This window comes from Paraglaciecola sp. 2405UD69-4 (assembly GCF_047525415.1).
GTDB lineage: Bacteria > Pseudomonadota > Gammaproteobacteria > Enterobacterales > Alteromonadaceae > Paraglaciecola.
Map to the genome: position 1 here is coordinate 1,210,865 of NZ_JBLIXM010000002.1, position 55,408 is coordinate 1,266,272.

A 55,408-nucleotide genomic window follows, 5' to 3' on the forward strand; every position below is an offset into this window, starting at 1 on the left:
AGAGTTTGGCATTATCTTTAAACCAAAACCTAGCTAAAGCGACCCTACGTTGCTGCCCTGCAGATAAATGAGTAATAGGAATATCTTCTAAACCAACCAAGTTTAGACTCGCAAGCACCTCATACACACGATTAGTGCTAGTCGCTACATTATGTAACTGACACCAAAATAGAATATTTTCTACTGCACTTAAGGTTTGATTAACGCCCAACTTGTGCCCGAAATAGACCAAATTACCGGCATAATCATTTCGGCAATTCTGAATGTTTTCACCTTGAAACAGCACCTCGCCAGACTCAGGTTCCACTAGCCCTGCTAGCACCCTAAGCAAACTTGTCTTTCCGGCCCCATTAACGCCCTTTAAATAGGTTAAACTACCTGGATTAACCACAAAGTTTACTTTAGAAAATAATAACCTATCCCTTTTAACCACAGACAAATTATTCACTGAAAGTACTGACAAAATCTTCTCTTTTGGATCACAAAATAGTCGTCAATAATATCATAGGGAAGGTCCACAACGACAGAAAATAGTCGCTAAAATTAGCTTAACCAACTTAATAAGTGCAAAACTAGCGTAAGTAAAACTGCAAATAAGGGGTACACTGAATTTTATTAAATCTTTTCGCTTTATGCCGATAACGTAAATATGCCTGATATACCACTTTCCTCACAAGCGACGGCTTCGCAAGCTATAACTCAGCTTAGCCAGCTATCATCTACCTCAGATATAGCAAAGCAAGGCATAGAAGTCTTAGTGAAACATTTAGGAGGCAATGAAGTTTCATTGAGTAAAGACGCAAGCCTACTTAGTAAAACGGTCACCTTAACAAGTGAAAATATAAAAGAGGCACTGTCCAACGGGCAAAAGTATCAAGTTCGGGTAGCTTCCGAGAGCCCTTTATCACTGCAGTTTTTTACAACGCCAAGCAGCTCAACACCAACTTCATCAGAGTTAACAAAAAACAGCTTTTTATTGTCTGAACAACAAATAACGAATTTACTTAAGCTACCAGCAAAACAACTTATAGCCGGTCTTAAGCTAAATCAAGCAGACAAAGTTTTAAATGCATTGCAATTACAAGGAACGGTTGCACCTACGAAAATAAAAGAGTCAATCGAGACTACAGCTAAATTAAATCAAACGCCAACTAGTAATTTACAGCCCAAATTGCAAAATCAACTACCTTTAAAGCTTAATAATCAGGCTGAAATTTCGATTCCGCTAAAGCAGGCAAGTCAATTTATCCCCAATGACAAGGTGGCACTTACTATCATTCCCAAGGGGAATAATTGGCAAATTAGCATATCTAAGCTTGATAACACCCCAGTGCCGCCCCAAGTGCAACTGACATCAAAGCCAATAGATAAACCAATAGATAAACCAATATTAAATCAAACATCAAATGCCAGCCAACAACACACCAGTAGGCCAGAAGCTAAAACTCAGCAAACCTTAGTGCCCGCTAAACAAGCGCCAAATATAATTAAGCAAGCTATACAGCAACACAGCAGCAGCGATATTAATAAAGCGATTGAAATAAACTTACCTATAAAACAAACACTGCAGCAACTAGTAAGCTCCAATATTCCAGAAAGCGTAAATCTTGCCCAAAAACTACAAACCTTACCTATTCAAAAATTGAGTCTACAGGTGTCTGCTTCAGGCGATGCCATGCTCACAGTACAAAACCAAAAACCGCTAATGACTATTCCGGTAACAAGAGAATTAGCTCAGAATATAGCCCCATTAAAAGTGCCAGGATTAGCTGCAATAACGAAGCTAGTGACTCAACCACTTTCATCTGGTGCTGCTTTACCAGCCAATCCCCCTGAGGTCGAGACTAAAGCAGTCGCCCCCACTACAGACAACAAAGCTACTGCCCCTAAAGAGCTAGCAGTAAACACCAGTAAACCTGAAACAACCATTGAAACAAAGAATACGCTTAAAGAGGCAAGTGCTGCACTACTAAAAGAAGTAATAGAAAAACCAATGGCCAATAGCATTGTCTCTTCACAACTTTTCAACAACAAACCTAAACAAACAACATTGCTGCAAAGCCTGATCAGAATAGTACAGCCTAAAGCAGAAGCGCCAACGAACAGTCTACAAGTACTAGATAATGCTCTGTCAGATAAAGAGTTTTTTAAAGGCCCTCAAGAAGCTTCAACGAAGCAAATGGTAGAGCAGGTTTTGACTCAAGTTAAGCAAGGCTTACCTCAAGCCAAGGAGGCAGATAGTCAAAATATCAGGCAATTATTAACCGCTCCAATTTTGAACTTGTCTAATACGCAATTAGCCAACCCAGCCACTAACCAAGGCTTGTTTAGTGGCTTAATTACTATGCTGCAAATATCTTTAAGCTCAAGGTTAGTCAAAGGGCAAAATCAACGTTCTGAACAAATAGTAGAAATCTTAAATAAAGTACTCAGTACCTCAGGAAAAAGCACAACCAGCAAAGGGCTTCAAGAGTTCTCCCAGCTAGAACAAAAGCATCAACTAATTCGTGGCATAAGTCGCTTAATGTCCGCACATCAAGCCAACAAATTAGCGAGTGCTGAACAACAAGTTCAAGGCCAAGACACCTTTTATTACAACCTTCCGTCTATGATGGCGGGCAGTATGAAAGATGTAGAGCTGTTAATTAAAAGAGAAAGTGACCAGCAAAATAATGAAGACAAAGAACAAGCCGAACATAAGACTTGGCAACTTACCATGAAGTTATCTGTAGGAGAAATGGGAGAATTACTTACAAAGGCAAAATTAAGACCCGATAATATAGATATCAATTTTTACGCATCAAATGACCAAGTAAAAATTCAAGTAATGAATTACCTACCACTACTAAAACGTAAATTAGACACTTTAGGGATAACAGTAAATAAAACTGCATGCCAGTTGGGTAAAATTCCAGACACCTTGGCACAGCGGCCTTACCACGTATTTCAAACCCAAGCCTGAGGGAGTAGTAACAATGAAAGACTCATCTACACATAACAACAAGCAAAAGAGTGCAGTTGGCCTCAAATATAATCAAGAGACGGCTAACTCTGCTCCAAAAGTGGTAGCTAAAGGGTTTGGAGAGCTAGCCGATGAAATCGTTGCTCTTGCCAGAGACAATGGCGTACTTGTACATGAAGATCCATACCTAAGTGACTTCTTAGCCACCCTTGATTTAGGTCAAGAAATACCAGATCAGCTATACCATGTAATCGCCGAATTAATTTCATTCTCGTATGTTCTTCAGGGTAAATTTCCCGATAGCTGGGCTAAGTCACACGGCAAAATATCTAAAAAAGTATAATCTCTATTTTATTACGGTAATTAGCCTAGCCTTAAAAACAAAAACCCTACGCTCAGGTAGGGTTTCAAACAGTATTTAAGTGCTAAAAAATTAGCTTTCTGGCTCTTTTTCAACCACTGGTTTAGATAACAACAACTCACGTAAACGAGTATCAATTTCTTTAGCCATTTCAGGGTGCTCTTTCAAATAGTTAATTGAGTTAGCTTTACCTTGACCAATACGCTCACCATTATAGCTATACCAAGCACCAGCTTTTTCAACCATCTTATGGGCCACACCAAGATCAATTAGCTCACCATGGCTGTTAATTCCCTCGCCATAAGTTATCTGGAACTCAGCTTGTTTGAAAGGAGGAGAAATTTTATTTTTGACTACCTTCACCCGGGTTTCATTACCTACTATTTCGTCACCGACTTTAACCGAACCAGTACGACGAATATCTAAACGTACCGAGGCATAAAATTTCAGTGCATTACCACCAGTAGTGGTTTCTGGGGATCCAAACATCACCCCAATTTTCATACGAATTTGGTTAATGAAAATCAGCATAGTATTTGACTGCTTAAGATTACCAGTCAATTTACGCATTGCTTGGCTCATCATTCGAGCTGCAAGGCCCATATGAGAATCACCAATATCTCCTTCAATTTCAGCTTTAGGCGTAAGTGCAGCTACAGAGTCCACAACAATCACATCAACAGCGCCAGAACGAGTCAGCATGTCACAAATCTCTAGGGCTTGTTCACCAGTATCAGGTTGAGAAACTAAAAGCTCGTTTACATCTACACCAAGCTTGGCAGCATAAATAGGATCAAGTGCATGCTCTGCATCAATAAAAGCACAAACTTTACCATTACGCTGTGCTTCAGCAATCACTTCAAGAGTTAAGGTAGTTTTACCACTAGATTCAGGTCCATATATTTCAACTATACGACCAAGAGGTAAGCCACCGGCGCCTAACGCAATATCTAAACCTAGAGAGCCTGTTGAAATGGTTTCAACGTCCATGGTTTTATTATCGCCAAGCTTCATGATAGACCCCTTACCAAATTGTTTTTCAATTTGACCAAGGGCGGCGCTCAACGCTCTGTTTTTGTTGTCATCCATCAGAATGTCCTTCGTAATTGTTAGCATTGTCATGAGCTAACAATTAGTCACTCACAATGCAATTTGCTATACAGTAGTTATAGTCAAAGTATACTGTATGGTTATACAGTTACAAGTAAAAGCGTCAATTAATTTTTAATAAACTAACTAATTGTCTGTTTTATCAACACCTTCAAAACATTAGATAGTGCAAACTCAACCGCTTTAATACGCACATTGTGCCTGTCACCTGTAAACACTTGCCTCTCAGTAAAGGTATCTCCCGCCACAAAAAAACCAAACCATACTGTACCTACAGGTTTTTCAGGCGAGCCCCCATCGGGACCAGCTATACCACTAACACTTACTGCGACTTTAGCACCCGCTGCAGTTGCAGCCCCAATCGCCATTTCTTTCACTGTTTCTGAAGACACAGCACCATAAGTTACTAAAGTGCTAGGCGTCACATTTAACATTTCTTGCTTAGCTTCATTTGAATAGGTGATAAATCCTTTATTAAACCATGCAGAGCTACCTTGAGTACTTGTGATGGCATAGCCAATCCCCCCGCCAGTGCATGACTCAGCACATGTTATTTGCCAACCTTTATCTGCGAGACTCTGCCCTAGTAGTGCTGCTAAACGAAGTATTTCATCGGTCATATCCACAACCTGTTGTGAGCTAAACGCTTGTAAACATTTAGACTTGTTGAATATCAATAGTGCTAATTATGACATTGAACAATTTTTTAGGGCAAGAAAACATATTATCCCCACCTATAAACAATCTAAAACATAAAATGCTTAAGCATTTCTGTCACTACTCCTTTATAATCGGCAACAATTCCCAAGCCCTCGAAGAAACAAGGCTTAAGTACACATGTTTGAACAATTAGAATTAGACGATGACCTGATCCATGCAGTGGTCGATTTAGGCTATAAAGAGCCCACCAGCATACAAAAATTAGTTATCCCAGAAGCCATGAATGGCAAAGATATATTGGCATCTGCACCAACAGGCACAGGTAAAACTGCAGCATTTTTATTGCCAGCATGTCAGTTTTTACTAGACTACCCTAGGCGTAATCCAGGCTCCACGCGAATTTTGATACTTACGCCCACCCGTGAATTAGCATTACAAATATTTGAGCAAGCCAAAGCCATATGTAAATACCTGCCCCATATTAATTGCGGCGTAATAACCGGTGGTATTAACTATGGAACAGACCGCGACTTACTAGAAAAAAACCTAGATATTCTTGTGGCAACGCCTGGACGTTTATTTGAACATATCGAGAAAGAAAGCTTTGACTGCCGTGATATAGAGTGCTTAATTCTCGATGAAGCTGACCGTATGCTAGACATGGGTTTTTCTGCAGTTGTGAATCAAATTGCAGCTGAAGCTCGCTGGCGCAAACAAAGTATGTTGTTTTCAGCTACCTTAGAAGGGGCTGGTATCGCGCGTTTTGCAGGAGACTTATTAGACGATCCAGTGGAGTTAGAAGCTGACTCTAGCCGCAAAGAAAAAGGTGTAATTCACCAATGGATCCACTTAGCAGACAATGGCCACCATAAACTTGCATTGCTTACACACATACTCAGCAATCAAGTAGAAACTGCCATTGTATTTGTAAAAACTAGAGAGCGCTTAGCCACACTTGTAGGGCAGTTGCAGTCTGCAGATATAGATTGTTGTTGGCTACAAGGGGAAATGCCACAAGACAAACGCAACGCCGCAATGGAAAGGTTCAGAAGTGGCGAAGTAAAAATACTCGTTGCTACAGATGTAGCGGCCAGAGGAATTGATGTAGACAACATCAGCCATGTAATTAATTACGATATGCCACGCACAGCAGACGTTTATGTGCATAGAATCGGACGTACAGGTCGTGCCGGTAACAAAGGTACAGCTATCTCATTAGTAGAAGCTCACGACATTGCAATTGTGCCTAAGATTGAACGCTACACAAAACAAAAACTTAAACGCAGAGTGATCGCAGAACTAAGGCCACAAAATAAAGAAGCTAGACCGCCAACTAAAAAGAAGGTCAGTACCAAAACTAAAAAGGCCTTATTAAAAGCTAAACGAGCCGCAAAGGGTAAAAAGAGAAAGGCTAAAGGTAGAGGGCCAAAAAGTTAATATTATGGGTTATCAAGATATAAAAGAAGTAGTACTTGCCACAGGCAACCAAGGCAAAGTAAAAGAGCTAGCCAAAATGCTGTCTGACTTAGGTATTAAAGTGCTTCCACAAAGTGACTTTGCTGTTGGTGACGTGGCCGAAACAGGTACCACATTTGTTGAAAACGCCATAATAAAAGCGCGCCATGGGGCAAAAATCACAGGTTTACCCACTATCGCCGATGACTCTGGTTTAGCGGTAGACGCACTAGGCGGTGCACCAGGTGTATATTCTGCTCGCTATTCTGGCGACAATGCCACAGATCAAAGCAATATACTGAAGTTGCTTGACGCTATGGCTGATGTTCCGGCAAATAAACGCCAAGCTAAATTTTTATGTGTACTGGTTTTTATGCGCCATGCAGATGACCCAACTCCGATTATTTGCCAAGGAGAGTGGGCTGGCGAAATCACCACTAAACAAGATGGCGACAACGGCTTTGGCTATGACCCTGTATTTTGGGTACCTGAAAAAAACTGCAGTTCAGCCCAACTAACTCCCGAGCAAAAAAACGCATTGAGTCACAGAGGCAAAGCTTTAACATTGTTACTCTCGCAGCTAAAGCAAAAAATGAGCTAGGGTATTGAGTTCATCAACAAGCTTACAATGCCCACCACTGTCTTTATATATTCATATTCCTTGGTGCGTACAAAAATGTCCTTATTGCGACTTCAACTCCCATGGGCAAAAACAGCAGACTCTGCCCGAAGCAGAGTACATAAGCCACCTTCTAGATGATTTAGCAAAGGATGCCCCTTTAATAGGTGATAGGCCAATTTGCAGCATTTTTATTGGTGGTGGCACCCCTAGCCTATTTTCTGCAAATTCAATAGCTAGATTACTTAAAGGCGTGAACTCTCGGGTTAACTTACTAACTAATGCCGAAGTTACTATGGAAGCAAATCCGGGTACAATTGAAGCCCAGCGTTTTGCTGATTACGTAGCAGCAGGTGTAAATCGCATATCTATCGGCATACAAAGCTTCCAGCCAAGTAAGCTTAAGGCGTTAGGACGCATTCATGATGAAAAACAAGCACAAAATGCCGCCCAAATAGCAAAGCAAGTTGGCCTGAATAGTTTTAATTTAGATTTAATGCATGGCTTGCCTAAGCAATCCCTTGATGACGCATTGTTTGACTTAAAAACCGCAATTAGCCAAAAGCCCCCCCATTTATCTTGGTACCAACTCACAATTGAGCCTAACACCCAGTTTCATTCTAAACCGCCTAAACTGCCAGAAGACGAACTCCTGTGGGATATACAAGAAAAAGGGGACGCCCTATTACAAGCAGCTGGGTTTCAACAATACGAAATATCAGCCTATAGCCAAAAAGGCCAACAATGTCAGCACAACCTGAATTATTGGCGTTTTGGTGACTACCTAGGAATTGGTTGCGGCGCACATGGAAAGATAACTCTGCCTGAGCAGAGTCGCATTATTCGCACAGTTAAAGTCAAGCACCCCAAAGGCTATATGGACTTAACTCGCAGCTATACCTACGAGTCAAATACAGTCACACCAGAAGATTTACCCTTTGAGTTTTTTATGAACCGGTTTCGCTTAATTGAGCCCTGCCCTAAGCAAGATTATTTAGATTTTACAGGGCAAAGCTTAGATGAGCATACAAGCAACAACTTACAAGCAGCGATAAGCAAAGGGCTACTTACAGAAACCCTAACCCATTGGCAGGTAACCCCTTTAGGCAGACGCTACCTCAATACCCTACTAGAAACCATGGTGTAAGACTTAATGGGTTCTATTTAATCCTACAAGTCATCAAGTTTGTAATTAAGCTAACTAAGTTTGAAAAAACCAACATCCTTATGAAGTTTCTCTGCTAGAGAATTAAGAGACGAAAGAGCATGTTTACTGCCATCTAAAGACTGCAGCGAAGTTTGAGACATATTGGCTAATTCTGTCACCACTTCAGCTACCACCACTATGCGTTCAGCCTGCTCCATAGCAGAAGTAGCGTTAACCCCAGCATTAGATAATAGTTGAGTGGCATGGTGCTCAATCTCTTGTAATAATTCCATAGCCTTTAGTGTTCGACTTTTCCCCTCTTCAACATGAGGCAAGGTGTCTTGCATAGATACAACAGCCTGCGCAGTTTCTTTTTGAACCTTCTCTACCGTACTAGCTATCTCAGCAGTAGCTTCACTTGTTCTTAAAGCGAGTTGCCTAACCTCATCTGCTACCACAGCAAATCCGCGTCCTGACTCTCCGGCTCTAGCAGCCTCGATAGCGGCATTTAGCGCTAATAAATTTGTTTGGTCAGATACGCCATGGATAACACTCGTAATGCCACCAATTTGATTAGTAAGCTCTTCAAGGTTGCTTATTTGTGTAACAGTTTTACTGACTTCAAGTGTAACTTTTTCCATTGTTTTAGCACTTTGATTAACTGCATCTAAACCATTAATCGCCCTATCAAGCATACCTTCGGCATTTTCCTTATTTTGCGTTGCTCGCTGTGATACTTGCGCTACGTTAGATTTCATTTCAGTCAGGTTTGCTGTTGTTTGTGAGGTTAAAACATGTTGGCGCTGCGCGGCTTGAAATATATGCTCCGATCCCATAGCTAAAGAGTTCGTTTGCTGATGCAACTCAACTGACGCACCGGTAATACTAGTTACAATTCCTCTCAACTTATCTTGCATACGTACCATTGAAGACAACATACTTGCCTTATGATTAGTCTCAATATTTTTGGTTAAATCTCCCTCGGATATTACATTAAGAGCATGGGCAGCATCAGCAGGCTCACCACCTAAAGAACAGTACAAACTATTTTTAATTGCCGCACCAACAATAAAGCCAATACCAATAGCAACAACACTCAAAACAATCATAATATTTTGAAACCCATCGGCGTGATCTCGAGCAAGCTTAGTGGCGCTTTGAATTTGCGTCTCTTGATAATCAATAAACTCATTAATTGCAGCAAGCCAAGCAACAAAAGCTGGCCGAACATCATCTAGGAGCTGGTCATGCAACTGCACACTTTGAAACTCTTTCTTTTGGCTTATAATATCTTCTACAATCTCATTAGTTTTAGTTTGTGCTTGCTTGATATCGGCTAGAATATTCTTTTCTTGCTCACCAAAATAAATCCCCTCGGTCATCATGGCTTGCATTTCTCTGTCTGACTTTAGATAAAAAGACTGCAATTTTTTTATTTCATTGATAAAGGCAGTAAGTTCAGCTCTATCTCTACTTTGCGCAACATCTCGAATAGCAATAGCTCTGTCGTGAACACTCCCCCTAAAATTGATGGCATGTCGCTGTTTAACAGAGTCTATATCTTTAATTTTAGTTAGTGCGGTATCAATGTAATGGACTTTAAATACACCAATCACAGTTAACAGGAGCATCATTAATAAAACTGAGCCAAAACCCAGAGTTAAACGGCCTTTAACAGACAACTGATTGATAAAATTCATATTATTTTCCGGTGTTAAAAAAGAAATTAGAAAGACAAACAGGACTAGAAAGCCTTTCTGTAATTTTTATTTCAAATGAGCAAATAAACTAAGGTTAACTATCGGCAAGATAATAAATACCTGAACCTATAGCGAATATTTTCAAAGGTGTTACTACAGTAAAAGGCGCCTAAAGTAGTGCTATAAAAACACCAGACCAACATAAGACTACTTCTAAAATTTCACGTAAAACTACCCTGCCACCCAAGCGGTATGTTATAACATAACAACAAGAACTACGATTAGAACGAGTGGTTAATAGATCAGCACCGCAATTTGGAGTACACAGATGTTAGCCACTAAAGTAAACGAGACTGCGTCTTGGAGTGAACATGAATCACCACAGGTTTTGACTGATATATTTTTAGATTCTAAAAGTGTTGTCATATGGAACCGCCCACCTAAGGAATCTATCAGCCACTACTTTTCGAAGGTGTTTTCATCCCTAGGCATGGGTATAAACGGTATTTATTCCATCGAGACAATGAAGCATGAATTACAAAAATCATTGCCTGACTGTACGGGCATAGATGACGTTATTGAAGACATTCATTTATTATCTGACATGGTTACCTGCCTTTTTAATTGTCAGCACGTAGGTATGCGCTTAGTGCCGCTTAAATCCGCTATGTGCCCTAGCTTTCACATGGACAATATCCCGGTTCGGCTTGTAAATACTTACTTAGGCTCTGGCACCGAATGGCTCCCTGTTGAAACACTGTGCCCTCCCCCAGCCAATAAACAATTAAAACAAACTAAATTTGGGATGTATTATGATGAAAATCACATTCAACAAATGAATGAATTTGACGTTGGGCTATTAAAAGGTAAGGCATGGCAAGACCATGAAGAGTTAGCTGCTGTGCATCGTTCTTGTCAATTACAAACGGATGAAGCTCGTGTATTACTGACACTTGATCCCATGTAGCTTAAACTCATTTTTATAGATTTGTGAAACTAAATGCCCCATTAAAATACTGGGGCAGTTTCACGAGTTTTAGCTTGCTGTGAAACAGGCTATTTTTATAAAACGTATTAAAACCGCATATTAAATGTTAGGTATTTGTGATTTATTCACTTAGGAAAATAGTTAACCTGCTACACACAACTGTTAACTAGGCCTTACTAATGAATGTCAGCTTTTGCATCGCTTTTATTTTTTTGCTCAATACCCTTATTTACATTGGACCATCCCAAGCATTTGAGCTTGACCTAAAGTCAGTACGAACTACCTTATCAATTCCCAAAACTAGTCACACACTTATATTCGACGATGTTACACCGAGTAATCAGAAAACACTTTTCTCTTTAGCTCCGTTACATAACGAACGAATTGGGGTTTATTTTGATATTAATGGCATTGAAATAGGTTATGCCATCGATGCTTTTGACCAATCAACCGAAACCAAAACACAAGACTTGTTGTTTTCATACCGTAAATTTAAGCACTCAAAAATCACATTTAATTACCAAACTTTAGAAGGGCTACAAAAATCTGCTAGAGAGCTTAACAGCGGCCAAACCGCGCAACTTTTTGGGACAATGACTAAATCCACTAAAATAGAGCTTTTTGGACAACATAATTTGTATACTTTTGGTAATAAATCCTCACTATTTCAACACTTCTTCCTTAATAAACCCCAACTAAGCCATGAATATGACTGGTCATTAAGTCTAGTTGGCGGCTGGTCTTTCAAACACCTAACTCTTGAAAACCAAGAGAGCATAGTATTTCAAGCTGAGTTCTTACAATCTCAAACGCCAGAAGTAACTAAGCTTACCTCAAACTCAATAGGGGTAAACATTGGTCCATTTGTTTCTTTTCATTTACCCTACAATATTCACGGATTTTCCGAATACAAAATTGGTAAAGGACATATTCGAAATGAAGATCCACTACTCGGACTTAAAGATTCTGGGGATGAGAAAGTCGAAGCCATAGGCGCAGGCCTTTCTTGGACATCTAACAATAAAAAGCTACTAGTGGTACTTAGGGCATGGCAGCAAAAAGGTAGGCACATAGATACGTCGTTTGGAGACTTATCATTAATTAAGTTTTTCTGAGAATGAGAGATTTACTGGTTAGCGGCCCAGTACTATGCAAAGTATTAATTTACTAAGTTTATAAAAAATGAGTTTTAAAAGGGAAAGGAATTCTAAGAATAACGACTATAGATTTTCAATACTTGTTATTTGTCGTGATTAACATGGCCAGTCACTAACACATTATAGGGTTGTAACTCAGGGATTGACTCTCTTAAACTGTCTTCTAGCTTATCTAACTTATTAAACTTATGACAAAACCATTTGGCTTTTAGCTTTAAGGTTTCAACCTTAGGACCAACAGTTTGTTCTATATCTTCGCCCATCCCTTCAAGGTTACGGACAATCTCTTCAATTTTTTCTTCAGATGTCTCATCACTAGCAACCAAACCACCAATAGCAGATAGGATCCCGCCAACAGAAGTACTAATGGCACTTTCAATTTGCTCTTCTAATTCTCTATCCACAAGATCATTTACTTGCTCAAGCTTTCCCGGCCCCATATAGAAGGTATCGTTTGATCTGATGAACTTCTCATTTACGCTTGTTTGGACTCGCTCTAATGACTTTTGCAGTTTCTTTTGGCTTTTATCATCTTTTACTAAGCCACCATACACTTGCTCTATTGTATCTATGGCTAATTCAACACCTTCGTTAGCGAGCAGGATCATTTTGGGGACAACTTTATGTATCCCTTTTGAAAGCCTAGCTAAGTCTTGCTCTTGCTCTGGTGTTAATGCTATCCACTCACCCTCTACAAAAAGTTGCGCGGGTTCATTAATTTGATAAACCACCCTACCATGTTCTTTTAATATTCTTATTTGAGTGTCAGTCACAACCACGCCATAGTTAAGCGACACTTCGCAACTATTTCCGGCGTATAACCCAAAATGAGTTAAAAGTAACGATATAAAAACAAGGTAGCGCATTCTATTCCAACAAAACTGACTCAGACGTAAGTTTGCCTTTAATTAAATAGAATGCAATACAATATAAGACAGGACAGATAAAACTTAGGTTAATCTGCAGTTCGCACTAGGCGAGTAAATACCGTAAGGTTTTTATCTTTTAACGCATTACTGCTATTGAAAAAAGCAATTACCCAAGCTCTCTGAGGATCAACTACAGAAGGGGTTGAAGTCCAATAGTCATCAGAATAAGTATTCGGAAAAAACACTTCATTAATTGCTGGGCGTACACAGCTTCTTTCAGCCAAGCTTGCTAGCTCTTTCATGTTTGGCAAGCGCCAACCCAAGGATTCTGCATATTCGTATCCATGGGCAACTTGTAAGGCTTCTTGCCAAGTCAGCTCTAACCCATCCCCAGTGCAAGTTTCATTTTCCCAGGTTTGCCCGATACTGCATCTCATCCAAATAAGCCCTAAATCAGAATCCGTTGCCGTACCATCATCATTATCAACAAATTCAGTGTCTTGTGAGCTGCTATCAAAATCACTTAAGCAGGTTTGAGCTGCCGCAAAATTTGAAATAAAAAAACACAAAATGAATAGTTTTTTCATACTACCTCCCCGCCCTAACTAATCGAATCCGAGCAGCTGTTGATTTTGGTAAAAAGTTATCGTTGCCGGAAACAAAGTCAATCGCCCAAGCGGCGTGTGATTCAGTGCCAGACATACCATCAGCACTAGATTGAGTCGTCCAGTACCAGACCTCATCCCCTAGAGAGTCGGTTGTGTTTGGAAAATACTCGCCATCAACCATCAAGCCATCATCTTTTCCATAATGTACAATAGATAGCAACTCATCATGGGTTGGTAAACGCCAGTCTTTAAAATTGCATAATCCTTGTTCGTTTACATCAGCCACATATTCTGTGGTGTTGCAGCTAGTAGTAGAACAGCTCGCCTCATCGACTGTTTCTTCACCAGAATAAGTCCCGTCTGTTTGTAATTCATACCAACTGTAGCTATGACTACTGCTGTGTAGATCCGTCTCTGTTGCGGCAGTTTTAACTTCCCAAATTAACCCAGTAATATTATCCCTAACACACTGCCATCCTAAACTTATATCATCAACCTCGTCTCCAATTTCATCTAACGCAGTAAAATCAAAGCCTTGTAGCCCTCTTCCCGCTTTAGTAGAAATACCACTGTCATTGATTATATCTTGGCCCCGCTGCCCATCTTGTCCGGGGTAGTCGTTTTGATGCCCATCTTCTATTGTACTATCGGTTGCCTGTAGAATGACGCCAGTGTCATTCAAAGGTTGAATTGGTAACGGCAAAACATTTACGGTAATACTATCTTCGACATGATTTGACACAGCATCCTCAACCTCCATAGTAAAAGTAAGTGTTAACTTCTCACTCACTAAAGGCGCAATAGCAAACGTCTGTTCACTACTTGGGCTATCAATATAAACCGTATCTAGGGTATCGCTAACCCAATTTATGGTAAGGGGGGAGGAAGAATCAACCGTGGTACTAGCCACACCATTTAAAATGATAGTTTCTCCAGAGAAAACCTCATGCTCGAGCCCTGCATTAACTACAGGTTGGGTTTGTTGAATACTTTGAATATTCAAGCTGATAGTTTCAGAGTCTTCAGCTCCCTCATCATCGGTCACGGTCAAAACAAAGGTAATAACATTAGCATCAGGCAAAATAGGCGTATTAAAAGTTAAGGTATCACCAAGAGTACTAACATTATCAAGAACTGATTCTCCGGCAGTTTGTTGCCATGAATATACGGCAATGGGGTTTACCTCGTCCGCAGTATCGGGATCATCACTTGCTGAACCATCAAGAGTTATATTGTATCCAGCGGGATAAACATTATTAGAAAAGTCATCTACTGTAATAACATCAATTTGTGCGGTTGGAGAAATATTGACAGGGTTGATTTGATACAAGACTTCGTCTGACCCAGTATTTCCCTCACCATCTGTAGCTGTTAGTGTAAAAGTATAAGTAACGACTTCTGTGGTAACTGGCGCGGTAAAGGTCGCAGTGGCTAGTGTCGTATCTGCATGGGTAATGGTTAGACTGGGCACCACACTCCAAGCATAAGTCAATTCATCAGTTTGCCCCGTAGCTTGACCACTAAGGGTAACTTCTGTTTGTTCACTGACAGACTGCTTGGCACCAGCATTCACTAAGACCCTATTATCTGACTGACTACTGTCACTTGCACTATCTGAACACCCATATAAAAAAATAATACTGGTGAGCAATAGGATTGAATTTAGAACACGCTTCATAACAATGTTTAATACGTCAAAGATACTCATAGTGATAGCCTATGCACTATATGTACCAGCCCTTGAATCAATCCAAGAAGTAGAAATGAGTTAAGAATTTATGAGCCAAACAAGTAAAAGAATAAAGGTAGCACTATTGCTGTCACTATACCGTTAACACATAAAGCCATACTTGAGTAAACACCGGTTTTTTGGCTCAATTGCATTGCCTGAGATGTACCTATTGCATGAGCAATAGTACCTAGGGCTAAACCTTGAGCCCTTTGGTCTTTATTTTTTGTTATTTTAAATACCAACTTACTTAACAGTACGCCGATTAATCCAGTAATAATTACAACAGCGGCGGCTAGCGCGGGCACACCACCGATTAAATGAGAGGTATCCATAGCTAACGGAGTGGTAATAGACTTTGTAAGACTTGAGAGTTTTATCTCATTTGAGTAATCACCAAAGTTCATAATCACTAGAGTACAAACAGGCGCTAATAGACCAGCACAGACCACAACACAAAACCCACGCCACCCGGCGGCCACTAAAGATCGCAATTGCTGATATACCGGAACCGCCAATGCCACAGTTATTGGGCCTAACAGCCAGCTGAGAGGCTGCGAATATAAAGCATAATCACTAAGCTCAGTGTTAGTAACTACGCATAAACCAGCGACAATAACAGCAGCGATTACAATAGGGTGAAAAACAAGATTATTCCTTGATAACCGAAAAATAAATAATGCACTTATATAAGCAATAACGGTGAAGATAACCCAGCCAATTGACGTTAGGTTAAGCCAATCATACCAATCAACCATTATCACTTTCCTTGTCTGCTGTTGTATCTGCAGGTAAAAAGCGTCGCGCTAACCAAGAGGTAATAAGAAAACTTAAAAAGGTACTGGCAACAATTGCCATCAAAAATAACCAAAGTTGTTGCTGTAAGGTTTCAACGTATACCCAAGCTGCAATTAAAGGAGGGACAAAAAACAAAGAAAAATGCCGAAGTAAAAATTGGCATACATCAAGCAAATCTTTAGGAACATGACCTATAACCGCTAAACCTATAAATAAAATAAATAAGCCTAACAATGCTGGAGGCAAGGCAATCACTAAACTAAGACCATATCCGGCTGCCCAACATAGTATGAGAACCAAACAACATAATGCTAACTTTAATATTGCTACTGTTCTTTGAAGAATTACCACACAAGCTCGCTTAAAGTGTTCTTAAATATTATTTGGCAGAGGTTTTAATATCTTCCATGTGATACTTATCAATTAACGAATAAAGGGTTGGTCGTGTCACACCTAATAGCTCAGCAGTTTTAGACATATTTTGCTCAGCCACTTGATAAGCATTTCTAATGGCACGACTTTCTGCGTGTTCACGCACTTCTCGTAAATTCAATGTATCTATACTGGGCTCATCATCCTTTACGAACAAGCTTAGGTCTTCAGCTTGAATATGAGTCCCTTCAGCCATAATAACTGAGGATTTTAGCTTGTTTTGTAATTCACGAATATTTCCTGGCCATTTGTGTTGCTTCATTGCTTTAATGGCTGATTCACTGAATCCTTTAATCTTAGTTTTAAACTCTTCGTTGTATTGCGTTAAAAAAGTTTTAGCAAGCAGTACAACGTCATTGTCTCGCTCTCTTAGCGGTGGAATAAGGATGCTAATTTCACCCACTCTATAAAACAAATCTTCACGGAAGGTTTCTTCGGCCACCATGGATTGCAAATCTCTATGGGTCGCACAAATAACTCTTATGTTCACTGGGATTTCTGAGCGGCCACCCACTCTTTCAATGACTCGCTCTTGCAGAAAACGCAACATCTTGGCTTGCAACCCAATTGGCATATCGCCTATTTCATCAAGAAACAAAGTGCCATTTTGCGCTGATTCTATTTTACCGGGTGTGGTTTTATTAGCACCAGTAAAGGCTCCTTTTTCGTAACCGAACAATTCGCTTTCAAGTAAATTTTCAGGGATTGATGCGCAGTTTATAGCAATAAAAGGTTTATCTTTTCTGAGGCTATGCTCATGAATACTGCGGGCAAACACTTCTTTACCTGTGCCACTTTCCCCCAATAACAAGGTGCTAATATCAGTTTGTGCGATACGCTCTGCTTTTTTACTTGCGGCTAAAATACCTTCACTTTGGCCAATTATACGATCCATGGCAGGCGCAACCTGAGCGAGGTGCTTGTTCTCCATTTCTAAATTAAAAAGGTTTAACGCTCGGCCAACTAATATTTGAATAGTGTCAGAATCAATGGGCTTTTGATAAAAATCATAAGCCCCTAAGCTAATAGCCTTTAACGCATTTTGTTTGTCGTTATTACCAGTAACTACAATTACCTTAGTGTAAGGCGACAAAGCTAAAATTTCTTCCAGAGTAGCTAAGCCTTCACTGGCATTACTTGGGTCAGGGGGCAATCCTAAATCGAGAGTAACAACCTTAGGTTCAAAGCGTCTTAATTGGGCAATTGCTGAGGTACGATCTTCAGCAAAAATAACTTCATAACCAGAAAAACTCCATTTTAGTTGCTTTTGGATCCCCAAGTCGTCGTCCACAACTAGTATCTTGTCCATGTGTTATAACCCTTTTATTAATATCTTAATTGGTTGGAATTCGCAGTGTAAAAGTAGTACCCACATTCTGCTCACTGTCTACGAGTAGCTGACCACCTATTTTATCAAGGTAAGCCTTGGCATCATAAGCGCCTATACCCATCCCCGCATTTCCTTTAGTCGTATCAAACGGTTTAAACAACCGAGTTTGAATAAAATTTTCGCTCATCCCAGAGCCAGTATCAATAATTTTAATCAGCATGTAACGTTCGTCTGTGGATATTTCAATTACCACTTCTACCTTACCACTATCATCGGTAGCTTGCTGTGCATTACTGATTAAGTGATACATCACATTACTAAACTTGTCATCATCTAACACTACAGGTTTTTCATTATCAACGACGATTTGCGGTACCGGTAATAAGGTCCCGCATTTTTTCTCGATAACATCCGTAATAGACTCAGATAAAAACACCAAACTATCACCACTATCTTTAGGAGTATTCTTTTCTGTTAATTGCCTTAACATTTTGTCCATTCTAGCTTTGGTGTGATGTAATGTTTCAAAGGTATCATCGATAAATTCAGGGTTATCCTTGTGCTGCTCTGCGTTGCATAAAATCAAATCAATTTGTGCCAATACATTTTTTAAATCATGTACCACAAAAGCAGACATTCGACTAAAAGCTGCGAACTGGGCGTTTTCCGCCAGCTCTTCTGCGGCCTGGTGGTGAAACAAGTAATTGGACACTTGGGCTGTAACCGCTTTTAAATAGTCTCTTAACTCCCAATTGAGTTTAACGGCAGTATTTTCAGTTCCCAACAGTGTCGCCATACCCCATAGCTCATCACCGTTATAGATAGGAATAACAAGTTGAAAGGATACCTCATTTAATAAAGCATGATTAATGCGTAAGCCTTCATAAACAAAGGGTTTAGTCCTTAGTTCTTCTATGTCTACTATCCAGTTTTTAGACTGAAAATATGTGCTAAATATATCTAATACTTGGGTTTCTTCCGCGGTCAAACTTGGGTGATTAATGTTAGCGAGTAATTTTAAGCTACCGTTTTTGAGTTGAATAAAGCAACCACTTTCATAATCAATAGCACTAATTAAGCCTTTCAAAGCAGTACCATGGATATTCCCGTCAGCGTCCTCTTTACTAAGGCAGTGGGTAAGCTCTAACCATTCTTGGCGATAATCAAATTGGTTTGCGAAAAAGTGTTTGGTAATAAAGACTTTTATACGTGTTTTAAACTTTAAGGATAAAAATAAGGTAACGAGTAAACCTAATGACAAAGCAATCAGCACAAACTGTATTGTGGAGCCCCACTCTATTCCCATATATTTTACGACATAGCCAATCATAGCCATGACAAATAAATAGCCACCAGCTACCATGAGTAAAGTACTGTGCATGACTATCTCACGAGATATATAAATTTCCACTCCCCAGTTTTTAACGCGCCTAATAGCTAATATTAAAAAAGGAATCAAAGCCACATGGATATACCCACGGGCGGTAATGTAATTTATATGCACCTGCTCAACCATTAAGGCATTCGCAAAGGTTACAAAATCAAACAAACTAATTACCGCAAGATATAAAATCAAAGGCTTAATGGCCCAGCCGTTGTCACCGGATTGGCGAAATATCACTTCTAATAAAATCAAGAACTGCAGCGGGATCATGGTTTGCAACAAAAATTGCCAAGCCACACTGTTCAAACCTAAGTAAGGTAAAACCAGTGCCAATAAGGGAAGTACTAAAATGAACCAGGTTTCTTTTCTGGCTAACACCTCACCTATGTTAGTGAAGTTATCTTTTAAACATGAAGCTAAAAACAGTAACCAGATAAGGTTTTTAACATTATCAAAAAATAAAAGGCTCTCCATTGACATAGGAGCGATAACAAACGGAGATAATGACCATAAAAAAGTCGTTAACGTAGCTAAAATCAATAGGTACTTAGCTAAGCCAGACTTCCTTACAGTCAACAGCAACAATAATAAAAACGCGTATCCTGCACTACTTAACGCGTATCCAATTGTTGCTAACATCTAATATCTCACTCTGTTTCAAGGTTATGATTTAAATTATTAAAGACTCTTTTACCAAGTCCAATATTACTTTTTACGCAATACCAGACTTCCAATGGAATAACCGGCACCAAAAGAACATAACAAACCTATATCCCCAGATTGAAGATCTTGGTGATGTAAATGAAAAGCTATTATTGATCCAGCAGAAGCAGCATTTGCAAATGTATCTAACACTATGGGAGCTTCCTCAGGAAGTGGTTGCCTATCTAACAACTTGCGGGTGATGAAGGTGTTCATATTAATATTAGCCTGATGCAACCACCATCTAGATACTTGTGTTGAACTTATATCGTGTCGCTCTAGATGTTCGGAGATGTGCTCAACAGCCATGGGACACACTTCTTTAAACACCTTTCGGCCTTCTTGATGAAAAAGTTTGTCTGGCGCAAACGGGTCTGCATCATTTGCTCTACTAATATAACCAAAATTAGAACGAATATTATTAGAGAACTGGGTCACAGCTTTAGTACTAAGCACTTCAAACACATGGTCTGATGTGGCGGTTTCAGCACTTTCTACCACCATAGCGGTGGCTACGTCACCAAAAATAAAGTGACTGTCACGGTCACAATAATTAATTTGCGGGGAAATCATTTCTGGATTTATCAATAACACCGACTTCGCAGTACCCGCGGCTATCATTTCATAGGCGCGGTGCAATGCAAATGTGGCTGCTGAGCATGCCACCAGCATGTCAAATCCAAAGCCTTTGATGCCTAAAGCCTCTTGTACTTCAATAGCAACAGCTGGATAAGAGCGTTGTGTATAAGCACAAGATACGATAACCGCATCAATATCTTCTGGCTTTTTATTAGCTGCTTTCAGCGCATCTTTCGCGGCATAAATCGCTATTTCAGCTTGATCAGATAATTCGTCATCTGCTCTTTCTGGGATATTAGGGCGCATTCGATTTATATCTAATACACCATCTTTTACATATACATAGCGACTACGTATACCTGAAGCTTTTTCAATAAACTCAGCACTTGAAAAGGGCTTTGCAGTCAGCTCTCCTTTTTCAATTGCCTCTTGGTTTTGCTCATTAAACTGAACCGCATAAGCATTGTATGCGTCAACGAGTTCTTCGTTTGAGATACTATGAGCTGGCTTCCATAAGCCTGAACCACTAATTACTACTGAAGATGTCATGCAAAATCCTAACAAAAGACAAGCCATTTAAGGCTAAGATCATGTTAGCTTAGCGGTTTGTTACTTAAATGTCATGACTTTAGCCCTTTGAATTTAAAACAGATAAGTATTCGCAGATGCTAATAGCTGTTCTTTGTCGATAGCTCCCGTTACACATGACTTCACATCTGTATATTTAAAAACATAAACTTTGTCTTGGGTTCCCATCCCTTTATCATCTTCAGCTTGAATAAAATCAGTAAGTAAAAATGTGACGTTTTCAGCAAGAGGTAAAGATTTCAATCCAGCACCATAACTACATAGCATATCGCCAACTGTATCCTCAAACATTGCCAAGCTCTCTGCATAAAGCTTTTCTTTTGCTGCACTGCGCACAGCCTTTTCCTTTTGGTATTGTGCTTCTAACTCTTCACGATATTTATTTAATTGTTCTGACTTGCTTTGAACTTTGGCAAGGGCTTTGTCTAGTTTGGCGATTTCTGTCTCAAGCTCTTCTTTACGCTCACTATCAGCGTTACGTTTTGCAAATTCAAGATCTCTTAAACTACGTTCGTATTCTCTTTTTTCCCATGCAAGCTCTCGCTTTTCTTCACTCAAATCCCGTAAGTTGTCACGTAAGTCATCGTTATAATCATCTCCGTGCTGTACTATTCTCTCCACAATCGCTTCTATTTCACTAGCATCGATAAAGTGACTATCAGAAGCCCCTAGGTTATTTGGCGCTGTAGGTGTAACGGGGATATGATTAAGTAGACCTTGTAAATCAAACCCAAAAAAGCTGCCACCACGGCTACCACCATCTATTTCAAAGACCACACCTTGATTGGCCAAATAAAAAACGGAGTCTGTGCGAAAACGGACGTTGTTATTTGAGCCTTGTTGCCGTAACGAGGCTTGTAAAATATTCAACATAATGCCTACTTCATTACGAATTTGCTTGGTATCACTCTTAGCAGCTGCTACAGCTTGATAAGGCAAACTCACCGATGTACCTAATGCCACTATGGCCGTTAGCGTGTTCTTAATTGATTTATTCATACGTGTTTCCTCACTCATTCATATCACCCGTTCCTGACTGCAAAGGAATGGCATAAATATCATGTTGTAATTTGTTTAACTGACGGGCATAAAAAAGTTGGTCATCTCCCCTTTGTTCGTTTACGTGCTTTATTAATTCTGCAAAATCCTCTCGGCGCTCTTTACGGCTTGCACTGAGTAAATATTGTGTAAGTTGAGTACTAGCATCAAGCTGTTGCTGCCGCATGTTTTGAGCATAGTCATGCAGTATCACTTGCTGTGCTTGTTTAAATTCTTGCAGCCTTTCATTCACTAAATTTTCAACGTCTTGACTGGTTTGCTTTGCTGCAAAACCAATAGTGAGGGCTCCTTCGTCGATACGGACCTGCAAGCCTGTTAACACTACAACAATTGCGCAACATGAAGTCACAAATGCCAAGCTCGATAAACCTTGCCATTGCCACCACTTGAGCTCTGTATTTTCTTCAAACGTCGCACCTCGGTTCCAATTTGGAACTTGCTCTGGTTGATATTCTTCAGCCATTAGCAGCAAAGCATTAGCCTCTTCTACTTTTTGGGCGAATTCGCGACTTCTAACACAACGACTTTCAAATTCACTCAGCTGGGCTGCAGATAAACGCCCCTCTAGCCAAAGAGCTAATAACGTTTCATTACTTAATTCAGGCTGTTGTTTAGACATACTCAATCTCCATAATCTGTTTCAATTTTGCTAAAGCGCCATATAAACGAGACTTAGCTGTGTTTGCAGACATCCCAGTCTGCAGTGCAATTTCATCAAAGGTGAACTGGCCAAAAAACTTCAGCTCGACAACTGTTTTCTGTGCCAAAGGTAGTTGCTGCATGGCCTTAATTAATTGCTCATTCTTTTGATTGATAGCAATAGTCTCAGCAGCGCTAATATCACCACATGCTTCCTCTGGAGCATCATCTATTCCGAGCATAGGTTTTTTACGGCGATAAAACTCAATACATCTAAAGTGCGCAATTTTAAATAACCAACTCCGAAAACTACCGTCATTTCGATAACTCGCTAAATTACGAAATACAGAAATAAACACTTCTTGCATAAGATCTAAAGCATCTTCATTTTTCCCCGTCATTCGCAAGCCATAGTTATAAACCTGTTTTTCATAACGCTTCAGTAAACTAATCCAAGCCTTTTTATTGCCTTGTAGTGCTTTAGCAATTAGCTGTTCGTCACTCTTTTCAAACACTATTTTTAGTTCCCAAAGTAAAGGTGTGTTCCCTATTCATAGATTAAGTCGAGATGACTCATCTAAAAGTTTAGTTTTTCTTAAACTCAAAGACTAAAATTTAAAAAAACTAAAAAGTAGGGGGTATGGCAAGAGGCTAATTTGTATTGGGCAATTCGAATCAGCACAAACAGGAAAGGAGGCAAAACATGATATACACCTTTAAGGAGTTAGAGTGGCTATAGGTATCAAAGGAGCAACTAACCCAGCTAAATGCCTAAACAAAGTAACTCGGGTAGTACCTTTGCGCCAAACCATACCTATTTCTCGGTAGGCCATATCCTCTGCCGGTAAAGAAACCAAAGGAGAGCCATTTAAAATATTGTTTTGAATAGCCAACTCCGGCATGAAAGTAAATCCTAGCTTACTTTTAGCGAGCTGCACCAAAGTATATAAACTGCTGGCAGTCAAAGAGCTAACCTGCTCTTTGTGTTTCAACCCACAAGCACTCACTGCATGCCCTGTCATGCAGTGCTCTTGTTGCAGCAAAAACACACTCTCTTTAGGTAATTCAGCCACATCAAGTGGTTTGGGTAAGGACTCTAATAAGGCTTGATGGGCAATTAAATGAAATGGATCGTGGCCAAGAACAAGCTGCTTACAACCAGGGGTTTCCATCGGCAAAGCCATAATTAATAAGTCAAGTGCCCCTTCATTAAGCTGGGCAAGTAAATTGGCAGTTGTATCTTCTTGCAGTTGTAAATTAATGTTAGGTAGATGCTTATTTACCCGCTCAATCAAGCTCTCAAATATAAAAGGCGCAATGGTAGGTATGACTCCCAATTTAAGATTACCCGCCTGCCAATTACCAGCACTTTGAGCAAAGTCCACCAACTCATGTACATCAGTTAGCAGAGTTTTCGCCCGCTCGACCAATTCCAAACCAAAAGGCGTGAACACAAATGTTTTATGCTCTCGCTCGAGTAATTGTGCCCCAAATTGCTCTTCTAAATTTTGAATGGCAGTACTTAAAGTAGACTGACTAACATGACAGTGTTGTGCCGCTCGATGAAAATGCTGCTCCTGGTGTAGGGCAACTAAGTAATGTAGGTGTTTAAGGTTTGGCCATTTCATTTTTTGTCATCAATAAAAGCGATTAATATTCATGATTTTATACTCAATTGACTATGAATAAAAACCATTAGCTTTGAGTTAGCCCGTTAAAATTAGCCTTTTCACCTACATCAACTAGCCGCAATACAAAAAAAGGCGGCACATGTTTGCCTCTTATCAATACATTTAGAAATCTCGGGTGACAAAATTATAAACTTGGTTAGATTGCACTATAGTATCGGTGACTTGTGTTACTGTGCTTTCAATTGTTTCTTGTTCAGCATCACTGAATAAAAAATCACTTAAGTTTTCATAGATAGACTTGCCTGATAAGGTTTCAATTGCCAAGTCTGCAGCAGAAAATGCTAGCCCTATAGGACCGCCAAAGGCATAGCCCCCCACCAGTTCAGAAATAGGGGATATATCATGCTCAATTTCAGCTTGATATATATCAGATACCAATGGCACGTGGTTCAAGATATTTACTGTATCAAACACATCAGCTACAGCGAGTCCGTCCTCCCCCGTTAAATAGCTAGACATATCTTCAAAGGAATCCCAAGTATTACTCAAAGAGTCAAGCTGTTCGGCACCATCCATAATGCTAGTCGTAGTCTCACTAACAGCTGAAGATGCGCTATCTGTAACACTACTGAATAAACTCGCTTGTAAGCTACTCAATAAAGACGATTGCATATCAGCTATCGAAGACAATGAAGTAAGCTGCGACACACCATCACCAAGCACATCAGAAAAGCCAATGGCTGACATCAAACTTTGCTGAATGCTGTCGATGGTGGACTCTGCATCCATAAAATCTTCAGCGGCACCGCTATCATCACTGTCTCCTTGTAACATAGAAAACAACCCGGCAAATCCACCACTAAAAGCTTCATCTGTGCTCACTTCAGCGGTTGCAGAGGTATCTACCTCGCTAGATGTATCAGCTCCCCACAGGCTTTGTAAATTATCAATAACAGTCATTTCAAAAGAGCCCTCATACCTAGCCTTAAACATAGACAATCAAAAAACATCCCTCTACTAAGCGAAAATTAGACCAAGTTATTAACTGAAATAAGGAAGAAATGTGGAAGAAATAAGGAACAGAAAAATCGGCTTGTAATCTAAAAACTTCTTAAGTAATTTGGCCGCAGAATTTGGTTGTGAGAGGCAATTCTAAAATTTAGTTAGTTGTTATCGTAAGATAACTAGAGGGTTAAGTTTCTATATGAAAAACCAAATTTTCCTACCGTTTATGATGATGGCATTATGCGCCTGTACACAAACACCATCAGTTGAACAAGAAGTTGTAGAAGATATCCACACTAATCCAGAAGTGAGTCAGCGAGCGATAACTGCTAGCAATAGTGAAGTAAAACCTGATGAGCCTAGGTTTCGGCCGGTGCGAACCGAGCAAGTGGAATCAATTCATATACCTAATGGCTCTCTATTTCATGCTGAAAACGCATCAAGCCTATACAAGCTTCATAAAAATTATCGAGTAGGTGATATGATTTTAGTGCAGCTTAGCGAATCTACCACCTCCAAAAAATCACTTGATTACTCTTCAGACAAAAGCAGCAACTTTGATTTAGGACCACTGAGTGTCAATGCTGGCCCTATCAATATAAACGAAGGAGACGTAGCAATTGAGCATAGCCAAGACAGTGATTTTGACTCATCGTCTGAATCGAAACAATCAAACTCACTAAATGGTGACATTACCGTTTACGTGATGGAAATCCTCCCTAATCGTAATTTAATCGTCGGCGGTGAAAAGTGGATAACACTAAATTCAGGTGAAGAATATGTTCGTTTCTCTGGAGAAGTGCGCACCACTGACATAGATGCATCAAACACTATTATTTCATCTAAAGTGGGTAATGCCCGCATAGAATATAGTGGCAAGGGCAAACTCCATAAAAACCAAGAAGACTCAGTGTTAGACAAACTATTTACAGTATTTAAATAAGGCGCGACTAACATGTTTAGTTATGGTCCAAAGGCTCTAGTCGCCCTGCTTCTATTATCTTTTAGCGCAACCGTTACAGCGAATTGGCAACAAGGAGAAGCTAGTGTAGCGATTGAGGGTGCAGATTTAACAGATGTGAGAGTGCAGGCTATCAAAAACGCCGTTGCCGATGCGTCTTTTAAAAACGGCAGTTTTATTGCTGCAGAAGACGTAGTACTAGATGGGCTGCTAATCAGTAGTAAGTCAGTAATAACCACTCAGGGGCAAATTCAGCGAGTTGAAGTGATGAGTGAAACGGTTACCGACGATATTCTAAAGGTAGTAGTAAAAGTTAGCTTCTCGCCCTTATTCAACTGTGCCCATGATGGTTACAACCGTTCTATGTTAGTGGCGCAGTTTCAAGTATTAAAGCCCCAGCAAGCCAAATACGGCAGCATATTTGATCTAGGTAAACAAATCAGTAAACGCTTTGAACGCCAACTCAGTGTTGAGCACAACAGCCCAAAGGTCTTGCTTATTGATAAAGCTTTCACCGACGTCAACTCTTACGACAAGATAGATTTACAAGAAATCACCGACAAGGCCATATATATGACTAGAGAATATGGCCGCCAATTTGTATTGTTTGGCTTTATTCGAGATATCAGTTTGTTTGAACAAGTGACAGAAGAGTTATTAACTGACGACGTATCTTTAAGACGTAACTTTACTATTCAGGTATATCTACTCGATGCTTACAAACACAATATTCTGTACAAAGAAACCTACCATAGCGAGGCTGATTGGGAGTACAGCAGTGATTACAGTGTTGACACCAACAATAGTTTATTTTGGCGCAGTGATTATGGCAGAGTTGTTTTAAATACCATTAATATGGCAGTTTCAGATGTTTCCAATCTCTTACAATGTGAGCGCAGCTTTGCGCAGGTTATTAATACTGAGCAACAATCAATTACTATTAACATGGGAGCTGAAAACGGTATTAAAAAAGGTGACAAGTTCACTTTATACAAGAAGCGCCTGCCAATTGGTGTAAACGGCATGAGCCATTCAACTTTAAGATCTTACCCTGCCGTGGAATTAGAAGTAAAACAAGTTGATAGCACAAGCTCAGTTTTAGATATGTACAACCCAAATCAATTTATCAATATTGAGTTATTGGATTTAGTCAGCCCTACTCGTTAACAATGAAACATTAAGGTGTATAGGAAGCTATGCTTGACTACCATGATTTTTATACACCTTATGGGGACAGTTAAGCTGACTCTAACAGCATCTACTTTATAAAGAGTAACAGACACACCTTAGCTCTAAGTTTAAATATACATTACACAAGGGCCGTAATGATTATCTGAATTAGCCTTGATTTACCGCTCTAATCTCCTTGTTTACGTAAAAAATCACGAATAAACATGCGGATCTCTCTAGCTGCACTTGTATCTAGTTCATCACATAATTCAACAAATGCGTCCCTCTCTTCTTTTTTAATTCGAATAATAAGCTGACTATTCTTCTTATTTTCTTGGTCTTTCTTACTTGATTCTTTTTTACTTATTGATTTTGTCATGAACAAACTACTTATAGGTAGGGGAGTTTTACTAAAAACTCGCTATGCAATGTATTGTATTTGTATATACATAAAACACTCTTATACCCTCTCAATATTACAGAAATATGACAAATGTGAAATATAGTTGACTAACCACAATTAATGTATATACTTTGAATATACCTAGGAAATACATTGTTACTACATTTAAATTTTTCCTTGGTAATTTCTAACAAATCCGGAGGAAGTATGAACAAATTTTTAACTCTAGTATCCATTATGTCAGTTTCTTGGAGTGTCAATGCTATCACCTTAAATGCTGCTGATTTAGCTGCTTCGGATACTAAAATTGTTGCCGTCGAACAAGTTGTACCAAATTACCCCAATGCCCAACTACTTAACAAACGCTCTGGTAATGTGACCCTTACCTATGACTTAAACAAGCAAGGTCAACCAGTTAACATTGCTGTAGTTGATAATAGTGGGCCTAAGCAATTCGTACATACATCGATGAAAGCTCTAAAAAATTCCCGCTTTCAGCCTATAGAGTTGAACTCTCAAGCGGTTGCTGTTCAAGGTTTAATGTTACAGTATGATTATGATTTTGAATCTAATACAGACACGTCTATTACTGATCTTATTGCGCTTCACAGATAAGCAATAATTAAAAATTGAACCAAAAAAAACCTGCATTAAGCAGGTTTTTTATTTTAGGGCTAAATTTAAAGCGTTAACATTAGAATCTATATCTAACACTTACACTATAAGTTTGACCAACTTCTTGCTCGAAGCGAGTAACATCCACACCATCATTATTTTCTTGAGTGATTTCATTCTTAGCATCAAGCAAGTTCTTTGCTTTAAACTTAACAGATAAATCTTCTTCAACAAAATAAGTGTAAGTGAAGTCTAGTGAGTCAAACGGTTGCTCATAAGAATCAGCAAAGCCGCTTGCACCAGAAACATAAAGTCGCTCGGAGAAGGTATTAAACGCTAAACCAGCCGAATGATTTCCGTCTTCTGAGTCAAAACCAAGCATGATATTAGCCACAAAATCAGAAGCCTGAGTCAAAGGGCGTACGGCATTGGTCACGTCACTTTCAACACCAGTGGCATCAATTTCATTACTAAACAAATTGGTTATATTACCTTGTACAAAGAATAGAGAACCAATATCGCCTAGAAACTCTAGATTCACCATCCACTCAACTTCTAGACCGCTAATTTCTGCAGACGAAGCATTTAAAACTTCAGCCCTTAGTTCATTACCAGTAGCCGTTTGTGAAAATAATTCAATTGGGTTTTCAATATCTTTATGGAACAAACTAACCGTAAAGTTATTTCCTGACTCAAAGAACCACTCTGCACGCAAGTCAATATTTGTTATATCAGATGGTGTAACACCAGAGTTACCTGAGATAATAAAATCTGTGACTGGATCACGGAATGAAGTATCTACTATTTCCCGCATATCTGGGCGAATAACGTTTTCACTCCACATGAAGTTTAACTTGAAAGTTTCCGCCCAAAAGTCATAAATCTTATACACAGCAGAGAAAGAAGGGTAAATACCGTCATCTTGGAAAACGCCATCTGGTAACTCACCTTCAGCAAAACTATTTGTGTCTAAATTTGGTAAAATTGGACTAGAAACAGCCAGTGGATTAAATATCGCACTTAACTGACGATAGTCCTCAAAACGACTTCCAAGGACTAAAGTAAGTTCATCATTCCAATCAATATTTACCTGACCAAAAACAGCTTCTACTTTAGTCGCTGCTAAGCTAGGGCTAAATTCAGATGTCTCAAGTGCCAATTCAAAGCCGTTATCAGCGTTAGAAATAGCCTCATCAGAAAAACGTGTAGAGATAGAATCGGTTACATCAGAGTTAACCACTGCATTTCCGTCTATCGTTAACGTCAGCTGATCAGAAATACGTCCCCGTTTATCTATTCGTGCACCACCAGATAATTCAAATGCCCAATCTCCAGCGAACAGAGGTAATTTCACTTCAAAACCAGAGCTTTCCAGCTGGTCGTCAAGATCAAGGTTATCAAACTGCAAACCGTTGCTGACTATTCCCCCTAAAGAGATATTGACGTTACTAAACTCATTAGTTGTCGTATCACGACTAAAGGTAGCAACTGAAGAGAAAGCGTTAGGAATTTGTGTAGTAGCGTTTGAATCAGAGTAGAACCAAGTCAACTCTAAGTCGTCCAAAAAGCTGCTATCTAAACCAATAAGATCACGGGTATCTTCACCTAGGATATGCCTTCCAGAGAATTGATTGATTTCAAGCTCTCTTTGCTCAAAAATACCTTCAAAAATGCGGAAGCCACCACCAGTACTGAAACCAGAAGTATCGTTATACTCATTAGATAAAAATGTTTCATCGTCAGTATTGCGAATAAAGAAATTCTTTGATTCGATTGTATGATCGTATCCCCACTTTAAAGCCACACCAGCAGTCACGGTTAAACTACTATTTTGTGTACTTTTTGTGGTCTCAGTAAATTCTTCTTCAGGCTCTTCTAGTCTGCGACTAACACGGTCTTGAGTGCGAATAGATTCATCATAGTTAAGGGTTACCAAGCCACCTAGTGTAAATTCGCCACCTATGTCATAGGTATCACCAATTCCTACTTGAAAACCTAAATCTTGAACACTGCTATTTTTTTCAGAGATGTCTAAATCTCGGTTAAAGCTCAAGGCTAGATCTCTATTTAACGCTTCAGCTTCTTCAAAGGTAATGGGAGAACCGTTACGGTTAGCACTTGCTTGTATAGCACTTGGACTAATGTCTAAATCACCATCATCAATAAAACTACTACCTAGAGTAGAGCTTACGATTGAAGGGAATGCTCGCGAGCCATCTTCTTTACCAAAGTCGTTTCCGCCAGGGTAGTCTAAATAACTATCAGAAAGGCTGTTGATACCGCCACTAGCCCCAATGTATGCCATAAAGCTATCAGGAATAGAATTCGTTCTGATATCGATAGCACCGCCACCGAACACAGCACTTTTGTCTGCCGAATAACCTTTTTGTACCGCAATATCTGCCACAATAGAGGTTGGGAAAATATCTAAAGGAATTACATTACGAGTTAGATCGGGTGAAGGCACAGCGGCCCCGTTTAAGGTAACGTTTTGATATCTTTCACCCAAACCACGAATGTAAATAAACTTACCATCAACTAAGGTTAAACCTGGTACACGGCGCAGTGCATCAGCAATATTAGAATCCCCAGCACGAGATATTTGTTCTATACCAAGGATATCTACTACTTGGTCAGACTCTAAACGCTCAGTAACTATAGATTCTGCAGCAGTTTGCAATCTACCTCGTACCAAGACTCTTTCTATTTCTTGCCCTATTTGCTGATTTATTTCAGCACCGATCTGATCCTGGGCTGAAACAGAAGTAGAAATTATTGTTGAAAGTAAGCATAACGGAAATGCCGCTAATCCTGCTTTCGAAAAAGTTTTATTGATTGTCATCGGTGTTCACTCTTAATTAATCGTTACAATGCCATTTACGAAAAAGGGCGCCGTTAAGCGCCCCATCACATAGGCTACGCCAATAAATCAGCGCCTTCGGTATTAACGATCGCCAGGAGTTTGACCGTCTTCAAACCAAAGTGCTTGACCGCGAGCACCATCAATTAAGCCATAAGTCCAACCTAGGTCATCAGCAGTAAAAGTAGAACCAGCTGAGAAGCTCACTGCTACACCATCAACTAACATTTCACCTTGAGCGACTGTGTAGAAGCTATCTAAGATGTTAGTAGTTACACCTTCATCAGCACGTACAGTTACTTCAGAAGTAAGGTTACCTGTATCATCTAAAAACGCATCTACTGTTCCAGAGAATGGGCCAGCTGCTGAATCATCACGACGAGAAACAGCCGCAGTGTACTGTTCGCTTGATGTATCAACAGTGCCAAGATCTAAGTCGTTAGCCACCATATCAGGACAAGCAAAGATGTTTTCAGAGAAAGTTAATAGGCCAGCAGCTAATTGAATCGCATCAAGCTCATCTTCAGCTTGGAAACAATAGTTGTTGTTATCAGTCTCATCATCACCAGCGTAAGCTGTGGTAATAATAGAGTTAGTCACAGTAAGTAAGTGACCTTCTTCAAAGTTGATACCTGCACCAGGGTCACCATTACCAGCTGTATCTTCGTTTTTAGCAGAGCTAATACATGTTAGGTTGGTAATAGTAGCGCGGCTTAAATAATCTTCGTCAAATACAGTGTCTTCGTCACGAGTTGACGCACCGTCAGATTCAACACAGTGTGCACCAGTGCGCGTTCCGATTGCAGCATCTATACCGCCACCTTGAATCACTAATGCGTTAGTGATAGTACCGTAGTAACCATCATCGATATCGATTGAATCATCTTGCACATAAACAGCAACATAGTTTTCAACGTTTACACCGCCACCGAAGAACTCAATACCATCATCGATGTTTGAATAAATCTCTAGGTTAGAAACAGTTGTTTCACTACCAACAGCACCAAAGGTAATACCGTTTAATTCATTACCAGGAGAAAGTGCAGAGCCAGCATGTTTAACAACTACGTAGCTAAGTTCACCAGAGTTATCTTCTGGTAATTCGCCACCGTAAGTTGTTTCATCATTACCGATTAACCCCTCTACAGCAATTGAACAATCTGCGTCAGTAACCAACTCAAGCGCACTGCCTTCATCTAATGCAGAGTTTGGTTCGAATGCCCAACCAGATTCGTATTCACAACCGTTGGTAAAACCAAAACCATTGATTACCATGCCGCCCCAAGCGCCAGTTTCTTCTGGAGTGGTATTGCCATTGATATCAGTTTCAGATGTAAAGGTAATAGGAGCGGCTGCAGTACCTTCTGCACGAATTTGAGAGCCACGGTTAATTACAACAGCTGTACCAGATTGAAATGCTAACGTAGCGCCGGCTTCAATAAATAAACTCGCACCGTCACCACCACTTGTGATGCCATCGGCCGCAGCTTCACTTAAACTGCTGTAATTTTGGCCTATGTATAAACTCTCGTTAAAGATATGAGCTCCACCACTTTCTAAAGCGGAGAAAGTGATGTTAGTCAGGATAGGATTTGAAGAACTAACAAATTGAGAAGTGTAACGGCAGTTATCACCCTCTTCACTCCCTTCTTGAAGCACACCAGACTCATCTGTATAAGACGCACAAACGTTTGTGTCGCCAGTACCAGTGTCACCAGTCACGCTGTTATCACTGTTATCTGTATAAGTACTATTATCGCTAGCATCTAATATGATGTCTCCACCACCACAACCAGCTAAGGCCATTGCTAAAACAAGAGTACTAACTTTAAAAGTATTATTTAGTTTCATTGTGTTCTCCAAACGAGAGTAAATTTATTAGAATTAAAAAACGCGAGCAGAGTAACTAAACTGCATGACACTTTTGTTACACCCAGAAAATGTCACAAAACTTTAATATTGACTATCAAAGAGGCTTACCTTAGACATTTAATGACTAAGAAAGTCCAAGCATTGAAAAATCGAAAGCAAAAAAAAACCACTTGAAAACAAGTGGTTATAATTTTATTTAGTTAAGGTCTTAGTGTGTTTGGGGTAAAATAAACTCACTACGCTGACACTTAGTTAGGGGGCAAATATACCCTTTATCATAAAGAAGAAAACAATAGAAAGCGCCGCACCAGCAGGTAATGTAACAATCCAAGAAATAACAATGTTACGCACAACACCTAAATTAATTGCAGCAATGCCTCTTGCCATTCCTACCCCTAGCACAGCCCCAACCAAGGTCTGAGTCGTTGAGATAGGTAACCCAGTACCAGACGCAATAACCACAGTAGTGGCCGCCGCGAGTTCTGCAGCAAAGCCTCGACTAGGAGTTAAGTGAGTAATCCCATTACCAATTGTTTTAATAACTTTATGACCAAACAATGCCAGCCCCAGTACAATACCAATACCACCTAGAGGCAATATCCACCATACCAATGACGCACTAGAACCTATTTCTCCGCCACTATTAACGATACTGACAACGGCAGCAAGGGGTCCAATCGCATTCGCCACATCATTTGAACCATGTGCAAATGCCATACAACAAGCACTCACCACCATTAATACGGCAAATATTTTTTCAACATTGGCATAGTGAGTGTGTTTACTAGCCTGCTTGTCAAACTTAAGGTTATTAATGACAAGCTTACCCACAACACCGATAACAAGCGCAATAGCTAATGCGATAAGATACCCAGTAGAGCTTTCAATACTCAAACCAACATGCGACAGGCCTTTTTTAATTGTCACTAAGGACATGATAAAACCCGCAGCAGCCATATAAAATGGTACATAGCGTTTGGCGTTATCTATGGGGTTTTCAGTGTCGAAAATTAGTTTTTGTGCGCTTTGGAAAATCAAATAAGCAATAAACCCCGATATAGCCGGGGTAATCACCCAACTCCCTACAATTCCGGTCACTTTGCCCCACTCGACTGCTTCTGAGCTTACACCCACAGCAGCAAAACCAACAATCGCCCCTATAATCGAATGGGTAGTTGAAACAGGCCAGCCAAGGTATGACGCAAACGCCAGCCAAACACCGGCAGCAAATAACGCCGAGATCATGCCGTAAACCAATAGTTCTGGCGTATCAACAAAATAGGCGGCGTCTATAATTCCTTTTCGGATAGTAGAGGTTACTTCTCCCCCTGCTAGATAGGCACCAGCAAATTCAAATACCATAGCAATGAAAATTGCTTGTTTTATGGTGATCGCTTTGGAGCCAACGGATGTTCCCATAGCATTGGCGACATCATTAGCACCAATACCCCAAGCCATTAAAAATCCAACCACAGCAGCAGTTACGATTAAAATAAAACCGTAAGTTTGTAAAATATCCATCAGTAAATCTCTTAGTTGGCTAGCATTAATTCAAGTCTTGAACCGACACGTTCGGAAATGTCAGCCAACTCGCCAACCCACTCAATAATGCTATATAAAAACATTACATCCACTGGATTCAAATCTTTTTCCAGTGCTAGTAAATTTCTGCGTAAGCTAATCTGTAACGCATCTGTATCATCTTCGATTAAATCTAAACGTTCAATCATGTCTTCAACCAGGCGAACTTCACGTCCTTTAAAACCAGTTTCTAGCAAATCATCTAGCTCGTTTATTACTTTTTTAGCCTGATTAGTGGCATCCAAACAACGTTCTAGATACTCCATAAAAGGCACTTGTAATTCTTCGGGTACCGCTAACTGGCGTCCAAGAATACGACCGGATATATCTTTAGCTTTATTGGCAATCTTATCTTGTTGCGTTAATAAATCTAAAACATCTTGTCGTTGAATAGGCATGAATATGCCAGTAGGTAAGCTAATTCTTAGCTCACGCTTAATAACATCTGCTTCTTTTTCTAATTTAGAAATGGCTTGCTGGGTATCAGCTGCAACTTTCCAATCCTGAGCATAAACAGCTTTGAAGAAAGGCAACAAACCTTGACTGCATTTGTAAACAAGATTGATATGATCTTCCAATGGTTTTAGTGGTGATTTTGCAAACACCCCCAAAAATGAATTAATTGGCATAAAAGCTCTCTTTTACTTAAATAATCGCAACCCGTCATGGGTCATTCAAAATATACCGCTATCGTAACCTATTTTACTAAGACAGTATTACCCACGAACAGTAACTATTTGCTTCGCGTAAATAAAAAGTTAAATGATTGCCTAAAAAACCAGCGAATAATCATTAAATATTACTAAAGCTATACATAATGGTTTAGGCTAAAGCGCAACGACAGCGACTCTATTACGTGGATGTGACAGTTTTATGAAACCAATGATATTTACTTTAGTTGGGCAAGATAAACCCGGATTAATAAGTGATTTAGCAAAAACCGTTTATGATATGGGCGGTAACTGGTTGGGCAGCAACTTTTCGCACATGGCAGGGCATTTTGCGGGATTTGTAGAAGTTAATCTACCCCAAGAAAAACACCAAGAACTCATTGAATGCTTTTCTAAGCACCCAGACTTAAAAATTCATCTATTAGCGGGAGAAACTCAGCCAAGCGACCAACAGCAGTCAGTGACAATTGAAATAATGGGTAATGACAAAGCTGGTATCGTTCAGGAATTAACACAGGTGCTTAGTCAGTTTAACCTGAACATAGTTAAGTTTGATTCAAACCTAGAAAGTGCTCCTAATTGGGGTGGCTTGCTATTTAAGGCACAAGCGACCATAACCATCGCAGAAGATTTTGACTTGGACAGCTTACGGGAAACCTTAGAAGCGGTAGCGAATGATTTAATGGTAGATATTGAGATAGACTAAAATTTAACGACAATTGTCATCTGGTTGTCACAATCTCAATGGACGATCACCACCATAAAAATAAACATACAATAAGAGTTACTATGGCTGACAATAAAAATATTTATTACCCTCGAGAATTAAGCTGGTTGTCTTTCAACCAAAGAGTACTTCAAGAAGCAGCAGACAAAACTAACCCCATTATTGAACGCATACGGTTTCTTGGTATTTATTCCAATAATATGGATGAGTTTTACCGCGTTAGAGTCGCAGATGTAAAACGTAAAATATTAATCCATATGAATGAAGGTGAAACAGAACAAGCAGAGCAAACCAAAGCCTTAATGGAAGGGATCCAAGACAAAGTACTAGGCTTAACTGAAGATTTTGACCGAGTACATCTGGATATTGTTAAAGGCTTAGCCAGATATAATATATTTTTATTAGGTGAAGAAGACCTCAACGAATACCACACAGAATGGCTCACCAATTACTTCAAAAATAAAATATTACGCCATATCGCCCCTGTATTATTAAACAAAAAAGTTAAATTGGTGTCGCGCCTAAACGACTCCGCAACCTATTTATATGTCAGCATCCATAAAAACGAAAAAATAGTGGCCTATTCGGTAATTGAAGTGCCAAGTCAAAATATGTCGCGTTTTGTAGTTATTCCGCCAGAGAAAAGTCGTAAAAAGAAATACATCATATTACTTGATGACATTATTCGTCTGAATTTAGAGAGCATATTTAAAGGCTTTATTGAGTTTGACCACCTAGAAGCCTACTCATTTAAAATGACCCGCGATTCTGAATATTCTATCAATGATGAAATTGACGAAAGCTACGTTGATAAAATGTCTGACAGCATGAAACAAAGGCTAATCGCCGAACCCGTGCGAGTTGTTCATGATGCTAGAATGCCCATGGAAATGCTCAAGGATTTAAAGAAACGTCTTAAAATATCCTCTTTCGACAGCTTAATTGCCAGTGGGGCCTACCGTAACTTCAAAGACTTTATTGGTTTTCCAAATATTGGCCGAGATTACCTTGAAAATAAAAAGCTCCCTGCCCTCACCGCAAAAGATTTTTCTGACTACGATACGGTTTTTGATGCAATTACCGCTAAAGATATTCTCTTATACTACCCATACCATCGTTTTTTACATGTCACTGAATTTTTAAGACAAGCGGCATTCGATCCTAGCGTCAAACACATACGCTTAAATATTTATCGAGTTGCCAGTAAATCGCGAATAGTCAGCTCACTTATAGATGCGGTCGATAACGGGAAAAAAGTAACAGTAGTTGTTGAACTTAGAGCAAGGTTTGACGAAGAAAATAATATCGAGTGGGCAAAAACCCTAACAGATGCTGGCGTTAAAGTGGTGTTTGGTATGCCTTCACTAAAAATACACAGTAAGTTATGTGTGGTCACCCGAGAAGAAAAAGGTGAGTTAGTTGATTATGCCCATTTTGGGACAGGTAATTTCAATGAGAAAACCGCCAAAATTTATACTGACTTTAGTCTATTTACCCGTAATCAAGAATTAGCAAGTGAGGCTAGAGCAGTCTTTACCTTTATAGAGCAGCCATACAGACGACAAAAGTTCCAGCATTTACAAGTGTCTCCTCTTAATGCGAGAACTAAAATCCAGTTATTAGTGCGACAAGAAATTCAAAATGCTAATGAAGGATTAAAATCAGGGATCACCCTCAAAATTAACAACTTAGATGATAAATTATTAATTGATGATTTGTATAAAGCCAGTCAAGCCGGCGTGAAAATCAAGGCAATTATCAGAGGAATGTGTTCTTTAGTGCCAGGAATAAAAGGCTTGAGTGAAAATATTAGCATTATAAGTGTGGTTGACCGTTTTCTTGAACACCCTAGAGTGTTAGTGTTTGAAAATGCTGGCGATCCTAAAGTGTTTATTTCATCTGCAGATTGGATGACTCGTAATATGGACTTTAGAATTGAAGTCGGGTGCCCAATTTACGATACAGATCTTAAAGCCAAAATTATCGATATACTTAACTTACAGCTAAGAGATACACTTAAAGCAAGGGTAATTAACGAAAAGCAAACTAACCCTTATGTTGCCCGAGGCAACCGCAAAAAGTTACGTTCACAAATAGAAACATATAAATATCTCAAATCCATAGAAAAGGGTGACAATGCCTAGTGTAAACTCAGCTTTCGACAGTGTCGAAGTCCGTGATATTAGTAAAGTAGCCGCATTAGATATTGGCTCCAATAGCTTTCATTTAGTGGTGGCTCGTATCGTGGCAGGATCAGTACAGATCTTGCACCGAGTTAAACAAAAGGTCCGTTTAGCCGATGGTCTCGGTAAAGACGGAGTTTTATCTGACGAAGCCATACAAAGGGGCTTACAGACACTCGAAGTTATAGCGGAAAGTTTACAAGGTTTTGAACCAGAAAATGTACGAGTAGTCGCAACCTATACATTGCGAAAAGCTAAAAATGCTAAAGAGTTTCTTAAGGCTGCCAAAGCAGTATTTCCTTTTCCTATAGAAGTTATTGCAGGTGTAGAAGAAGCTAGACTTATCTATCAAGGTGTCGCCCACACTAATCACCAACAAGGCCAGCGCTTAATTGTAGACATAGGCGGAGGCTCTACCGAATTTATCATTGGAGAGGCTTTTGAGCCCAAAATTCTACGTAGTTTACAGATGGGCTGTGTCAGTTACACCAATCGTTTTTTCAAACATGGGGAGCTAAAACCTAAAAACTTTCTTAAGGCAATTACCAGTGCCCAGCAAGAGCTAGAGATGATCGATAAACAATATCGACAATTAGGTTGGAACACCTGTATCGGCACTTCGGGAACAATTAAAGTCATTATTGAACTTGCATCCCACCTCAGTAGTAAAAATATCGAAAACACTGTATCAAGAAGTGATTTGTACACATTAATGGACTTATGCTGCGAAGCAGGTAACAGTGAAAATTTAAAATTAGAGGGCTTAACCATAGACAGACAGCCTGTTTTAGCTGCAGGTTTGTCGATTTTGATTGCGATTTTTAATAATTTAAAAATAGAAAGTATGGAGTTCTCACCCGCAGCATTACGAGAAGGCGTGCTTTATGAAATGGAAGATCATCTACAACAATTAGATATACGCGAGCGCAGTGCCCAGAGCCTAGCAACTCGTTACGATGTAGATGTAGAACATGCCAAAAGGGTACTGAATACCACTATGGCTCTCTATCAAGCCTGTAAAAAATCTTGGAAAATAGACAATAAAGAACTAAAAAGCTTACTTGAGTGGTCTGCACTGTTACATGAGGTGGGGTTACAAATTAATACCCGTGGTATACAGAGGCACTCGGCATACATTTTACAAAATATCGAATTACCAGGCTTTGGGCAAGAACAACAAAGCTTACTGGCCACCTTAGTGAGATTTCATCGAAAAAAGATCAAAGTGGCTGAAATCCCCGAGTTTACCATCCTTGACCATGAGCAAGTTTATAAGCTAATGATACTGCTTCGCTTAGGAGTATTACTCAATATAAAGCGCCAGGATGATATTTTGCCTGATTACAGCATTACCGCTAAAGGGCAGGATATAACCTTATCATTTCCTGAAAACTGGCTCGAAAATAAACCTGTGTTTAGCGCTGATATTGAGCGAGAACGGGATTACTTGAAAGAGCTAAATTACACACTAGATTACGATTAACCCAAATTGATTAATCGCAAAAACAAAGAGGCGAAAAAGGGCTTAGCGATTTCTATATAACGCTAGCCCCAAAGCCATGATGCCACACCCTATTGCGCAAAAGATGTATATTTGAGATGGCTCACCTGGAATACTCTCTAAAAATGAAGTCAAAAATTGCCCAGAAAACACAGCCATAGCGAAGTAAGATAAGTTGCGACCTCTTACTTTATAACTACTGCGCTCCACCGTCATATGGTTTAACAAAGGGATACTGAAACCAAAACCAATTCCGCTAAAAATAGCCCCTACGATTAAAGGCAATAACCCAAGCTGAATAAAACATGTGTATGCACCTGCGTAACCTAAAAAAGCAATAGCCAAGAGCCCAAGCTCCCCTACCTTTTTACTTAGCTTAGGCATGAAGTGAGCAGCAATGACAGCCACAAAAGAAATGGAAGCCAACAACATACCCACTTGCTGCTCATCAAACCCTTGGTGATTCATAGAGGAGGGCAAAAGCACAAAGATAGTAAAAAATGTACTCATTGATAAAACTGAATAAACATAAATACTTCGTAGAGATAAGCCAGTAACCACAACATGCCCATCGGTTTCAGACTCTGTAATGGAGGAGTTTGCACCGTGGCGAGGAACAAACAAAAAAAGCATAACCAAAAACAGCCAAGCAACTAAATACAATAAAAATGGATATGCCCAGTTGTGAGTGGCTAATACACCACCAAAGAATAAAAAGATTACTCCGCCAAACTCAATGGCCATTCCTTGTTTAGCAATCATTTCTAATCTTTCTTTACCTTGATACCACTGAGCAATAAGTGCAGTACTGCTTGCCATTACTAGGGCAGTTAACCCTCCTAACAATAACCTGTCGGCAAAAACCCAAAAAGCCCCCTCTAAATAAATAGCTCCTGCACCACATAAGCCGTAGAAAAACATACCGATGACAGCAGCCTTATAAGGGGTATATCTGTCAATTAGTTTTCCCGCGACGGGTGCAAACACAACGGCACCTAAAGCAGGTAGTGTCACAAGTAAGATGGCATTATTCTCTATCCCTAATTGAGCAGCAATGCTAAGCATGCCAGGAGCAACAATAGAGCCCACCATAATGGTGAGAGATGCTATACAAAGTAAGGTTAGACTGCCTAAAGCAGAGAGTTTGTTCATTTTTGATTTCACTTGGTTAAGTTATAGAAGAAATATGTAATGTTTAAGCTTGTGTAGCGCGCCAATTAAACAAAGCGCTCAAGCTAATAAAGAGTATCGCCACCCCAATAACGCCATGCCATTGATACATAGCGAATCCATAGAGTCCTGCTACTGAGCCCAGCGCACCACCAATGTAATAACCAAGCATGTAAATACCATTAATACGGCTCTGGGCTTTTTCATCAATGCTAAAAACGCGAGTTTGATTTGATACTTGTGCACTAAACACCCCAAAATCAATTAAGACAATCCCGATAACTAGCGCCCATAAGCTATCAGCAAATAAACCAGTAACACCAAAGCCTATGGCCATTAGAAGCAGTGAGATCATGATCAGTTTGTTGGAGCCTAAAGCATTCACCCATTTACCAGATACCTTTGCTCCTACTACCCCAGCTAAAGCAATCACACCAAAGAGGCCCGCTTGCTGAGCATTATAATTAAAGGGGTCCTGACTCACATAAATGGCTAGCGTTGCCCAAAGTACATTGAAAGAAGCAAACCACAATGCGCCTGCTAAAGTGTAGTTTTGTAATGATTTATGTTGCTTAAATAGGCTTACCGTACTTTTTAATAAAGGCCAGTAACGCAAGTTACTGTGTGGCGTATTGGTGGGCAAAAACACATACAATAACAAACCAGTTAGCGCGGCCACACATGCCGACATGATATAAACCCCGCGCCAACCATAAAAATCAGCAACAAATCCGCTCAGAGTTCTTGATAGTAAGATGCCTAATGTTAAGCCCATCATTAAAGAGCCTATTGTGGCCGCTTTCTTTTTCGGCGAAACCATAGAAGCGGCAAATGGAATAAGTTGTTGGGTGATATTTGCCCCCAACCCAATAAAAAACATAGCGCAAACAATCACCACATAATGAGACATTAACGCTGTTACAAGACTGGATACAACCAAGATAACTGAAAGAAAAGCAATAACACGCCTTCTAGGTATAGAGTCACCAAGTGGTGAAATAAAAAATAATGCAAAGGCATAACCAAATTGAATCAGACCTGGGATGCTTCCAAGCTCCGAGACATCTAAACTAAACTCATTAGCAATGAGAGGTAGAATTGGTTGCACATAATAAAGGTTAGCCGCGGTTACAGCGATCGCCCCACTCATGAGTAATAACAAAAACAGCGTAATAGGATTATCAGAAGGCTGAGTATTCACAATTTGCTCTAGAAAATTAAGTTGCATCTAAGATACGGATCGTTAACCTATAATAAAAATGTTATTTTTTAATAGAATCAATACAAAATATGAATTAATGGTGAGATGTGGATATAAAAATATTATCGAGTTTTATTGCAGTGGCTAAACATAAGAGTTTTTCAGAAGCAGCTCGTGAACTGCATACAGTGCAACCCGCCATTAGTCGTCACATAGCTGCGTTAGAAGAAGAGCTAGGAGTGAGGTTGTTTATACGTAACTCCAGAGACGTCATGATTACGCAGGCGGGAGAGCAACTACTAAAAGACGCCCATGAGATTATTGCTTTCACCCAACAAGCCAAAGTGCAAGTCAAACGTGCCCATAATGGGCAGTTAGGCACACTTAGAATTGCCCATTTAAGCTCAGCTTGTTTAACATTTATGGCATTACTCGTTCGTAGCTACAAGTTGCAGTACCCAGATGTTCATGTTGTTTTATATGAGATGACAGCAACAGAGCAAATAGAAGCATTTAAAAGCAAGCGTATTGATATTGGATTCTCAAGACCACTGCCCTCCTCCATAAAAGATGAGTTTACAAGCCACTCCATTTATATTGATAAATTAGTAGCGATCGTAAACAAAAATCACGAGATGTCAGGGCAAGATAAGATAGAGCTGGACGTATTACGACATGAAAAATTCATCATATTTAACCGCGATGAAGCATTAGGCTTGTTTGATGAAACAATAATGATATGTAAGCAAGCTGGCTTTTCTCCGAATATCATAAGCCAACCCAAACATATGCAAACTTTAGTCACAGAGGTGTCAGCAGGATTGGGCGTCGCTATTGCGCCTAGGTGTGTCAACAAGCTCTATAGTGAAGGATGCCATTTCTTAGAGTTAGCATCTATTGCATCGCAGATCCCTGTAGAACTCCATTATCCTAATAATAACAAAAGTGCGACCATTCAGGCTTTTTTAGAGATAACCCTTAATACCATTCCCTATATCCGAAAAAGCATGAGTTGAGGTTTATAGCTGTGTATTCACCTAGTTTACGCACTTTTTAAAGGTAAATACCTTAAGTAGCCTCTACATTAAGCTTATATCCAACCCCGTAAACTGACTGGATCCAATCCTGATTACCAATTACAGCGATTTTCTTTCTGAGTTTTTTAATATGGCTATCTATGGTTCTGTCACTGACAATACGATGGTCCCGATAACAGGTTGTCATTAGTTGATCTCGAGAGAATATTCTGCCTGGCTCAGAACTTATCAACCGCATCATTTCAAACTCTACCGCGGTTAACGCAATTGATTGCTGTCCAATGGACATGACTAAACGGTTACTATCAAGATCAAAGGGTAGCCCTCCCTTAGATTGGGGGTTAGCGCGCCTTAATACAGCTTTAACTCTTGCCACTACTTCTTTGGGGCTAAAGGGCTTACATATATAATCATCGGCTCCGATTTCTAACCCTATTAAACGGTCAACTTCCTCTACCTTAGCTGTCACCATAAGAATAGGTACTTGGCTCACTTCACGGATGGCTTTACAAATATCTAAACCACTTTTACCAGGTAACATAAGGTCTAATAAAATAATATCCACCTCATTATTTTCTAGCCATGGCTCAACTGATGGGCCGTCATGTAAACAAGTCGTGGTGAAGTTAGATAAACTCAAATAGTCAGCTAACAAGGATGCTAGCTTTTTTTCATCTTCGACTATAAGTACGTGAGCTTGTGTTTCCATAATTTTTAATCACTCCAAAGGTAAGATAACCTGAATGCCTAAACCGCCTAATTTGGAAGAAAATGCGCTAATTTTTCCATGGTGAGCTTCAACAATTTTTTTACAGATTGATAGACCTAAACCACTGCCACCCGTTTCTCTATTCCTTGAGTTTTCGGCTCTAAATAGGTGTTCAAATAATAGCGGTAAATCTTGCTCACTCACGCCTTGACCATTATCTTCAAAAATAATATGTACCTCTTTTGAAGCGACATTATCAACAGCTATTTTTAATAAGTTACCGTCTACTGCGTATTTGCCTACGTTGCTTAATAAGTTACTGAAAAGCTGCTTCAATCGGGTCACGTCTACATATACATCAATATCGCTATTGTGGGTAATTAATTCAACCCGAATACCTTTTTCAGACAACATAGTTTCAAATTGATTCGCAACTTCTTCAAGTATTGGAATCAATTTCACCCAATCTTTGCGATAGTGTAAGGTTCCAAGATCACTTCTTGTTAACTCGTGTAGGTCATTAAGTAACTGTTCTAATTGATTAACTTCTTCAAGGGAGGACTGGATCCTTTCCATGGATAAAGGCCTAACACCATCAACCATAGACTCCATTTCTCCTTTGAGCACAGCAACAGGGGTTCGTAGCTCATGAGAAATATCTGCTAACCAACGTTTACGTGCTTGCTCGTTTTGCTCCAATGTTGCTGCAAGATCGTTAAAGTCTCTTGTTAACTGCGCAAACTCATCTTTACGTTTTAAATTAATACGCTGATCGTACTGACCCGAGGTGAGTTTACTCATTGATAGCGTTAACTTTTTTATAGGAACAACAAAGTGGTGAGCTAAAGGCAAAGTCACTAATAATGCAATGATGATCAAACCCACAGCAATCAAGACTATGTAGCGTTGTTGTTGCTCCACAAAATTTAACTCATAACCCGCAGTTAGCTGCTTATGACGAGACACTGCCAAATAGCCTACAATTTTTTCATCTACAACAATATTGAGATATTCAAACTTAGACTTTTCACTGTATATCCCCACAACTAACTTCTTGTCCTGGTTAAGTATGGCGTAGGTGACATCTAAAGGCACGCCCTCAGGTGGACCATCAAAATCACGGAAGCGAGAAGGAGGAGGGTTCCCCATAGGTCCTAACCTAGGTGGACCTCTATCTTGAAAGTTTGGTCTATTGTCACCGGGAAATCGAAAACGCTCATTTTCATCAAATATATGCTCATCCAGCATTTCTCGAAAGTAGCGATGACGACCAGCTAAAGCATCCCAGCTTTTATTTTCACTGTAAAAGTCTTGAAGCGTTATCACTAAACTATGAAGTGCATCGAGTTCTTTTTTATTGACATAGTCAATCATGCCTTTGCCAATACTCCATTGCATAACCAACACTTGAGCAGTGACTAACACCACACTAGTAATAAAAAATATTGCAAAGAGCTTATTCTGAATACGCATACAGCAGGACTAACTCCGATAGATAAACATCAAATAACAAAAATAACGAATTAAGGTATCCTGTAAAACAGGTGGCGTCACCTGCAAACCTAGGGATCCTTTTTATTTGCACAATGGGAAAGTGATCACATCTGTGATTTAAAATTAACTAAGGTAGATTAGCGACCGTGAAACTCATCAATAAGAATCGATAACTTGTCTTGCAAGTGCTCTTCAAATTCATCAAGATCTTTGCCAAAAATAGTAAGATACTTTTCAGCCTTTTCATGATCTAAACGCTTGTTGTTAGTCTTGTACTCTGTTTCAGGTAATGATTTGTCATAGCGAGGCGTAATGACCCAGCGAACGAAATCTGAATCTAACCCAGCCACCTCTTTTTTTGCAAACTTGCAAAATTTTTCAATGTGTTCAATACCGTCTGGCCCCAAACACCCTGGCTCAACTCGAAAGGTAACAGTTAGCTTTTTGTACAAAGGTAAAGGTAAATCTACATGCATAACAAGGATCCTTTTATTACACTAAAACTTATCAAATTACCGTGTGCTTAGCCACAAAAAAGGCCGGTAAAAACCGACCTTTTATTTAAATGACATGACTAAAACAGTCTAGCTTTTTGAGGCTTGATAAATGCTCTCGATAGAAGCATCCATAGTAGCATCAAAGTCTGCATCGCTTTGTTTCGCACTTAAGCCTTCAGATAAAGCTCGAGAAAAACTAGCAATCATTCCAATATTACCAGCAAGCTTCTCATTGGCATCTTCTCTTGAGTAACCACCAGACAATGCCACAACTTTTAGTACTTTAGGATGTTTGACTAGCTCTTCATAGAAGTTTGCTTCATTAGGTAAAGTCAGTTTTAACATGACTTGTTGATCAGCATCTAACTGGTCTAAATGAGACAAAATAGAGGCTTTTAGCATTGCTTCAGCTTCTGACTTTTCAGGGCTATGAATATCAACTTCAGGCTCAATGATTGGCATTAGGCCAGCAGCTAAAATTTGCTTAGCAACAGCAAATTGTTGTGCCACTACCGCTTCAATACCTTCTTCATTAGCTAACTTGACTACCGAACGCATTTTTGTACCAAATACATTTTGAGCATTTGCTTTAGCTAATAAAGCATCTAAGTCAGGCATAGCTTTAAGCAGTTGGGTACCATTTACTTCTGCTTCTAATCCTTTATCTACTTTTAAGAAAGGAACCACTTGTTTGACATTCCACAGGTAGCTAGCAGTACTTTGGCCTTCAATTTCTCTATCAAGTGTATTTTCAAATAAAATAGCACCTAAGACTCTTTCACCATTAAATACTTTTGAGGTGATGATTCGAGTGCGCATTTCATGCACCTTCGTAAACATCTCTTCATCACCTTCGTATTCTGACGCTTCTACACCGTAAAGTGCTAAAGCTTTTGGCGTACTACCACCACTTTGATCCAAAGCTGCAATAAATCCAGTTTCTGCATCAATCTTTGCGAGCATATCTAATTGAACTTGTGATGCCATATGTGACACTCCTTTAAGTACTGTTTTAACCAACATCTAGTTGATTTGTAGGGTTTATATTACTGGGCATCATTGCCCTGAACTGAAAGCTTTTTACTTTTCTATTTGTTCTTATTTTAAGCCTGTTTTAAGAGGCTCTTGATTCTAACATAGCGACTGCAGGTAAAACTTTGCCTTCTACAAACTCAAGGAAAGCCCCACCACCAGTAGAAATATAAGAAATCTTATCACTTAGGTCCCATTTATCAATGGCCGCTAGCGTGTCACCGCCACCCGCGATTGAAAATGCTTGACTGTCAGCAATGGCTTTTGCGACAACTTCTGTTCCTTTAGAAAAGTTGTCAAACTCAAACACACCACATGGACCATTCCATAATATCGTTTTTGCGTTAGCTAATACAGCAGCAACATTGGCGGCCGTTTGAGGCCCATAATCCATAATTTCTTCATCATCTTGAACTTGGTCTACATCCTTGATGACAGCAGGCTCAGTATCTGAGAAGTTTTTACCTACTCGAACGTCTACAGTCTCTGGAATATCTAACGACTCCATTAAACGCTTTGCTTCTGGAATTAAGTCTTTCTCATATAATGATAAGCCTACATTATTCCCTCTTGCAGCAACAAAAGTATTTGAAATACCACCGCCAACAACAAGTTGATCAGCTATTTTTGATAGTGCGTCTAAAACGGTAAGTTTAGTTGATACTTTAGAGCCTCCAACAATGGCAACCAAAGGTCTCTCTGGATTATTCAAGGCTTTACCCAAGGCTGTTAATTCACCGTCTAGTAGAGGTCCTGCGCAGGCTACAGGAGCATGTAAACCAACGCCATGTGTTGAGGCCTGGGCACGGTGTGCGGTGCCAAATGCGTCCATTACATACACATCACAAAGGGCTGCGTATTGCTTTGACAAGGCTTCGTCATCTTTCTTTTCACCAGGATTAAAGCGAACATTTTCCAAAACAACTACTTCACCTGCATCAAGCTCAACGCCATTCAGATAGTCTTTTTCAAGTCTAACTTTTAATTCGGTGTTAGCTTTTAGATAATTCACTACTGGTTGTAGTGAAAACTCTTCTGCATATTCTCCTTCGGTAGGACGACCTAAATGAGACATCACCATGACTTTTGCACCTGCAGCAATGGCAGCTTGTATGGTAGGTAAAGACGCTCGAATTCGTGCATCAGATGTAACTTCACCATCTTTAATTGGCACATTTAAATCTTCACGGATTAAAACTCTTTTGCCGGCTAAATCTAGCTCGGACATTTTTAATATGGACATACTTTACCTTTTATTAACGATAATTGACTTATTCTTCAGATAAAACCTAGGCTTGTTTGAACATTACCTCAGCCGTATCTAGCATTCTATTTGCAAATCCCCATTCGTTATCACACCAAACAAGGGTTTTAACTAACTGTTTATGGCTAACTCGTGTCTGACTACCATCTACTATACAAGAATGGGGGTCATGATTAAAATCAACAGAGACAAGTGGCTCTTCTGTATAATCTAAAATCCCTTTAAAATCACTAAGTTTGGCCGCTTTAAAAGCTTGGTTTACATCTTCGACATTTAGACACTTAGCTACCGTTACACTCAAATCCATTGCTGTCACATTAATTGTTGGTACTCTTACCGCAATGGCTTCAAACTTACCTGCAAACTTAGGCAAGATCCGCTCGATACCAACAGCTAACTTAGTGTCAACAGGTATGATTGATTGGCTCGCAGCTCTGGTTCGGCGCAAATCACAGTGGTAAGCATCAATGACTTGCTGGTCATGCATAGAGGAGTGAATAGTTGTCACTGTACCGCTTTGTACCCCAAATGCCTCATCCAACACTTGAATAACAGGAACAATACAGTTGGTTGTACAAGAACCACATGACACAATCTTATCTGTGTCTTTTAGCTCCCCATCATTCACACCAAAGATGACAGTGGCATCCATATCTGGTCCACAGGGCTGAGAGAAAAGTACCTTGCCAGCGCCCTGCTCTATATGAGCTTGACCATCAGAGCGGTCATTATGGACACCTGAGCATTCAAGTACCAAATCTACGCCTAATTGTTCCCAAGGCAAATCACGAATATCTTGGTGACATAGCAAGCGAATATCGTCATTTGCAACGGTTAAGATGTCTCCATCTAATGTAACTGGAAATCCGAACCTTCCATGTGAAGTATCATACTTTAACAAATGAGCTATACCTTCAGGCTTAGCTATTTCATTTATTGCTACAACCTGAATACTTTCATTACGCTTAGTTTCATAAAGAGCACGCACCACATTGCGACCAATACGTCCAAAGCCATTTATTGCTATACGTAACATAAAACCCTTTAAAAATTACCTTAAACCAACAACAAAGGCGCATAAATGCGCCTTAAAGTTTACATACTTAGCGTAGTAATAAAGAACTTATATTAAAGTTCTTGAGCAGCTTTCACCACTGCTTCAGTTGTTATGCCAAATAATTTTAACAAAGCAGGTCCTGGTGCTGACTCCCCAAAGGTAGACATACCCACAACTGCACCATCAAATCCAACATACTTATGCCAAAAATCAACATGAGCAGCTTCAACCGCAACTCGTTTTGTAACCGAGCGAGGTAAAACAGACTCTTTATATTCAGCATCTTGCTTGTCAAAAACACTAGTACAGGGCATAGAAACAACACGTACGGCTTTTCCTGAAGCAGCTAATTGCTCCGCAGCTTCTACAGTAATGCCTACTTCTGAGCCTGTAGCAATTAAGATAATTTCTGGTGTACCGGCGCAATCTTTCAACACATAACCACCTTTAGCTACATTGGCTAATTGTGCAGCATCACGTGATTGAGCTGGTAACCCTTGACGGCTAAATACTAATGCAGATGGGCCATCTTTACGCTCAAGAGACGACTTCCATGCCACGGCTGTTTCAGCACCATCACAAGGACGCCATGTATTAAGGTTTGGTGTTAAACGTAAGTTAGCAACCTGTTCAATTGGCTGATGCGTAGGGCCATCTTCACCTTGACCAATAGAGTCGTGGGTGTATACAAAAATATTAGGAATGCCCATCAAGGCTGCCATACGTACTGCATTACGCGCATATTCCATGAACATCAAGAAGGTTGCACCAAAAGGTCTGAATCCGCCGTGTAGACCAATCCCGTTCATGATACCGCTCATACCAAATTCGCGAACACCATAATACAGGTAGTTACCACTAGCATCATCAGCTGAAATGCCTTTAGTACCTGACCAAATTGTAAGGTTAGAACCAGCTAAATCAGCTGAGCCACCTAACACTTCTGGTAACAAGGTAGCATAAGCTTCAATCGAATTTTGAGAAGCTTTACGACTGGCGATATTTTCAGCCTTGTCTTGTGATGCCTGAATAAACGCATCTGCTTTCTCAGCAAAGTCAGCAGGTAAATCACCAGCTAAACGGCGAGTTAGTTCTGCTGCTAGCTCTGGATAAGCACTTTCATAAGCGCTAAAGCTATCGTTCCAAGCTTGTTCTTTTTCAGCACCAGATGCTTTTGCATCCCAACCTTCATATACATCAGCTGGAATTTCAAAAGGAGCATGAGGCCAATTTAAAAATTCACGTGCAGCTTTGATTTCATCATCACCAAGTGGTGCACCATGACAATCATGACTACCTGATTTATTAGGAGAACCAAAGCCAATAATAGTTTTACAACAAATTAATGTTGGCTTAGTAGTTTCTGCTTTTGCCGCATCTATTGCAGCGGCAATAGCTTCTGGGTCGTGACCGTCAACATCAGCAATAACATGCCATCCATATGATTCAAAACGAGCAGGAGTATTATCTGTAAACCAGCCTTCAACATGGCCATCAATTGAAATGCCGTTATCGTCCCAAAATGCTACCAACTTGCCCAGACCTAGCGTACCAGCTAATGAACATGCTTCATGGGAAATACCTTCCATTAAACAGCCATCACCTAAGAAACAGTAAGTAAAGTGATCAACAATATCGAAATCTGGTTTGTTGAATTGCGCCGCTAAGGTTTTCTCCGCAATGGCCATACCTACGGCATTACTGATCCCTTGTCCTAGTGGCCCCGTAGTAGTCTCTACACCCGGCGCATATCCATACTCTGGATGGCCAGGGGTTTTAGAATGAAGTTGACGGAAGTTCTTAAGCTCTTCAATTGGAAGATCGTAACCAGATAAATGTAAAAGTGAGTAAATCAACATTGAACCATGGCCATTAGACAGCACGAATCTGTCTCTATTTGCCCAATCAGGGTTGCTTGGATTATGTTGCAAATAGTCTCCCCATAGTACTTCTGCAATATCAGCCATACCTAGTGGTGCCCCAGGGTGACCTGAGTTGGCTTGTTGTACGGCATCCATACTTAAAGCTCGGATGGCATTGGCAAGATTTTGGCGTGTTGACATGTTGTCTCCTGACTAACGTTTTTATGAAGGAGGAATAATTAAAAAACTAAAGGTTACTCCAAATTTAATAATCCATTTTGTATTAGCCAGACATTAACTGCAACGGCAAATCGTGTATGAATCGCCATTTACATATGAAATTTATTTACACCTTAGTAGAATTAATTTCATGGACGTTTGGACGTCTAGATGTAAAGACTGGTATTTATTCAAAATATTGTTAGAATAGCAAAATTAGGTAAGGCTTTAATACTGACAAGCGAGGCAGTTATATGACATCACATCTTTTTACTTCAGAGTCTGTTTCTGAGGGACACCCAGATAAAATTGCGGACCAAATATCCGACGCAGTACTAGACGCAATTTTAACCCAAGATCCAAAAGCTCGCGTAGCCTGTGAGACTTTTGTAAAAACAGGTATGGTTTTAGTTGGTGGCGAAGTAACAACATCTGCTTGGGTAGATATAGAAGAAATAACCAGAAACACTGTCAAAGAAATTGGATATGTTCATTCTGATATGGGGTTTGATGCCGACTCATGTGCCATTCTTAATGCAATTGGTAAGCAATCTCCAGACATTAATCAAGGCGTAGATCGTACTTCACCTGAAGAACAAGGGGCTGGTGACCAAGGTTTAATGTTTGGCTATGCAAGTAATGAGACAGATGTACTTATGCCTGCTCCCATTACCTATTCTCATCGCCTAGTCAAACGCCAAGCTGAAGTGCGAAAAAATGGCACACTAAATTGGTTACGTCCAGACGCTAAAAGTCAGGTTACCTTTGTGTATGAAGATAACCAACCTGTAGGGATAGATGCAGTTGTATTGTCAACCCAACATGATGAAAGTATCAGTACAGCAGATTTACGAGAAGCTGTAATGGAAGAAATTATTAAACCCGTTCTTCCTGAAAAGTGGTTATCTAAAAACACCAAATTTTTTATTAACCCCACTGGCCGTTTTGTGATTGGTGGACCAATGGGAGACTGCGGCTTAACTGGGCGTAAGATCATTGTTGATACATATGGCGGAATGGCAAGGCACGGTGGTGGAGCGTTTTCTGGAAAAGATCCGTCAAAAGTGGATAGATCAGCAGCTTACGCTGGCCGTTATGTTGCCAAAAACATAGTGGCTGCTGGTTTAGCTGACAAATGTGAAATTCAAATTTCTTATGCTATTGGTGTTGCAGAGCCTACCTCAATCAACATTGAAACATTTGGTACCGCAAAAGTAGCAGATAGCCTATTGGTAAAACTAGTTCGTGAACATTTTGAGTTAAGGCCCCATGGTCTTATCAAGATGTTAGACCTAGAACGCCCCATCTACCAAGCGACGGCTGCATATGGGCATTTTGGTAGAAATGAATTCCCTTGGGAACAAATAGATTTAGCAGAAACACTTAAAGCTAGTATCTAATTACTCACATCTGCTACCACTACATAAAATAATTTAGTGGTAGCATAATTTCAAAACCACATACTTGTTAAGTCAACACTTCCAAACTTAGTATCCAAAAGCATACATTTTTAATAAATATTTCCTGACTTCCCCCCAAAAAAAGAAAGAATTTGAATAAGAACCGTAGGCTTTATGCGACACAATAAAAATTGAGCAAATTAGTAAAATAACTGTACTATATGGCATGAAAATAGCTAAAACGCTATGTGAATTTAATATGTGTCTCAAAGGCTTGTAGTTTTAAGGAAGGAAAGATGTTAAGTAGAAATGTAGGTAAACTTTTTTCGGGGCTTTTGGTTGCAACTTCTGCAAACCTTTATGCTGCAGATGGCGATGAAAAATGGGTCTTCCAAACTAACTCAGATGTTGTTAGTTCAGCGTCCGTTGATAGTGATGGAACTGTGTATATCGGTTCATATGATAATAACCTTTACGCAATAAATGCTGACGGTACTGAAAAATGGACATTTACAACACTTGGTGATGTTAGCAGTAGTCCAGTTATAGGCAGTGACGGGACAATCTATTTTGGCTCCTTAGATAATAATTTCTATGCTGTAGACAGTGACAACACAGAAAAATGGAGATTTGAGACAGGCGGCGACATTAATAGCTGGGCGTCAATAGACAGTTCACAAACAGTTTATATTGGTTCCGATGATAATAAAGTTTATGCACTCAATGAAGAGAATGGCACATTAAAGTGGTCATTTGAAACAGAGGGCTTTGTACGTAGCTCTCCAACCATCGCATCTGACGGAACAGTTTTATTTGGGTCATACGACAATAAGTTTTATGCCTTGAACTCTGACGGGACACTTAAATGGTCTTATGAAACAGGAGATGACGTTGCAGGGTCACCAGCAATAGGTAGTGATGGTACAATCTACTTCGGTTCTTATGATGACAAATTATATGCCTTAGACAGTGACGGTAATTTGAAATGGTCATTCGAGACAGAGGGCAACGTCAGAAGCTCTCCAGCCATTGACGTTGACGGAACTCTCTATTTTGGCTCATTTGATGGATATATTTATGCAGTTAATCCTGATGGAACTCAGAAGTGGCGATATCAAACTGGAGGCGCTATTCAAGGGTCCGCAACAATTACTAGTGATGGAGCTATACATATAGGTTCAAGTGATGCTGTTTTTTATTCTTTAAATACCGATGGAACTATCAACCGTACATATAGTGCAATGGGACCAATTTTCAGTTCTCCAGCAGTTGGTGTTGATGGCAGCATTTATTTTGGTTCATTCGATGGAAACGTTTATGCGCTAGAAGGCAGTTATCCTCTGATCGATAGTCCTTGGCCAAGGTTTGGACAAAACAGTAGAGGAACTAGCCTTACTGATGACAATGATGAGCCATCAAGTCAAATTCAACTGAGCTCAACCCAATATACAGCGTTAGAGGCTGATTTAGCGGTAGATATAACGATTACTCGTACCAATGGTTCAGACGGTGAGGTGACAGTTGATTTAATTTCATCAGATATCACTGCAACAGCATCATCGGATTATCAACCTCAAGACTCTACAGTTGTATTGGAAGATGGGGAAACGTCTAAAACAATTACAGTAGCAATATTGGACGATATTTTATTAGAAGGGACAGAAACATTTTTAGTTAGTTTATCGGAGCTAACTGGAGCAGTAACATTTGGATCACTTTTAACAGCCACTGTGTCTATTGATGATATTGAAGATGCTTCACCTGGGAACTTCAATTTAAACAATCTGTCTTACTCGGTAAGTGAAGACGCCGGCAGTTTAACTATAACAGTAAACCGAACTGACGGTGTGAATGGAGAAGCAAGTGTTGACTATTTTTTAACGGCAATTTCAGCAACGAGTAATACTGACTATACAGATATACAAGGTACACTTGACTTCAGTAGTGGGGATAGCTCAAAAACTTTCATCGTGTCTATAACTGACGATAGTAGTGTTGAAAATACAGAAACTTTTACTGTAACGTTAGATAATGCAGTCAACGCATCTTTAGGAACTGATGTTACGGCAGAAGTCACTATAATCGATAATGACGAAACGCCTAGTACAGTAGAGAAAAAGAAATCAGGTGGCGCCATTAATTTTTCATTAATACTTCTGTTGGGTGGAGGATTGATACTGAGTTTAATAGGTAGAAGCAATAAACGAAGTTAACTATCTAACAATTAACTTATAACCAATAAAAGGGCGATTAGGTAGAGATATTTAAACGCCCTTTTTTATGAATATGTCTCGTCCTGAAATGTGTTTACACATTTAGGACTTATTATGACCAAGTCAAATAATACACCGCTTAAACGAACACAACGAGATTATTCATTAGGCTTTAAATTACAAATTGTCGACGCTGT

The 55,408-nt window shown here is 39.7% G+C and carries 47 protein-coding genes (1 of these 47 only partly in view); 16 read left to right on the top strand and 31 right to left on the bottom strand.

Annotation, left to right across the window (positions count from 1 at the left end):
• Window positions 1-463, bottom strand: the 5' portion of a protein-coding gene (gene ccmA, locus ACMUMK_RS11900; RefSeq protein WP_414701328.1) for a cytochrome c biogenesis heme-transporting ATPase CcmA. Its footprint begins 167 nt before the window's first position; only the first 463 of its 630 coding nucleotides appear in the window; it begins with the start codon at window positions 461-463; its stop codon lies beyond the left edge, outside the window.
• A 186-nt stretch (window positions 464-649) separates the two neighbouring features.
• On the opposite strand from ccmA, the gene ACMUMK_RS11905 reads away from it, so the two are divergent.
• Window positions 650-2,962, top strand: a complete 2,313-nt coding sequence (locus ACMUMK_RS11905; RefSeq protein WP_414701329.1) for a flagellar hook-length control protein FliK — start codon at window positions 650-652, stop codon at window positions 2,960-2,962.
• Between the two features lie 13 nt (window positions 2,963-2,975).
• The gene (locus ACMUMK_RS11910) at window positions 2,976-3,305 is read left to right on the top strand and encodes an EscU/YscU/HrcU family type III secretion system export apparatus switch protein (RefSeq protein ID WP_414701330.1); all 330 of its coding nucleotides are present in this window, start codon (window positions 2,976-2,978) and stop codon (window positions 3,303-3,305) included.
• A 90-nt stretch (window positions 3,306-3,395) separates the two neighbouring features.
• On the opposite strand, the gene recA is transcribed toward ACMUMK_RS11910, so the two are convergent.
• Complete coding sequence (gene recA, locus ACMUMK_RS11915) at window positions 3,396-4,418, bottom strand: recombinase RecA (RefSeq protein WP_414701418.1); 1,023 nt, start codon at window positions 4,416-4,418, stop codon at window positions 3,396-3,398.
• Window positions 4,419-4,555: 137 nt separating this feature from the next.
• Complete coding sequence (gene pncC, locus ACMUMK_RS11920; RefSeq protein ID WP_414701331.1) at window positions 4,556-5,053, bottom strand: nicotinamide-nucleotide amidase; 498 nt, start codon at window positions 5,051-5,053, stop codon at window positions 4,556-4,558.
• A 217-nt stretch (window positions 5,054-5,270) separates the two neighbouring features.
• On the opposite strand from pncC, the gene srmB reads away from it, so the two are divergent.
• Genes srmB through hemW form a run of 3 tightly spaced genes read left to right on the top strand, consistent with a single transcriptional unit; the run spans window position 5,271 to window position 8,314 of the window.
• Entirely contained in the window at window positions 5,271-6,530 is a 1,260-nt protein-coding gene (gene srmB, locus ACMUMK_RS11925; protein ID WP_414701332.1) for an ATP-dependent RNA helicase SrmB, read from the top strand.
• 4 nt (window positions 6,531-6,534) lie between these two features.
• Complete coding sequence (locus ACMUMK_RS11930; RefSeq protein WP_414701333.1) at window positions 6,535-7,149, top strand: XTP/dITP diphosphatase; 615 nt, start codon at window positions 6,535-6,537, stop codon at window positions 7,147-7,149.
• 4 nt (window positions 7,150-7,153) lie between these two features.
• Window positions 7,154-8,314, top strand: coding sequence for a radical SAM family heme chaperone HemW (hemW, locus tag ACMUMK_RS11935; protein WP_414701334.1), 1,161 nt, complete (start codon window positions 7,154-7,156; stop codon window positions 8,312-8,314).
• Window positions 8,315-8,364: 50 nt separating this feature from the next.
• On the opposite strand, the gene ACMUMK_RS11940 is transcribed toward hemW, so the two are convergent.
• Complete coding sequence (locus ACMUMK_RS11940) at window positions 8,365-10,014, bottom strand: methyl-accepting chemotaxis protein (RefSeq protein WP_414701335.1); 1,650 nt, start codon at window positions 10,012-10,014, stop codon at window positions 8,365-8,367.
• Window positions 10,015-10,342: 328 nt separating this feature from the next.
• On the opposite strand from ACMUMK_RS11940, the gene ACMUMK_RS11945 reads away from it, so the two are divergent.
• Together ACMUMK_RS11945 and ACMUMK_RS11950 are read left to right on the top strand one after the other, a co-directional pair.
• Window positions 10,343-10,981: a DUF1826 domain-containing protein gene (locus tag ACMUMK_RS11945; protein ID WP_414701336.1), complete on the top strand. Its 639-nt coding sequence runs from the start codon at window positions 10,343-10,345 to the stop codon at window positions 10,979-10,981.
• A gap of 200 nt (window positions 10,982-11,181) precedes the next feature.
• Window positions 11,182-12,117 carry a hypothetical protein gene (locus ACMUMK_RS11950; protein ID WP_414701337.1) on the top strand — a complete coding sequence of 312 codons (936 nt, stop codon included), beginning with the start codon at window positions 11,182-11,184 and terminating at the stop codon, window positions 12,115-12,117.
• A gap of 125 nt (window positions 12,118-12,242) precedes the next feature.
• Here ACMUMK_RS11950 and ACMUMK_RS11955 read toward each other — a convergent pair whose 3' ends face one another.
• The 13 genes from ACMUMK_RS11955 to ACMUMK_RS12015 all read right to left on the bottom strand — a co-directional run bounded on the left by ACMUMK_RS11955 (window position 12,243) and on the right by ACMUMK_RS12015 (window position 25,467).
• A complete protein-coding gene (locus ACMUMK_RS11955; RefSeq protein WP_414701338.1) occupies window positions 12,243-13,025 on the bottom strand; it encodes a YggN family protein in 783 nt (260 codons plus the stop codon).
• Between the two features lie 89 nt (window positions 13,026-13,114).
• A complete protein-coding gene (locus ACMUMK_RS11960) occupies window positions 13,115-13,615 on the bottom strand; it encodes a DUF1566 domain-containing protein (protein ID WP_414701339.1) in 501 nt (166 codons plus the stop codon).
• 1 nt (window position 13,616) lies between these two features.
• A complete protein-coding gene (locus ACMUMK_RS11965; RefSeq protein WP_414701340.1) occupies window positions 13,617-15,344 on the bottom strand; it encodes a DUF1566 domain-containing protein in 1,728 nt (575 codons plus the stop codon).
• A gap of 68 nt (window positions 15,345-15,412) precedes the next feature.
• Complete coding sequence (locus ACMUMK_RS11970; RefSeq protein ID WP_414701341.1) at window positions 15,413-16,123, bottom strand: LrgB family protein; 711 nt, start codon at window positions 16,121-16,123, stop codon at window positions 15,413-15,415.
• Window positions 16,116-16,514: a CidA/LrgA family protein gene (locus tag ACMUMK_RS11975; RefSeq protein WP_414701342.1), complete on the bottom strand. Its 399-nt coding sequence runs from the start codon at window positions 16,512-16,514 to the stop codon at window positions 16,116-16,118. The genes ACMUMK_RS11970 and ACMUMK_RS11975 overlap by 8 nt, the downstream gene beginning before the upstream one ends.
• Before the next feature lie 28 nt (window positions 16,515-16,542).
• Window positions 16,543-17,904, bottom strand: coding sequence for a PEP-CTERM-box response regulator transcription factor (gene prsR, locus ACMUMK_RS11980; RefSeq protein ID WP_414701343.1), 1,362 nt, complete (start codon window positions 17,902-17,904; stop codon window positions 16,543-16,545).
• 25 nt (window positions 17,905-17,929) lie between these two features.
• Window positions 17,930-19,948, bottom strand: a complete 2,019-nt coding sequence (gene prsK / locus ACMUMK_RS11985; protein WP_414701344.1) for an XrtA/PEP-CTERM system histidine kinase PrsK — start codon at window positions 19,946-19,948, stop codon at window positions 17,930-17,932.
• Window positions 19,949-20,014: 66 nt separating this feature from the next.
• A complete protein-coding gene (locus ACMUMK_RS11990) occupies window positions 20,015-21,139 on the bottom strand; it encodes a beta-ketoacyl-ACP synthase III (RefSeq protein WP_414701345.1) in 1,125 nt (374 codons plus the stop codon).
• A gap of 93 nt (window positions 21,140-21,232) precedes the next feature.
• Window positions 21,233-22,177 (bottom strand): hypothetical protein, encoded by a 945-nt coding sequence (locus tag ACMUMK_RS11995; protein WP_414701346.1) that lies wholly within the window; start codon window positions 22,175-22,177, stop codon window positions 21,233-21,235.
• Between the two features lie 10 nt (window positions 22,178-22,187).
• Entirely contained in the window at window positions 22,188-22,856 is a 669-nt protein-coding gene (locus tag ACMUMK_RS12000; protein ID WP_414701347.1) for a hypothetical protein, read from the bottom strand.
• On the bottom strand, window positions 22,849-23,391 hold the full coding sequence (locus tag ACMUMK_RS12005) for an RNA polymerase sigma factor (RefSeq protein ID WP_414701348.1): 543 nt from the start codon (window positions 23,389-23,391) through the stop codon (window positions 22,849-22,851). Before ACMUMK_RS12005 ends, ACMUMK_RS12000 begins: the two co-directional genes overlap by 8 nt.
• A 201-nt stretch (window positions 23,392-23,592) precedes the next feature.
• Window positions 23,593-24,504, bottom strand: a complete 912-nt coding sequence (locus ACMUMK_RS12010; protein WP_414701349.1) for a hydrogen peroxide-inducible genes activator — start codon at window positions 24,502-24,504, stop codon at window positions 23,593-23,595.
• Window positions 24,505-24,669: 165 nt separating this feature from the next.
• Window positions 24,670-25,467 carry a hypothetical protein gene (locus ACMUMK_RS12015; RefSeq protein WP_414701350.1) on the bottom strand — a complete coding sequence of 266 codons (798 nt, stop codon included), beginning with the start codon at window positions 25,465-25,467 and terminating at the stop codon, window positions 24,670-24,672.
• Window positions 25,468-25,711: 244 nt separating this feature from the next.
• Here ACMUMK_RS12015 and ACMUMK_RS12020 point away from each other — a divergent pair, with 244 nt between their 5' ends.
• Window positions 25,712-26,455 (top strand): flagellar basal body L-ring protein FlgH, encoded by a 744-nt coding sequence (locus tag ACMUMK_RS12020; protein WP_414701351.1) that lies wholly within the window; start codon window positions 25,712-25,714, stop codon window positions 26,453-26,455.
• Between the two features lie 12 nt (window positions 26,456-26,467).
• Window positions 26,468-27,640, top strand: a complete 1,173-nt coding sequence (locus ACMUMK_RS12025) for a flagella assembly protein FlgT middle domain-containing protein (protein ID WP_414701352.1) — start codon at window positions 26,468-26,470, stop codon at window positions 27,638-27,640.
• A 190-nt stretch (window positions 27,641-27,830) separates the two neighbouring features.
• On the opposite strand, the gene ACMUMK_RS12030 is transcribed toward ACMUMK_RS12025, so the two are convergent.
• A complete protein-coding gene (locus tag ACMUMK_RS12030) occupies window positions 27,831-28,022 on the bottom strand; it encodes a hypothetical protein (RefSeq protein ID WP_414701353.1) in 192 nt (63 codons plus the stop codon).
• 231 nt (window positions 28,023-28,253) lie between these two features.
• Here ACMUMK_RS12030 and ACMUMK_RS12035 point away from each other — a divergent pair, with 231 nt between their 5' ends.
• A complete protein-coding gene (locus ACMUMK_RS12035) occupies window positions 28,254-28,661 on the top strand; it encodes an energy transducer TonB (protein WP_414701354.1) in 408 nt (135 codons plus the stop codon).
• 79 nt (window positions 28,662-28,740) lie between these two features.
• Here ACMUMK_RS12035 and ACMUMK_RS12040 read toward each other — a convergent pair whose 3' ends face one another.
• The 4 genes from ACMUMK_RS12040 to ACMUMK_RS12055 all read right to left on the bottom strand — a co-directional run bounded on the left by ACMUMK_RS12040 (window position 28,741) and on the right by ACMUMK_RS12055 (window position 35,603).
• Window positions 28,741-31,503, bottom strand: a complete 2,763-nt coding sequence (locus ACMUMK_RS12040; protein WP_414701355.1) for a TonB-dependent receptor domain-containing protein — start codon at window positions 31,501-31,503, stop codon at window positions 28,741-28,743.
• Window positions 31,504-31,605: 102 nt separating this feature from the next.
• Window positions 31,606-33,372: a hypothetical protein gene (locus ACMUMK_RS12045; protein ID WP_414701356.1), complete on the bottom strand. Its 1,767-nt coding sequence runs from the start codon at window positions 33,370-33,372 to the stop codon at window positions 31,606-31,608.
• 273 nt (window positions 33,373-33,645) lie between these two features.
• Window positions 33,646-34,914: an inorganic phosphate transporter gene (locus ACMUMK_RS12050; RefSeq protein WP_414701357.1), complete on the bottom strand. Its 1,269-nt coding sequence runs from the start codon at window positions 34,912-34,914 to the stop codon at window positions 33,646-33,648.
• Between the two features lie 11 nt (window positions 34,915-34,925).
• Window positions 34,926-35,603 (bottom strand): TIGR00153 family protein, encoded by a 678-nt coding sequence (locus ACMUMK_RS12055; RefSeq protein WP_414701358.1) that lies wholly within the window; start codon window positions 35,601-35,603, stop codon window positions 34,926-34,928.
• Between the two features lie 244 nt (window positions 35,604-35,847).
• Between ACMUMK_RS12055 and ACMUMK_RS12060 the strand changes: the two genes are divergently transcribed.
• The 3 genes from ACMUMK_RS12060 (at window position 35,848) to ppx (ending at window position 40,038) form a co-directional block, all read left to right on the top strand.
• Window positions 35,848-36,351, top strand: a complete 504-nt coding sequence (locus ACMUMK_RS12060) for a glycine cleavage system protein R (RefSeq protein WP_414701359.1) — start codon at window positions 35,848-35,850, stop codon at window positions 36,349-36,351.
• A gap of 83 nt (window positions 36,352-36,434) precedes the next feature.
• Window positions 36,435-38,516: a polyphosphate kinase 1 gene (gene ppk1 / locus ACMUMK_RS12065; RefSeq protein ID WP_414701360.1), complete on the top strand. Its 2,082-nt coding sequence runs from the start codon at window positions 36,435-36,437 to the stop codon at window positions 38,514-38,516.
• Entirely contained in the window at window positions 38,509-40,038 is a 1,530-nt protein-coding gene (gene ppx / locus ACMUMK_RS12070) for an exopolyphosphatase (protein ID WP_414701361.1), read from the top strand. The genes ppk1 and ppx overlap by 8 nt, the downstream gene beginning before the upstream one ends.
• Before the next feature lie 42 nt (window positions 40,039-40,080).
• Here the strand turns inward: ppx and ACMUMK_RS12075 are convergent, their stop codons facing one another.
• Together ACMUMK_RS12075 and ACMUMK_RS12080 are read right to left on the bottom strand one after the other, a co-directional pair.
• Window positions 40,081-41,208 (bottom strand): MFS transporter, encoded by a 1,128-nt coding sequence (locus ACMUMK_RS12075; protein WP_414701362.1) that lies wholly within the window; start codon window positions 41,206-41,208, stop codon window positions 40,081-40,083.
• Between the two features lie 43 nt (window positions 41,209-41,251).
• The gene (locus ACMUMK_RS12080) at window positions 41,252-42,454 is read right to left on the bottom strand and encodes an MFS transporter (RefSeq protein WP_414701363.1); all 1,203 of its coding nucleotides are present in this window, start codon (window positions 42,452-42,454) and stop codon (window positions 41,252-41,254) included.
• A gap of 80 nt (window positions 42,455-42,534) precedes the next feature.
• Here ACMUMK_RS12080 and ACMUMK_RS12085 point away from each other — a divergent pair, with 80 nt between their 5' ends.
• Entirely contained in the window at window positions 42,535-43,443 is a 909-nt protein-coding gene (locus ACMUMK_RS12085; protein WP_414701364.1) for a LysR family transcriptional regulator, read from the top strand.
• 52 nt (window positions 43,444-43,495) lie between these two features.
• Here ACMUMK_RS12085 and ACMUMK_RS12090 read toward each other — a convergent pair whose 3' ends face one another.
• The 7 genes from ACMUMK_RS12090 to tkt form a co-directional block, all read right to left on the bottom strand.
• Window positions 43,496-44,173 carry a response regulator gene (locus ACMUMK_RS12090; protein WP_414701365.1) on the bottom strand — a complete coding sequence of 226 codons (678 nt, stop codon included), beginning with the start codon at window positions 44,171-44,173 and terminating at the stop codon, window positions 43,496-43,498.
• Window positions 44,174-44,182: 9 nt separating this feature from the next.
• Window positions 44,183-45,646, bottom strand: coding sequence for an ATP-binding protein (locus tag ACMUMK_RS12095; RefSeq protein WP_414701366.1), 1,464 nt, complete (start codon window positions 45,644-45,646; stop codon window positions 44,183-44,185).
• Window positions 45,647-45,804: 158 nt separating this feature from the next.
• Complete coding sequence (locus tag ACMUMK_RS12100; RefSeq protein ID WP_414701367.1) at window positions 45,805-46,143, bottom strand: hypothetical protein; 339 nt, start codon at window positions 46,141-46,143, stop codon at window positions 45,805-45,807.
• 108 nt (window positions 46,144-46,251) lie between these two features.
• Window positions 46,252-47,151: a fructose bisphosphate aldolase gene (locus tag ACMUMK_RS12105; RefSeq protein ID WP_414701368.1), complete on the bottom strand. Its 900-nt coding sequence runs from the start codon at window positions 47,149-47,151 to the stop codon at window positions 46,252-46,254.
• 127 nt (window positions 47,152-47,278) lie between these two features.
• The gene (locus ACMUMK_RS12110; protein WP_414701369.1) at window positions 47,279-48,439 is read right to left on the bottom strand and encodes a phosphoglycerate kinase; all 1,161 of its coding nucleotides are present in this window, start codon (window positions 48,437-48,439) and stop codon (window positions 47,279-47,281) included.
• A 46-nt stretch (window positions 48,440-48,485) separates the two neighbouring features.
• Window positions 48,486-49,496: an erythrose-4-phosphate dehydrogenase gene (gene epd / locus ACMUMK_RS12115; protein WP_414701370.1), complete on the bottom strand. Its 1,011-nt coding sequence runs from the start codon at window positions 49,494-49,496 to the stop codon at window positions 48,486-48,488.
• Between the two features lie 92 nt (window positions 49,497-49,588).
• On the bottom strand, window positions 49,589-51,580 hold the full coding sequence (gene tkt / locus ACMUMK_RS12120) for a transketolase (protein WP_414701371.1): 1,992 nt from the start codon (window positions 51,578-51,580) through the stop codon (window positions 49,589-49,591).
• A 272-nt stretch (window positions 51,581-51,852) separates the two neighbouring features.
• On the opposite strand from tkt, the gene metK reads away from it, so the two are divergent.
• Window positions 51,853-52,998, top strand: coding sequence for a methionine adenosyltransferase (gene metK / locus ACMUMK_RS12125; protein ID WP_414701372.1), 1,146 nt, complete (start codon window positions 51,853-51,855; stop codon window positions 52,996-52,998).
• Between the two features lie 296 nt (window positions 52,999-53,294).
• The gene (locus ACMUMK_RS12130; RefSeq protein WP_414701373.1) at window positions 53,295-55,211 is read left to right on the top strand and encodes a PQQ-binding-like beta-propeller repeat protein; all 1,917 of its coding nucleotides are present in this window, start codon (window positions 53,295-53,297) and stop codon (window positions 55,209-55,211) included.
• Window positions 55,212-55,408: the final 197 nt, after the last annotated feature.

What these genes read in the sequence shown, in the direction of transcription:
- ACMUMK_RS11965 (WP_414701340.1), bottom strand. Translation starts at nt 15,344, where the DNA reads ATGAGTATCTTTGACGTATTAAACATTGTTATGAAGCGTGTTCTAAAT.
- ACMUMK_RS11950 (WP_414701337.1), top strand. Translation starts at nt 11,182, where the DNA reads ATGAATGTCAGCTTTTGCATCGCTTTTATTTTTTTGCTCAATACCCTT.
- srmB (WP_414701332.1), top strand. Translation starts at nt 5,271, where the DNA reads ATGTTTGAACAATTAGAATTAGACGATGACCTGATCCATGCAGTGGTC.
- ACMUMK_RS12015 (WP_414701350.1), bottom strand. Translation starts at nt 25,467, where the DNA reads ATGACTGTTATTGATAATTTACAAAGCCTGTGGGGAGCTGATACATCT.
- ACMUMK_RS12095 (WP_414701366.1), bottom strand. Translation starts at nt 45,646, where the DNA reads ATGCGTATTCAGAATAAGCTCTTTGCAATATTTTTTATTACTAGTGTG.
- ppx (WP_414701361.1), top strand. Translation starts at nt 38,509, where the DNA reads ATGCCTAGTGTAAACTCAGCTTTCGACAGTGTCGAAGTCCGTGATATT.
- ACMUMK_RS11995 (WP_414701346.1), bottom strand. Translation starts at nt 22,177, where the DNA reads ATGAATAAATCAATTAAGAACACGCTAACGGCCATAGTGGCATTAGGT.
- ACMUMK_RS11945 (WP_414701336.1), top strand. Translation starts at nt 10,343, where the DNA reads ATGTTAGCCACTAAAGTAAACGAGACTGCGTCTTGGAGTGAACATGAA.
- ACMUMK_RS12050 (WP_414701357.1), bottom strand. Translation starts at nt 34,914, where the DNA reads ATGGATATTTTACAAACTTACGGTTTTATTTTAATCGTAACTGCTGCT.
- ACMUMK_RS12020 (WP_414701351.1), top strand. Translation starts at nt 25,712, where the DNA reads ATGAAAAACCAAATTTTCCTACCGTTTATGATGATGGCATTATGCGCC.
- ACMUMK_RS12130 (WP_414701373.1), top strand. Translation starts at nt 53,295, where the DNA reads ATGTTAAGTAGAAATGTAGGTAAACTTTTTTCGGGGCTTTTGGTTGCA.
- ppk1 (WP_414701360.1), top strand. Translation starts at nt 36,435, where the DNA reads ATGGCTGACAATAAAAATATTTATTACCCTCGAGAATTAAGCTGGTTG.
- ACMUMK_RS12075 (WP_414701362.1), bottom strand. Translation starts at nt 41,208, where the DNA reads ATGAACAAACTCTCTGCTTTAGGCAGTCTAACCTTACTTTGTATAGCA.
- ACMUMK_RS11930 (WP_414701333.1), top strand. Translation starts at nt 6,535, where the DNA reads ATGGGTTATCAAGATATAAAAGAAGTAGTACTTGCCACAGGCAACCAA.
- ACMUMK_RS12000 (WP_414701347.1), bottom strand. Translation starts at nt 22,856, where the DNA reads ATGTCTAAACAACAGCCTGAATTAAGTAATGAAACGTTATTAGCTCTT.
- pncC (WP_414701331.1), bottom strand. Translation starts at nt 5,053, where the DNA reads ATGACCGATGAAATACTTCGTTTAGCAGCACTACTAGGGCAGAGTCTC.
- ACMUMK_RS12080 (WP_414701363.1), bottom strand. Translation starts at nt 42,454, where the DNA reads ATGCAACTTAATTTTCTAGAGCAAATTGTGAATACTCAGCCTTCTGAT.
- ACMUMK_RS12110 (WP_414701369.1), bottom strand. Translation starts at nt 48,439, where the DNA reads ATGTCCATATTAAAAATGTCCGAGCTAGATTTAGCCGGCAAAAGAGTT.
- ACMUMK_RS12100 (WP_414701367.1), bottom strand. Translation starts at nt 46,143, where the DNA reads ATGCATGTAGATTTACCTTTACCTTTGTACAAAAAGCTAACTGTTACC.
- metK (WP_414701372.1), top strand. Translation starts at nt 51,853, where the DNA reads ATGACATCACATCTTTTTACTTCAGAGTCTGTTTCTGAGGGACACCCA.
- ACMUMK_RS12045 (WP_414701356.1), bottom strand. Translation starts at nt 33,372, where the DNA reads ATGAAACTAAATAATACTTTTAAAGTTAGTACTCTTGTTTTAGCAATG.
- ACMUMK_RS12010 (WP_414701349.1), bottom strand. Translation starts at nt 24,504, where the DNA reads ATGAAATGGCCAAACCTTAAACACCTACATTACTTAGTTGCCCTACAC.
- ACMUMK_RS11970 (WP_414701341.1), bottom strand. Translation starts at nt 16,123, where the DNA reads ATGGTTGATTGGTATGATTGGCTTAACCTAACGTCAATTGGCTGGGTT.
- prsR (WP_414701343.1), bottom strand. Translation starts at nt 17,904, where the DNA reads ATGGACAAGATACTAGTTGTGGACGACGACTTGGGGATCCAAAAGCAA.
- ACMUMK_RS11905 (WP_414701329.1), top strand. Translation starts at nt 650, where the DNA reads ATGCCTGATATACCACTTTCCTCACAAGCGACGGCTTCGCAAGCTATA.
- ACMUMK_RS12090 (WP_414701365.1), bottom strand. Translation starts at nt 44,173, where the DNA reads ATGGAAACACAAGCTCACGTACTTATAGTCGAAGATGAAAAAAAGCTA.
- epd (WP_414701370.1), bottom strand. Translation starts at nt 49,496, where the DNA reads ATGTTACGTATAGCAATAAATGGCTTTGGACGTATTGGTCGCAATGTG.
- ACMUMK_RS11990 (WP_414701345.1), bottom strand. Translation starts at nt 21,139, where the DNA reads ATGACATCTTCAGTAGTAATTAGTGGTTCAGGCTTATGGAAGCCAGCT.
- prsK (WP_414701344.1), bottom strand. Translation starts at nt 19,948, where the DNA reads ATGTTAGCAACAATTGGATACGCGTTAAGTAGTGCAGGATACGCGTTT.
- ACMUMK_RS12055 (WP_414701358.1), bottom strand. Translation starts at nt 35,603, where the DNA reads ATGCCAATTAATTCATTTTTGGGGGTGTTTGCAAAATCACCACTAAAA.
- ACMUMK_RS11940 (WP_414701335.1), bottom strand. Translation starts at nt 10,014, where the DNA reads ATGAATTTTATCAATCAGTTGTCTGTTAAAGGCCGTTTAACTCTGGGT.
- tkt (WP_414701371.1), bottom strand. Translation starts at nt 51,580, where the DNA reads ATGTCAACACGCCAAAATCTTGCCAATGCCATCCGAGCTTTAAGTATG.
- ACMUMK_RS12105 (WP_414701368.1), bottom strand. Translation starts at nt 47,151, where the DNA reads ATGGCATCACAAGTTCAATTAGATATGCTCGCAAAGATTGATGCAGAA.
- ACMUMK_RS12025 (WP_414701352.1), top strand. Translation starts at nt 26,468, where the DNA reads ATGTTTAGTTATGGTCCAAAGGCTCTAGTCGCCCTGCTTCTATTATCT.
- ACMUMK_RS12040 (WP_414701355.1), bottom strand. Translation starts at nt 31,503, where the DNA reads ATGACAATCAATAAAACTTTTTCGAAAGCAGGATTAGCGGCATTTCCG.
- ACMUMK_RS12030 (WP_414701353.1), bottom strand. Translation starts at nt 28,022, where the DNA reads ATGACAAAATCAATAAGTAAAAAAGAATCAAGTAAGAAAGACCAAGAA.
- ACMUMK_RS11910 (WP_414701330.1), top strand. Translation starts at nt 2,976, where the DNA reads ATGAAAGACTCATCTACACATAACAACAAGCAAAAGAGTGCAGTTGGC.
- ACMUMK_RS11960 (WP_414701339.1), bottom strand. Translation starts at nt 13,615, where the DNA reads ATGAAAAAACTATTCATTTTGTGTTTTTTTATTTCAAATTTTGCGGCA.
- ACMUMK_RS11955 (WP_414701338.1), bottom strand. Translation starts at nt 13,025, where the DNA reads ATGCGCTACCTTGTTTTTATATCGTTACTTTTAACTCATTTTGGGTTA.
- ACMUMK_RS12060 (WP_414701359.1), top strand. Translation starts at nt 35,848, where the DNA reads ATGAAACCAATGATATTTACTTTAGTTGGGCAAGATAAACCCGGATTA.
- ACMUMK_RS12035 (WP_414701354.1), top strand. Translation starts at nt 28,254, where the DNA reads ATGAACAAATTTTTAACTCTAGTATCCATTATGTCAGTTTCTTGGAGT.